The organism is Massilia sp. (assembly GCF_032106685.1).
Taxonomy (GTDB): domain Bacteria; phylum Pseudomonadota; class Gammaproteobacteria; order Burkholderiales; family Burkholderiaceae_D; genus Telluria.
This window is the reverse complement of record NZ_DAMCPG010000004.1, coordinates 1-57671: the sequence shown is the minus strand read 5'-3', so window position 1 is coordinate 57671 and position 57671 is coordinate 1. Positions and strand designations below refer to the sequence as shown.

Here is a 57671-nt window from a genome sequence, read left to right as displayed (position 1 = left end):
GCGCCCGCGCCGGCGCAGGGTGCGCTGATGTGTCATGGGTACGTGTGCGATGGAGCCCGCGGCGCGGGCCAGCCGTTACGATACGGCGCGAATGGCTGAGCGGGGTTGAGGCGGGACAAGCAGATCGGCGTCCCGGCGGGGGCGCTGCTACGCGCAGGGTGAGACCGCGTGGGCACAGGTGCCCACCCTACGAAAGACAGCAGTTGTAGGGTGGGCACCTGTGCCCACGCGGATTGACCGGTTGAACAGATGCAGAGGTGCAGGAATCGTTAGCGCAGAACCATGGATGTCGGGTGCGGCCCATCCCCATGCGGCGGGGAGCCGGAAATTACATCTGCTTGAACAGGTGCAGGAAACTGCGGCTCACTTCCAGCTTTTCCGGCCGGCCCTTGATCAGGACGAGGTGGCGGCCGCGGATGTCGCGCGTGACGCCTTCGATCGCGTTCACGTTGACCAGGGTGGCGCGGTGGATCTGCCAGAACAGCGAGGGATCGAGTTCCTCGGCCAGGTCGCGCACCGGCTTCCTGATCAATGCCTCGAACTTCTCGGTCTGCACGCAGGTATATTTTTCGTCCGAGCGGAAGAACAGGATTTCCTCGACCGGGATCATGCGCAGGTCCTGGCCGATGCTGGCCTGGATCCATTGCAGGTGCTTCGGTTTCGGCGCCGCGATCTTCTCGGCCAGCTGCGACAGCATGGCGGTGACGCTGTCGTTCACGACCGCGCCCGGCGCCGCCCTGGTCGCCTCCAGGCGGGTTTTCAGGCGCTCGACCGTCACCTTCAGGCGCTCCGGCTCGGAAGGCTTGAGCACGTAGTCGACCGCGCCGCGCTCGAAGGCCTCGACCGCGTACTGGTCGTAGGCGGTGACGAACACGATCTGGCTGCGCTCGCCGATCTCGCGCGCCGCTTCCATGCCGGTCTTGCCCGGCATGCGGATGTCGAGGAAGGTCAGGTCGGGCTTGTGCTGGCCGACCAGCTCGACGGCTTCGTCGCCGTTCTTCGCCTCGCCCACGATTTCCAGTTCCGGCCACACCTGTTCCAGGCGCATGCGCAGCTGGTCGCGCATCAGTCTTTCGTCGTCGGCAATAATCGCGGTAGGCATGTTGTTATCCGGTCGGGAGAGGAGAGTGACAATTATTCAAGAAAACGGCGTGCAGGGCAAGCCACCGGCTTGCCGGCCGGCCAGCCGGCACGAAATGCGAGTACGCTGAGTACGTTCAGCGCGACACCTGGTAGGGCACTTCGACCATGGCGATCACGCCGCTCGGGCTGTTGGCGGCGATGTGCAACTGGCCGGCGTCGCCGTGCAGCAGGCGCAGCCGTTCGCGGATGGTCGGCAGGCCGAGGCCGGTGCCGTTGCTCGGCACCACGCCGAAGCCGACACCGTCGTCGGTGACGGTGACGCGCAGCTTGCCGTCGGCGACGTCGGCGACGACCTTCAGGGTACCGCCCTCGGGCTTGCATTCGAGGCCATGCTTGATCGCGTTCTCGACCATCGATTGCAGCATCATCGGCGGGAAGGCGGCGTTGCGCAGGCCGTCGGGGATGCGCATGTCGACCGTCAGCCGCTCTTCCATGCGCATCTTGAGCAGGTCCAGGTAGGCGGTCACCATGTCGACCTCGCGCCCGAGGTTGGTCACCAGGGTGTTGTCGCGCATCTGCGGCAGCACCGCGCGCAGGTACAGGATCAGGCTGCGCTGCATGGCCGAGGCGCGCGGCGGGTTGGTCTCGATCAGGTGCTCGACCGAGGCGAGCGTATTGAACAGGAAGTGCGGCTCGACCTGGGCCTGCATCATCTGCATCTTCGCTTCCGACAGCTGGCGCTGCATCGATTCGCGCTCGGCGGCGGCGTTCGCCGTGCGCGTCTGCAGCTCGGCGCGCTTCTTGCCGCCGACCAGGGCCTTGGTGCCGAACAGGGCCAGCACCAGCAGCCAGACGAAGCTGGTGAACCAGGTCGAGGCCTGCTTGTGGTAACGCGACACTTTCGCTTCGGCCGCATCGTCGACCGCGCCTTCGATCGCCACCGACAGTTCCTCGGCGATCTGCGGCGGCAGTTCGATGTGGACCGAATCGCCGTTCGGATGCACGCCCTTGGGCAAGCCGGACCCGGGCACGGAAGGCGTTGCGGGGGCGTCGGGTGCATCCGGAGCGCCGGGAGCGCCGGGCACGCCTGGCGCCTCGGGCGCGGGCGGCGGTTTCGGCTTGTTGCGCGGGCTGAAGCGGATCCCGCTGTCGTCGATCAGGATGCTGGTCTGTTCCTTGCGGCCGCTGCGTTCGGCGCGCGGCAGGTCTTCGTCTGCGCTGGAGAACAATTCTTCCTGCAGGATGGCGCCGGCGATCAGGGTCAGTGCCGCGAACAGGAAAAACTTCCACCACGACAGTTGGGTGACCCAGGTCGCCACCGCATCGAAGGCGCGGTAGAGCCACGACAGGATGCCGGAAAAATAAACCTGGACTGAGCTGCGGGCTTGCATGGTCGGGTGTTTATGAAATGTCATTGCGGGTGCGAGTGTACCGCGTTGCCGTCAACCGGTGACGAAATATTGATACAGGGAATGCATCACGGGCGGCCATGGCTTGTTGGGATGCCGCAACTTTACGTCACGATAGGGCCACGAAGCACGGTCTTTGCGACAGAGCGCAAGAACGGGCGACCGGGCTGCAGGCACAGGGCGAAAGAGGGCGCCGGCGCAGCGTTGTAAGTTGCCCAAGGCACATTTAAAAACTGTCATTAGGAAATTTTGCGCGGTATGATGGGACAACGTCCTGGCCGCGCCAGCCCATCTTCGTTCAATGAAAGGGTATGCCGATGTCTGCCGTTCCAAAAACCTACCGCCTCGTCACCCGCAGCGATTTCGACGGACTGGTCTGCGCCGTCCTGCTCAAGCACCTGAACCTGATCGACGACATCCTGTTCGTCCATCCGAAGGACATGCAGGATGGGAAGATCGCGATCACGGACCGCGACATCACCACCAACCTGCCGTACGTGGCGGGCGCCCACCTGGTGTTCGACCACCACCTGTCCGAAACGCTGCGCAACGGCGGCGCGCGTCCCAACCACGTAATCCAGCCGGATGCGCCGTCGGCGGCGCGCGTGGTCTGGGAGCACTACGGCGGGACGCGGGTCTTCCCGCCGGCCTGGAACGCGATGATGGCCGCCGTCGACAAGGCCGACGCCGCCCGTTTCTCGCGCGAGGAGGTGCTCGAGCCAGCCGGCTGGAACCTGCTGAACTTCCTGATGGACGCGCGCACCGGCCTGGGCCGCTTCCACGATTTCCGCATCTCAAACTACCAGCTGATGATGGCCCTGATCGAGGCTTGCCGCACCATGTCGATCGACCAGATCATGGCCTTGCCGGACGTGAAGGAGCGCACTGCGCTCTACTTCGAGCACAGCGCGCGCTGCAAGGAGCAGATCCAACGCTGTGCCCGGGTCCACCGCAACCTGGTGGTGCTCGACCTGCGCGAGGAAACGACCATCTTCGCCGGCAACCGTTTCATCATCTATGCGCTGTTTCCGGAAACGAACATCTCGATCCACGTCCTGTGGGGCCTGAAGAACCAGAACACCGTGTTCGCCACCGGCAAGTCGATCCTGAACCGTACGTCGAACACCAACATCGGCGCCCTGATGCTCGAATACGGCGGCGGCGGGCACGAGAACGCCGGCACCTGCCAGGTCTCGAACGAGATCGCGGAAGACGTGCTGGGGGCGCTGGTGCAGCGCATTACCAGCGAGGGTTAACCGTATCGGCGGGCACGGAGTGCCCACCGCGCAGGTGGTATGCATAGGTAACGCGTGGGTACAAGTACCCACCCTACGCCGGCAGCGGATTGCGCACCAGCTCGCGCGCCGCGTCCGGCGGCATCGGCTCGCTGAACCAGGCGCCTTGCATGCCCTCGCAGCCGTGTTCCTTCAGGAACTCCATCTGCGAGCGCGTCTCGATGGCGTCGCCGATGACCGGCATGCGCAGGTTGTGGCCGATGTCGATCAGAGTGCGCGCCATGATGCTGCTGTCGCGCGGCTCGTCGTCGGCGATCGCATGCACGGCCTCCTTCGACAGCTTGAGCTGGCCGACCGCCAGCTCGCGCAGGAAGCCGAGGTCGGTCATGCCCTGGCCGAACTCGTCCACCGACAGCGTCAGGCCCAGCTGGCGCAGCTGTCCCGCCAGGTCGCGCACCTGGCCGGGGTTGCGCATCAGGGTTTCCTCGCGCAGTTCGATCTGCAGGCTGTCCGGGGCCAGGCCGTGCAGGGCCAGGCGGGTAGCGATGCCGGCGACGAAGTCCTGCTGCATGTATTCGCGCGCGGAGACGTTGACCGAGACCGGCACCCCGGTCACGCCGAGCTCCTTCAGCTCGCGCAGGAACAGGCAGGCCTGGTCCAGCACCCAGGCGCCGAACTGGACGATGCGTCCGCTTTCCTCGGCCTCGGACAGGAAGGCGCCGGGCAGCAGCACGCCGTGCTCGGGATGACGCCAGCGCAGCAGGGCCTCGAAGCTCTTCACGGTGCCGCTGCGCGCGTCGATGCAGGGCTGGTACAGCATGAACAGTTCGCCGCGCTCGATGGCGTGGGCCATGCCGGCGTCGAGTTTTTGCCGGGCGTCGGTGGTCGACTTCATGTCGCTCGAGAAGAAGTGGATCTCGTTGCGCCCGGTCGCCTTGGCGTGGTACATCGCCACGTCCGCGGCCCGCACCAGGTCGGCGGCGCTGTGGCCGTCGTGCGGATACACGGTCACCCCGAGGCTGGCGCCGACCGCGATTTCCTTGTGCATGAACGAGACCGGCTGGGTCAGGCTCTGGCGCAGGCGCTCGATCATGCGCAGCGTGAAGCGCAGCGAAGGCTGGTTCACCAGCACCATCACGAACTCGTCGCCGGACATGCGCGCCACCGTGTCGCTGTCGCGCACCGAGGCCAGCAGGCGCTTGGCGACCACCTTCAGCACCACGTCGCCGGCCTCGTGGCCGTGGGTGTCGTTGATGGCCTTGAAGTTGTTCAGGTCGACCAGCACCACGGCCACCAGCGATTTCTGGCGCTGCGCCAGGTGCAGCGCGTGCTCGAGCCGGTCCCACAGCAGGTTGCGGTTGGCCAGGCCGGTCAGGGCGTCGTGGTTGACCTCGTGCTCGAGGTGGGCGGTGCGCTGCTTGATGGCGGTGACGTCCATGATGACGCCGATGAAGTGGCTGGCCCGGCCGTGCTCGTCGAGCACCGGCGTGATCGTCAGGTCGTTCCAGAAGATGTCGCCGTTCTTGCGCATGTTGCGCAATACGACGTTCACTTCCCGCCGCGCGGCCACCGCCTCGCGCAGGCGGGCGCGCTCGTTGCTGTCCATCCCGGGCGCGCCCATGAAGCGCGAATCGCGCCCGAGCACTTCGTCGGCGCGGTAGCCGGTGATGCGTTCGAAGGCGGGGTTGACGTATTCGATCGGGCAGTCGTGGCCGTCGATGCGGGTGATGACGATGCCGTTGCTGGCCGCGTGCAGGGCGCGCTCGCGCAGGCGCAGTTCGCATTCCTGGGTGCGCAGGCGCGTGATGTCCAGACCCATGCCGAACAGGTAGTCGTCGCCGTCGCAGGTCACGCGTGCACCGCACAGCAGCATCGGCGTTTCGCGCCCGTCGCGCGCCTGGACGTCGGCCTCGAGCTCGACTTCGGCGCCTTCCTCGAACACGCGGCGGATGTGCTCGGCGACCAGGGGGCGGGTGCGCAGGTCGAACAGCTCGACCGCGCGGGTGGCGGCGGTCTCGTCGCGCGTCAGGCCGGTGATGCGCTCGTGGTTGCGGTTCCACAGCACGAAGCGGCCCGCGCGGTTGATCGCGTAAAAAGTGCCAGGCAGCACGTCGACGATGGTCGAGAGCGGCGTGCGGCCGACGATGGCCGCTTCCGGGGTGGTTTCGTCCTGCACGTTGTCGATCGCGACGATCCAGGACTGTACCTTGCCTTCGAGATCGTGTTGCGGCGACAGCGTCAGGTTGGCCTGGATGGGCCCGGCGCGCGCGCGGCGCAGCATGACCGTGTTGGTCTGGCCGTGATTGGCGGCCAGGCCGCGCCAGTGGGTGCGGTGGGCGGCAAGGGCGGTATCGGACGAAGAAGCGGGATCGGGCGTATCGATCGCCTGTCCGGCCTCCAGCAGGTCGATCATGGGCTTGCCGATGGCAGCGTCGGCAGGCAATTGCAACAGGTGTTCGCAGCCCGCGTTCCAGCTCGCGATCCGGCCGGTGTCGTCAACCAGGAAGGCCGCGTTCTCGGTCACAATGGACGTGTACATGCTGAGCGTCTTTCGGCGGGGACATCCCGCCTCCTTTGGACCAGACTAGGCTACACCTGTTCCCGGCGCTTGTCACAGGAACAGGAAAGCAAAAAGCCACGGCCGGGGCCGTGGCTTTTTTCGTTTACCTCGGGGTGGCGTGCGCTGCCAACCCGCTGCGGAGCCGCTCAGGCCGCCGCGATTTCCTGCTTCGGCGGCAGGGCGACCTCGTCGTTCACGCTGAACTGGTAGTCCTTGAACACGTGCTCGGCCGACAGGATCTGGTAGCTGCCGTCGGCCAGCTTGTGCGTGGTGTCCTTCAGGCGATAAGTGAAATGGCCGCAGGTCCAGCAGTTGTAGTTGCGCATGTGCGTGCACAGGCAGGTCTTGTCCATCACCGACACCGTCTTCAGGTCCGGATTGGCCTGCACCTCGCGGTTGTACGAGTTGATGTAGGCGCAGTTGCCGGTGGCGTCGAGCAGGTAGCCGTAGGACTCGCAGCCCGGACGGATGCCCGAGCCGATCGCCGGCGTGCTTTTCAGCATGCGCATCGGGTAGCCGGTCGGCGAGATGCCGTTGACGATGATGTCTTCCTCGCTGGCGCGGAAGTATTCCTGCTTGACGCTGTCGGGCATGCCGCACTCGTGGGTGACGGTGAAGCGGGTCGCCACCTGCACGCCGCCGACGCCTTTTTCCAGGAAGCGCACCGCGTCCGAGCCGGTGAATACGCCGCCGGCCGCGACCAGCGGGATGTCGATGTTTTCCGCGCGCATGTAGGCCAGGATCTCGTCGATGATCGTGTGCAGGTCGTATTCCTTCCAGTCGAAGCCGAAGCCCAGGTGGCCGCCGGCCAGGGGACCTTCGACGATGACGAAGTCGGGCAGGCGGTTCAGCTTCGAGACCTTGCGCAGGAACAGTTGCAGCGCGCGCACCGACGACACGATGATGCCGAGCTTGGCTTCGCGGAAGCGCGGGTGGTCCTTGATCAGTTCGAACGAGCCCAGGTGCAGGCCGGCCGACATGGTGATGCCGTCGATGCCCGCGTCCAGCGCCGCCGACAGGCGGGTGCGCAGGGTTTCCTTCGGCGCGTTCATGGTCAGCTTTTCCATGCAGTTCACGAAGATCAGGCCATCGCCCCGCTTCGCCGCCATGGTCGCGCCCACGTGCAGGCGGGTCGCCTCGGCCAGGCGCTCGAGGTCGAACTGCACCACGGACTTGTCCATGTTGTTGATGTTGAACTTGTAGAGCTTGGTCTTGTCCTTGACGAAGGTGGTATCGAACTTGCGATCCGAGACGTCCGGCACCATCGCGTCCGAGATATGGCCGATACCGCCCAGGCGCGCCGCTTCCAGCGCGAGCTCGGAGGTCGAAATGTCCACGCCCATCCCGCCGATCATGATGGGAACATATTCCTTGTTGCCCAGACGCAGGCGGAAATCATCAACACGTTTCATTGCTATCCTTAAACTACCGTTTGCTCCCGTCCAGCGCGGCGAGGCCGGCATCGAAACGGGTGTAAGCGACTCCCATTCTACTCCAAGCCCATGGCGGGGCGGCGTACGTGCGGGTCGCGGCGCGGTCGCGCTGAGGCAGGCTCAGTCGCGGAAGTTGTTGAATGCCAGGGGCAGGTCCTGGACGTCCTTGCGCAGCAGCGCCATCGCGGCCTGCAAATCGTCGCGCTTGGCGCCGGTGACGCGCACCGATTCGCCCTGGATGCTGGCCTGCACCTTCATCTTGCTTTCCTTGATGGCCTTGGTGATCTTCTTGGCGTCCTCGGTCTCGATGCCGTTGCGCACCTTGATGACCTGCTTGACCTTGTCGCCGCCGATCTTCTCGACCTTGCCTTCGTCGAGGAAGCGGACGTCGACCTTACGCTTGGTCATCTTGCCCACGAGCACGTCACGCACCTGGCCCAGCTGGAAGTCGGAATCGGCGAACAGGGTCAGTTCGCGTTCCTTCTGCTCGACCTTGGCGGAGCTGCCCTTGAAGTCGAAGCGGGTGGTGATTTCCTTGTTCGATTGCTCGACGGCATTCTTCACTTCGACCATGTCTGCTTCGCAGACCACGTCAAACGATGGCATGGTGTTGTTCCTTACTAAATGGATGCTGAATTCATGAGTGGCGGTATTTTAACGGACAAGCTTGCCGGACGACCGTGCTTTTTGCCGAGGCGCAGCTTCTTGCCTCTATAATCGACCGGTTTCCAGTACCCCGGACCCGCCTTCCATGCACTTCGACCTGCCCATCGAACACGATGTTTCGCTCCAGCGCTTCAACACCTTCGGCCTGCCGGCGCGCGCCCGCCATTACCTGCGCGTGGTCGACGCCGCCCAGCTCGAGCGCCTGCACGCGCACGCGCCGCTGGCCGGCGTGCCGCGCTTCGTGCTCGGCGGCGGCAGCAACGTCCTGCTTGCGCATGACGTCGAAGCCGTCGTGCTGCACATGGCGATTCCCGGCCGCGCCGTCGTCGGCGAGACCGATGCGGCGGTGCTGGTACGCGCCGGCGCCGGCGAGAACTGGCACGACTTCGTCGAATTCACCCTGGCGCAGGGGCTGGGCGGGCTGGAGAACCTGTCCCTGATCCCCGGCACCGTGGGCGCGGCCCCGATCCAGAACATCGGGGCCTATGGCCTGGAAATCAAGGACGTGTTCCACTCCCTCACCGTGCACGACCTGGCCAGCGGCGAGCGGCGCACGCTCACGGGACCGGAGTGCCGCTTCGGCTACCGCGACAGCCTGTTCAAGCATCCGGAAGGCGCGCAACTGGTGGTGCTCGACGTCACCTTCGCGCTGCCGCGCGCCTGGCAGCCGAACCTGCGCTATGCCGAGCTGGCCAATGCCCTGCGGGAACCCGGCATATCGGAACCCACGCCGCGCCAGGTGAGCGAGGCGGTGATCGCGATCCGCCGCCGCAAGTTGCCCGACCCGGCCGAGATCGGCAACGCCGGCAGCTTCTTCAAGAATCCGGTGGTAACGCAGGAACATTGCGCGCAACTGCTGGCGCAGTTCCCGGCGCTGGTGCACCACGTCCAACCCGACGGCAGCGCGAAACTGGCGGCCGGCTGGCTGATCGACCAATGCGGCTGGAAAGGCCGCAGCATGGGCGCGGCGGGGGTCTACCCGAAGCAGGCGCTGGTGCTGGTGAATAATGGCGGCGCCAGCGGGGAAGAGGTCATTGCCCTGGCGCAGGCGATCCAGGCGGACGTGCTGGCGCGCTTCGGCGTGCGGCTGGAGCCGGAGCCGGTATTTGTCTGAGGAGAGTTTTGCTTCCGAGTATGCCGCGGCTGCTTGAACGCGTGGGCGGCGCCACTGCCGCGGGTGCAGGAACGATCATGGTATGGCCGCCCACCCTACGGGTGTGACATTCGCGCCGACAAACGCAGGGACCTAGGGTCGACGGCTATACCACGCAAGCATGAAAACACGCGGCCAAGGCGCCGCCCACCCGTTCGACGCACGTCCGCGCGACCCCGGCACTCGCCGGAGCAATCAACCCCGTAGCGCCATCACCCGGTTCCGCCCGCGCGCCTTGGCCGCCTGCAGCGCCTCGCCGGCGCGCGCGACCAGGGTCTCGAGCGTGTCGTCCTCGCCCGCCGTGCTGGCGGCCACGCCGATCGACAGCGTCACCACGCGCCGCTCGGGCGAAGGGTGGGCCATGCCCAGGTGTTCGAGCGAGTGCCGGCAAGCCTCGGCCACGCGCACCGCGCCGTCCAGGCCGGTATCGGGCAGCACCACCGCGAAGCGCTTGCCGTCGTAGCGCGCGGCCAGGTCGGTCGGGCGCTTCAACTGGCCGGTCAGCACGCCGGCCAGCTTCTTCAGGCACAGGTCGCCGGCGGGGCGGCCGAGCTGCCGGTTGTAGTCGTCGAGCTGGTCGAGGTCGCACAGCAGCACCGACAGCGGCTGGCCGCTGCGGCGCGCGCGCTGCCATTCGGTCTGGGCCACGTGCTCGAAGCGGCGGCGGCCGGGAATGCCGGTCAGGCCGTCCAGGCCGGCCAGCTGGTCGATCTCGGCGTGGGCGCGGGCCAGCGCTTCCTCGCGTTCGCGCAGCAGGCGCAGCGCGACTTCGCATTGCTGGCGCGCGAGGCCGGCGGCGGCATGGTAGCGCAGGCGCGCCAGCAGTTCGATGCGGCCCGGCTGGTAGGCCAGGTAATCGGTGGCGCCGGCGGCGAAGGCGGCCTCGCGCCCGGCAGGGTCGCCCAGCGGCGCGATCACCAGCAGCGGCAGCTCCTTCAATGCCTCTTGCGCGCGGCAGGCGCGCAGGAAGCCGCAGCCGTCTTCGAGCGCCCCCAGCGCCTGGATGACGACCGTGGGCTCGAACGCGGCGACGCGCTCCGGGGCATCGGCCTGGTGCAGCTCGATGTCGTCGAAGCCGGCGAGCGTCTCGCGCAATGCGGCGAGGACCGGCGCGGCCGTGCCGACCAGCAGCACGCGGCAGGGAATCTGGGAAGGGAACGCGCTGTCGGAGGTCATCGAAGGCAGTGGTTGATCAGGAAGGCGCATTTTACCGCGCGGCACTTACAAATTGTTGCATCCCGGCCTCAGCGTGGGATTGGCCCAACAGTGGGCAGCGACTACTTGCGTCGTCCCGATCGGCTATCCTTGCAGGATCGATAAAAGGAGACCACATGAAAGCCATCGTCACCGGACACACCAAGGGCCTGGGCGCCGCAATCGCCGAGGAACTCCTCGCGCGCGGCATTCCCGTGCTGGGACTGGCGCGCGGGCGGGCGCCGGGCGGCGCGGCGCGCCATCCGGGCCTGCTGAATGAAATCGAAATCGACCTGTCGGACGGCGCGGCGCTGTCGGCCTGGCTCGGCCGGGGAGAACTGGCGGCCTGGCTGGCCGGCAGCGGCACGGCGCTGCTGGTCAACAATGCGGGCGTGGTCTGGCCGGTCGGGCCGCTGGCCGAGCAGGACCCGTTGCAGGCGATCCGCGCCGCGACCCTCAACGTGGCCGCGCCGCTGGCGCTGGCCGGCGCCCTGGTGCGCGCCAGCGTGGGTGCCGAGCGGCGTATCCTGCACGTGTCGAGCGGGGCGGGGCGCTCGGCCTATCCCGGCTGGAGCGTGTACTGCGCCACCAAGGCCGCGCTCGACCGCCATGCCGAAGCGGTGGCCCTCGACGGCGACGCCACCGTGCGCGTGTGCAGCCTGGCGCCGGGCGTGATCGATACCGGCATGCAGGCCGAGATCCGCGCCACCACCGAAGACCGTTTCCCCATGCGCGAGCGCTTCGTGCAGCTCAAGGAGCAGGGCGGATTGACCTCGCCCGAGGATTGCGCGCGCAGGCTGGTGGACTACCTGCTGGCCGACGGCTTCGGCGGCAAGCCGGTGGACGATTTGCGCAGCGCGTAAGCGCGCCCGGGCCGATGCCGTTGTAGGGTGGGTTCTCGAACCCACCGGAATTGCCGCGACCCTGCCGGTGGGTTCTCGAACCCACCAGTGCTGAAGCGGTCCTGCCAGGTGGGTACAAGTACCCACCCTACGAAAACAAAAAAGCCGCCCGCAGGCGGCTTTCTTTACGCGACAGCGACCGGCTTACTGACCGCGCTTGGCGCGCGCCTTGGCGGCGATGCGCATGCGCAGGGCGTTCAGCTTGATGAAGCCGCCGGCGTCGGCCTGGTTGTAGGCGCCGCCGTCCTCGTCGAAGGTCGCGATGTTCATGTCGAACAGCGAGTCGGTCTTCGAGTCGCGCGACACGACGATCACGTTGCCCTTGTAGAGCTTGACGCGCACCCAGCCGTTCACGGTCTGCTGGGTGTGGTCGATCAGGGTCTGCAGCGCGACGCGCTCCGGCGCCCACCAGTAGCCGTTATAGATCAGCGACGCGTAGCGCGGCATCAGGTCGTCCTTCAGGTGCGCCACTTCGCGGTCCAGGGTGATCGATTCGATCGCGCGGTGGGCGCGCAGCATGATGGTGCCGCCCGGGGTTTCGTAGCAGCCGCGCGACTTCATGCCGACGTAGCGGTTTTCCACCAGGTCCAGGCGGCCGATGCCGTGCTTGCCGCCCAGGCGGTTCAGCTCGGTCAGCACCGCGGCCGGGGTCATGCGCTTGCCGTTCAGGCCGACGATGTCGCCCTTCTCGTATTCGATGTCGAGGTACTCGGCTTCGTTCGGCGCTGCTTCAGGCGACACGGTCCAGCGCCACATCGATTCCTCGGCTTCCGCGCTCGGGTTTTCCAGGTGGCGGCCTTCGAAGGAGATATGCAGCAGGTTGGCGTCCATCGAGTAGGGCGCGCCGCCGTTCTTGTGCTTCATGTCGATCTCGATGCCGGCGTCTTCCGCGTACTTCAGCAGCTTCTCGCGCGACAGCAGGTCCCATTCACGCCACGGAGCGATGATCTTGACGTCCGGCTTGAGCGCATAGGCGCCCAGCTCGAAACGCACCTGGTCGTTGCCCTTGCCGGTCGCGCCGTGCGAGATGGCGTCGGCGCCGGTCTCGTTGGCGATCTCGATCAGGCGCTTGGCGATCAGCGGACGCGCAATCGAGGTGCCCAGCAGGTATTCGCCTTCGTACACGGTGTTCGCGCGGAACATCGGGTAGACGAAGTCGCGCACGAACTCTTCGCGCACGTCGTCGATGTAGATGTTTTCCGGCTTGATGCCGAACTTGATTGCCTTGGCGCGTGCAGGCTCCAGCTCTTCGCCCTGGCCGAGGTCGGCGGTGAAGGTGACGATTTCGCAGCCATAGTGGTCTTGCAGCCACTTCAGGATGACGGAGGTGTCGAGGCCGCCGGAGTAGGCGAGTACTACTTTTTTAATGTCGCTCATGGATGTTCCAGTGATGGTGTGACGTGGAGGAGGGGACTAAATGGTCAGCCGGCCCAGGGGAGCGCCGTCCTGTGCAAGCGGGGCGGAGGGCCAACGATCAAGCATAAAGTTGTGGGTGGGTTGATAAAAAAAGAACTTCAAACGGGTTCGTGGCAAACCGCTTCGATGTTGTGCCCATCGGGGTCCAGTACGAAGGCGCCGTAGTAATTCGGGTGGTAATGCATGCGCAGGCCCGGTGCGCCATTGTCGCGGCCGCCGGCGGCCAGGGCCGCATGATAGAACGCGTCGACCTCGGCGCGGGCCTTCACGCGGAAGGCGACGTGCAAGGGCGGGTGGTTCACCGGCCTGGCCGCGGTCGCCCCGGAGATCCAGAAATCCGGCTTGGGCGGTTCGCCGAAACCGGCAACGTCGGTGCCTTGCGTGACCGCGGCCGGGATCTCGGCCAGCAAGCGGTAGCCGATCGGCGCCAGCGCGGCCTCGAAGAAGGCGCGGCTGCGCTCGATATCGGCGACGATGATGCCGGTGTGGTCGATCATTACTTGTCCTCGATGCGGCCCAGCAGCAGGTACTCGATCAGGGCCTTCTGCACGTGCAGGCGGTTTTCCGCTTCGTCCCAGACCACCGACTGCGGACCGTCGATGACCTCGGCCGCGACTTCCTCGCCGCGGTGGGCCGGCAGGCAGTGCATGAACAGGGCGTCCGGCGTGGCGCGCGCCATCTTGGCGCCATCGACGATGAAGCCGTCGAAGGCTTTCAGCCTTTCCGCGTTTTCCTTCTCGTAGCCCATGCTGGTCCATACGTCCGTGCTGACCAGGTGCGCGCCTTCGCAAGCGTCCGACGGGTTGTCGAACAGGGTATAGCGCTGGGTCGAGACCAGGCTCGGGTCCAGCTCGTAGCCCTTCGGGGTCGAAATGTTCAGGTGGAAGCCGAACACCTCGGCCGCCTGCAGCCAGGAGTAGAGCATGTTGTTGGCGTCGCCGATCCAGGCCACCGTCTTGCCGACGATCGGGCCGCGGTGCTCGTAGAAGGTGAAGACGTCGGCCAGCACCTGGCAGGGGTGATGTTCGTTGGTCAGGCCATTGATCACCGGGACGCGCGAATTGGCGGCGAAACGCTCGATGATGTCCTGGCCAAAGGTGCGCACCATGATGATGTCGCACATGCGCGACATGACCTGGCCCGCGTCCTCGACCGGCTCGCCGCGGCCGAGCTGGCTGTCGCGCGTGTTCAGGTAGATCGCGGCGCCGCCCAGCTGGTGCATGCCGGCTTCGAAGGATAAGCGCGTGCGGGTCGAGCTCTTTTCGAAGACCATCACCAGGGTGCGGTCGACCAGCGGGTGGTAGACCTCGTAGGCCTTGAACTTGCGCTTGATGACCTTCGCGCGCTCGATCACGTATTCGAACTCGTCGAGCGAGAAGTCGGAGAACTGCAGGAAGTGCTTGATAGGTTGTGAAACTGGCATATCGTATCCGCTTGTCTGTTATCCCTTCGATTATAAGGGCTTTTGCGTAGGGTGGGCGGCAAGCCCGCCCACCCTACTAATACAGTGTCTGCGACGACTCGTGCAGCAGCTGCGCATACAGCTCGTGCCGCATCTTCGCGATCTTCCCGTCCTTTACCGCGTCGAGCACCGCGCACTGCGGCTCGGCCAGGTGGCGGCAGTTGTAGTACTTGCAGCCGCCCAGATAAGGCTTGAACTCGACGAAAGCCCGCTCCAGCATGCCTTCCGTCAGGTGGTAGAGGCCGAACTCCTGGAAGCCCGGCGAATCGATGATCGCCGCGCCGCCGGGCAGCCAGTACAGCCGCGTGAAGGTCGTCGTGTGCTTGCCGGTGTCGAGCGCCGAGGAGATCTCGCGCACGGCGATGTCGGCGTCCGGCACCAGGAGGTTGATGAGCGAGGACTTGCCCATGCCCGACTGGCCGATGAAGATCGAATGCTGGCCGGCCAGCAGCGGGCGCAGCACCGACAGGGCGTGCTCCGGATCGGCCTTGGCCGAGACCTCGTGCACCGGGTAGCCGAGCGAACCGTAGACGGCGGCGCGTTCGCGCGCGCGCGGCAGCGGCTCCTTCACGTCGGTCTTGTTCAGGATGAGGTGGGCCTCGATCCCGGCCGCCTCGGCGGCCACCAGGGCGCGCGAGACCAGGTCGTCGGCGAAGCTCGGTTCGGTGGCGACCACGATGAACAGGCGCGAGATGTTCGCCGCCAGCAGCTTCGACTTGTATTGGTCGGAGCGGTAGATCAGGGTGGTGCGGTCGGCGATGTCCTCGATCACGGCCTGGTCGTTCGAGGTCTGCTTCAGGTGCACCACGTCGCCCACCGCCACATTGGTCTTCTTGCCGCGCGTGACGCACTGGTATTTCGTGCCGTCGACGTCGGCCAGGTAATGGCGGCCGTGCGCCGCGATGATGGTGCCGCTCATGCTCATGCGCTGCGTTCCTCGTAGATTGCGTCGGCTTTCGCAGCGCAGATAAAGTCGTTGATCGACACGGCATTGCCGGCCGAGTGGGTGGTCCAGGCGACCAGGCAGTGGCGGTAGCGCACGCGCAGTTCGGGGTGGTGGTCTTCGCCGTGGATCATGGACGCCAGGGCGTTCACGAAGGCGATGGTCTCGCGGTAATCCTTGAAGGCGTACTCGCGCTCGATGTGGTTCCCTTTCAGTTGCCAATCGGGCAGGGCGGCTAGCCGGGCCGCCAGTTCGTTGTCGTTGAGCGCCGGCGCACCATGGACGCAATGCTGGTCCGCGAGCCTCATGCAGCCGCCGCGTTCAAGTGCGCAATCCGTACCGAGGCCGGCGGATGCGAATCGTAGAAGGCCGAGTGCAGCGGATCCGGCGTCAGGGTCGAGGCATTGTCCTCGTACATCTTGACCAGGGCCGAGACCAGGTCGTCCGCGCTGCTGTGCTTCGCGGCGAAGGCGTCGGCCTCGAACTCGTGCTTGCGCGAGGTGATCGCGTTCAGGGGGCCGAGGACGAAGGTGAAGATCGGCAGCACCAGCGCGAACAGCAGCAGGGCCATGGCGTCGTTCGGACCATCGAGCAGCGGCGTCACGCCCAGGCCGGTGTAGAACCAGCTTTGCTCCTTGAGGTAGCCGAGCAGCGCGAGGAAGGCCAGCGACAGCGCGAACATGACGACCATGCGCTTGACGATGTGGCGCAGCTTGAAGTGGCCCAGCTCGTGCGCCAGCACGGCCTCGATCTCCTGCGGCGCGAGGCGCTCGATCAGGGTGTCGAAGAAGACGATGCGCTTGGCCGCGCCGAAGCCGGAGAAATACGCGTTGCCGTGGGCGCTGCGGCGGCTGCCGTCCATCACGAACAGGCCTTTCGAGGCAAAGCCGACGCGCGCCATCAGGCCCTCGATGCGCGCTTTCAGGCTGTCGTCGGCGAGCGGCGTGAACTTGTTGAACAGCGGCGCGATCACGGTCGGGTACAGGACCATCATCAGGACCTGGAAGCCGCTCCAGACGCACCAGGCCCACAGCCACCAGAGCGCACCGGTGGTTTCCATGAGTTTGAGGATCACCCACAGCAGCGGCAGGCCGATCGCGGCGCCGAGCAGCGCGCCCTTGGCCATGTCGGCCAGCCACAGGCCGCGCGACATCTTGTTGAAGCCGAAGCGCTCCTCGAGCACGAACTGGCGGTAGTAATCGAAAGGCAGGTCGAGCACGCCGGAGACGACGGCGAACGCGACCACCAGCAGGATCTGATGTAGCATGCCCGGACCGGCGAGCGGCAGCAGGGCGTTCGAGATCGCCTGCAGCCCGCCCAGCAGCGTGAAGCCGATCAGGACCAGGCCGCCCCAGAGCAGGGCGGCGATGCCGAAGCGGGTGCGGGCGACGGTGTAGTCGGCCGCCTTCTGGTGCGTCTCGAGCGCGATCTTGTGCGCGAATTCGGCGGGCACCGCGCCGCGCTTGCGCAGCACGTGGCGGATCTGGCGGTTGGCCAGCCAGAAGCGCAGACCGAGCGTCAGCACGAAGAAAACGACGAACAAGACCGAAAACGCAAGTGAAGACATGCTGTGCCTGTGAGAAAATGCAGGATTGTTTAGGCAAAGAGAGAATTATGTCACAAGCCACCGAATCCGCCGTATCTGCAAACCCGGCAACCGCAGCAAACCCCACGCCGCGTCCCAACGAGTTCAACCTGGTCTGGGTCGACATGGAAATGACCGGACTCGATCCGGACAACGACCGCATCATCGAGGTCGCCGTCGTAGTCACCGATGCCGACCTGAACGTGATCGCCGAAGGTCCCGTGTTCGCCATCCACCAGTCCGACGAGACCCTCGACAAGATGGACAACTGGAACAAGGGCACCCACGGCCGCTCGGGCCTGATCGACCGCGTCAAGGCGTCGACCGTCACCGAAGCCGACGCCGAAGCCCAGCTGATCGCCTTCCTGAAGCAGTACGTCCCGTCCAACAAGTCGCCGATGTGCGGCAACTCGATCTGCCAGGACCGCCGTTTCATGGCGCGCGGCATGCCGAAGCTGGAAGCCTTCTTCCACTATCGTAACCTCGACGTCTCGACGCTCAAGGAACTGTGCCGCCGCTGGAAGCCCGAGCTGGCCTCCGGTTTCAAGAAGCACCAGAAGCACACCGCGCTGGCCGACATCGTCGAGTCGATCGAAGAGCTGAAGTACTACCGCGAACACTTCATCAAGCTGTAAGTTCGGCTGCAAGGCGCAGGCCGTGGAGCGCCGCTGGCGCCCCTCGCGCATTCGTGCTCCATCTATCTTGCCCTTGTGCGAAAATGGCAAGATGCACGCAATACTGCGCGGCGGCCCTGACGCTGCCCCCGCCGGCCTGCGCGCCCTGATCGGCGCGCACGACTGGCGCGACTCTCCCCTTGGACACCCGGACGACTGGCCGCCGCAACTGGCGACCGCGGTCGCGATGGCCCTCGACTCGGCGCTGCCGATGTTCGTCTGCTGGGGGCCGGACCTGCGCATGCTCTACAACGACGCCTATGTGCCCATCCTCGGCGAGCGCCACCCGCGGGCGCTGGGCGAACCCCTGCGCCGCGTCTGGACCGATGCCTGGGCCCAGGTGGTGCCCTTCATCGACCGCGCGTTGTCGGGCAAGCCGGTGCACTTCGAGGACTTGCCGATCGGCGTGGTGCGCGGCGGCAGGCTCGAGCAGGCCTACTTCACCTTTTCGTACGCGCCCCTGCACGACGGCGCCGGCCGCGTGGCCGGCATGTACTGCACCGCGCTCGAAACCACCGAACGCCGGCGCGCCGAGCGCCGCGCCGCGCTCGAACTGAAGCTGTCCGACGCGCTGCGCCCGCTCGATTCGCCCGACGCGGTGCTCGACACCGCCAGCGCCCTGCTGGGCGAGGAGCTGCGCCTGGCGCGGGTGCTGTATTGCGAGGTCGACGCCGACGCCGAAGGCTTCGCAGTCGTGCGCCAGTGGCTGCGTCCGGGCACGGCCGCGCTGTCGTGCGCGCGCTACCGCTTCGACGACTTCGGCCCGGACATCGGCGCCGCCCTGCGCGCCGGCGTCACCGTCGCGATCGACGACATCGCCGGCGATCCGCGCAGCGCATCCTGGCCGGCGCGCTTTCGCGACGAGGCCATCGGCGCGCTGGTGACGGTGCCGCTGGTGCGCGCCGGCCGCCTCCAGGCTTTCCTGAGCATCAACCACGCCGAACCCTGCCGCTGGAATCCGGACGACGTGCGCTTCACGCGCGACACCGCCGAGCGCACCTGGGCCGCGCTCGACGGCGCGCGCGTCCAGGCCGAGCTGCGCGCCGAGCGCGACCGCAGCCGCTACATCTTCGACACCATCGGCGAGGGCTTCGCGCTGCTCGACGCCCAGTGGCGCATCCTGGAGATGAATGCCGAGGGCCTGCGCATCTGCCGGCTGGCGGCGGCACAGGTGGTCGGGCGCGACCACTGGGAACTGTTCCCGGAAGTAGAGGGCAGCGAAGCGGGCGCCATGCTGCGCCGCGTGATGCGCGAGCGCAGCGCCGGCCAGGCCGAGTACCGCCTGCCGCCGGTGGGCGGGCGCTGCGTCTGGAACGAGATCCGCGCCTTCCCGATGCAGGACGGCGGCATCGCCATCTTCTTCCGCGAGATCACCGACCGCAAGGTGGCCGAGGAAAAGCTGGTGGACGCCGACCGCCGCAAGGACGAATTCCTGGCCATGCTGGCGCACGAGCTGCGCAACCCGCTGGCGCCGATCAAGGCTGCCGCGACCCTGCTCGACATGGGAGTGCTCAACGAGACCCGGGTACGCCAGAGCAGCGCCATCATCGGACGCCAGGTGCGCCACATGACGCGCCTGGTGGACGACCTGCTGGACGTGTCGCGCGTGACGCGCGGCCTGATCGTGCTCGACAAGGCGCTGCTCGACGCGCGCGCCATCGTCGACGAGGCGGTCGAGCAGGTGCGCCCGCAACTGCTGGCGCGCCGCCAGCGCCTCGGCCTGCACCTGCCGGGCGCTCCGGCCGCCGTCGAGGGCGACCGCGCGCGCCTGGTGCAGGTGCTGTCCAACCTGCTCGGCAACGCGGTCAAGTACACGCCGGAAGAAGGCGCCATCGACGTCCACGTGCGCCACGAGGGCGGCATGCTGGTGCTGTCCGTGACCGACGACGGCATCGGCATGGAGCCGGAACTGACCGAGAGCGCCTTCGACCTGTTCGCCCAGGGCAAGCGCGCGAGCGACCGCTCCCAGGGCGGGCTCGGCCTGGGCCTGGCGCTGGTGCGCAACCTGGTCGAGCTGCACGGCGGCGCGGTCGGCTGCGCCAGCCCCGGACCCGGGCGCGGCAGCACTTTCACCGTGCGCCTGCCGGCGGCGGCGCCGCAGCCGCAGCCGGAGGAGCGCGGCGATGCGCCGGCGCGCGGCGAATGCCTGAAGCTGATGGTGGTGGACGACAACGTCGACGCCGCCGATACCCTGGCCATGCTGCTGGAAGCGGCCGGGCACGCGGTGGCGGTGGAACACGATTCGCACCGCGCCCTCGAACGCGGGCGCCTGGCGCCGCCGGACGTTTTTTTGCTCGACATCGGCCTGCCCGAGATGGACGGCCGGGAACTGGCGCGCCGCCTGCGCGCCCAGCCAGAAACCGCGGACTGCGTCCTGATCGCGGTGTCCGGCTACGGCCAGGAACAGGATCGGCGCGCGGCCATGGAGGCGGGGTTCAGCCACCACCTGGTCAAGCCGGTCGATTTCGATACGCTGGCCGGGCTCCTGGCCGAAGTGCGCGGAGCGGCCGCGGCGTAGGGTGGGCGGCTCCACCGGGTCATGGGCCAACACCCGCCCGGAGCGCCGCCCACGCGTTCGACGCACGGCTGAAATCACGTAGGGTGGGCACTTGTGCCCACGCGGTACGGCGCATGCACATCGAACACTGATTCTTACCGAGCGCCATGTATGTCGTCGTGCGTCCGGGTATGCACCCACACGAAAGACCGCGTGGGCACAAGTGCCCACCCTACAACATCGCGCGCGCGTCGACGAATGTCTTACCGCATCTGCGTGTAATTCACCGGCACGAAACGATACCCCTTGCCTTCGCTGCGCAGGTGCCCCAGGCCCGGGAACTGCAGGTGGGCGCCGCCGATCAGCGCGCCTTCCTTGGCGGCGAGGTCGAACAGCTTCTTGCGTGCGGCGGCCGCGGCTTTCTGGTCGCCGTCGAAGCCGATGGTCACCGCCGGGTTCTCGAACTGGACCGCCGCGACGTGGATCAGGTCGCCGATCACCATCATCTTGCGCCCGCCGCTCTCGACCACGAAGGTGGTGTGGCCCGGCGTGTGGCCGTGGCCGCCCAGGGCGCGGATGCCGGGCGAGAGGTCGACGTCGCCATCGAAGGTCTTGAAGCGGCCGGCCTTCACGTACGGATCGAGCGCGGCCATCGCGTTCCTGAACGAGCCCTTGGCGTCTTCCGGCGCCTTGTCCATGTTGGCCTGGCTCAGCCAGTGGTCGGCCTCGCGCCTGGCCGCGCGCACGACCGCGTTCGGGAACGCCGGCTGGGCCTGGGCCAGCAGGCCGCCCAGGTGGTCGCTGTGCATGTGGGTCAGGTAGACCTCGTCGACCTGCTCGGGCGCGTAGCCGGCCGCCTTCACGCTGGCCAGCAGCTTGCCCAGGGTCGGCCCGAACAGCACGCCGGCGCCGGTGTCGATCAGGATCAGCTTGTTGCCGGTGTTGATCAGGAAGGCATTGTCCGAGGTTTCGAGCGGGCTTGTCAGGAAGGACTTGGCCAGCGCCGCATTGGTCTTCCCGGCCTTGTCGTTCAGCAGTTTGTCGACAGGCAGGTCGACGGTGCCGTCGGACAGCGGGGTGATCTCGAACTCGCCCAGCATCACGCGATACCAGCCGGGGGCGGGGGTCTTGGTCATCGGGGCGGCGGCGAACGAGGGGGCGGCGATGCAGGTCGCGAGGCAGGCGGCGGCGAGCGCGCGCAGGACGGTCTTGTCGAATGGGCCGGTCATCATGGATTCTCCAGTGGTTGGCCGCGTCATTACATTTATAAAAACATTGCGCATCGTACATCAAGCGGACGCGGGACGTGCTTGCGGGGTGGCGCGCTGCAGCCACGGCCGGCTTATGGTGTAATAGCGGTCTTTGCTTTACACCGCTTTTCCATGCAAGGACAATTCATCCAGTGGCTGCACGGCTTCCTGCCGCAGCCGCTCGCCGGCGGCCGCCTCGAACGCGTGCGCGCCGCGCTCGGGGCCTGCGTCGGCCTGTTCGTCACCGCTCTCCTGACCCATTCGCTGGCGCCCGGCCAGGCCGCCTGGCTGATCGCGCCGATGGGCGCGTCCGCCGTGCTGCTGTTCTGCGTGCCGGCCAGCCCGCTGGCCCAGCCCTGGTCCGTCATCGGCGGCAATACCCTGTCGGCCCTGGTCGGCGTCGCCTGCGCGCGCCTGGTGCACGACCCGCTGCTGGCCGCGCCGCTGGCCGGCTGCCTGGCGATCGCCGTCATGTTCGCGCTGCGCTGCCTGCATCCGCCCGGCGGCGCCGTCGCCCTGACCACGGTGCTGGGCGGCGCGGCGGTGCACGAAGCCGGCTTCCTGTTCGCACTGGAGCCGGTGGCGCTGAACTCGGCGCTGATCGTGGGCGCGGCCATCCTCTACAACAACCTGACCCGGCGCCGCTATCCGCACGCCGCGCACGCGGCCGACCGCAACGTGCACGCGACCGGCGACCCGGCGGCCGCGGCGCGCCTGGGGATCACCGAGCAGGACCTGGAAGCGGCGCTGGCGCGCTACGGCGAAGTGCTCGACGTCAGCCACGATGACCTGCTGGCCATCGTCGACGACGCCCGCCAGCTGGCCCTGCACCGCCACTTCCGCGAGCGCACCTGCGCCGAGCTGATGTCGAGCCACGTGGTGTCGGTCGGCCCGCGCGACACCCTGGAGCATGCGCGCGAACTGCTGCTGCGCCACCGCCTGCAGTCGGTGCCGGTGCTCGACGAGCGCCGCTACCTGCTCGGCATCCTGGGCGTGGAAGACCTGCTGCGCCACGGCGGCTGGACCGCCCACCTGCGCCGGCTGGTGCCGGGAGCGGCGCCGCGCGTGGCCGACGCCATGCGCCAGCGCGTGGTGGCGCTGCCCGCCGACGCGCCGCTGGCGCAGCTGGTGCCGCTGCTGGCCGACGGCGGCTACCACCAGGTCGCGATCACTGGCAGGGACGGCGCGGTGGTCGGCCTGGTCAGCCGCTCCGACCTGATGGCGGCGCTGTGCGAGCAGCAGCTGGCGGCGGCCTGAGACGCCCGCCCGCAACGTCCAGGGCCGGTGCGGCGCGCCGTCATTAATCAAATTGCATTAAGATGAATGCCCCCGTGCTGCGATACTCAAAGGTGATGCGTGACGTTGGCTAGTGACCAGAAAGAAGGTGAGGACGGCCTGTCCGAGACGTCGAGGCGCATGCTGGCGCTGCGCGACAAGGTCTTCGCGGAGTGGGAGCGCAGCGTGCGCGGCGCCGTCGAGCAGGCGGCCGAGCTGCGTCATCCGGTGTTGATCGACACCTTGCCCGTTTTTTACGACAACATCGCCGAAAGCCTCAGCCAGGGCCAGGTGCGGACCCACGGCGCCGACCACACCACCGTCGCCGCCGAGCACGGCGGCGAGCGCGCCCGCGTCACCAGCTACGACCACGTGGCCCTGATCGACGAATACCAGCTGCTGCGCCGCGCCATCCTCGAAGTCCTGCCGCGCGAAGGCGTGGCGCTCGGCGCCGCCGACGTGGTGATCATCGACGCCTCGATCGACGCCGCCATCAAGCAGGCGGTGCACGCCTTCACCCTGGTGCACAACGGCCTGCGCGAACGCCTGGCCGCGGCCCTGACGCACGACCTGCGCGGCCCGCTGCAGGCCGCCGCCACGGCGCTCGACCTGATCGTGCGCATGGAGGACGTGTCGCGCATCCACGACGTGGCCGCGCGCGCCTCGAAGAGCGTGCACCGGATGGGCGGCATGATCGGCGAACTGCTCGATTCGATGGCCTTCCACGGCGGCCAGCGCGTGCCGCTGGACCTGGCCCGTTTCGACGTCCGCGAACTGGCGGCCGAGGTGCAGCGCGACGTCGCCGCCCACGGGCCGGACGTGGAGCTGGCCGGGACCAGCGTGCTGGGCTGGTGGGACCGCAAGGCGCTGCGCCGGGCGCTCGAGAACATGCTGTCGAACGCGCGCAAGTACGGCGCGCCCGGCACGCCGATCCGGATCAAGGTCGACGAGGTCCACCAGCGCCTGCTGCTGACCGTGCACAACGAAGGCGAGCCGATCCCGCCCGGCGAGCAGGAAGACATCTTCCAGATGTACCGCCGCGCCGAAGCCGCCGCCAGGGGCGAGAAGCAGGGCTGGGGCATCGGCCTGCCCTACGTGCGCACGGTGGCGGAAAGCCACGGCGGCAGCGTCGGCGTCGACAGTTCGCGCGAGCGCGGCACCACCTTCGTGATCGACATCCCGGTCGACTGCCGGCCTTTCCGCAGCGCGCCGACGCTGGCATGAAAAAACCGGGGACGCGCCCCGGTTCGATCGACGCCGATGCCGCTTACGCCTGCTCGGCCCCGCAGCACTTCTTGAACTTCTTGCCGCTGCCGCAAGGGCAGTCGTCGTTGCGGCCGACCTTCGGCGCCTCGTTGCGCACGGTCTCGACGGCGGGCTTGCGCAGCGGCAGCCAGTAGCGGTGGATGGCCGGCAGGTTGGCCTCGACCTCGAGCGCCAGCTGGTGCGCCTTGACCGGGTCTTCGACCAGCGGCAGTTCTTCTTCCTCGATCTCGTCGGCGCCCAGCAGGTAGAGCGGGCGCATCAGGTCGGCGGCCTCGGAGTCCCAGATCGGGTCCCAGGAGCCCGGGCGCAGTTCCATGCCTTCCCAGAAGCCCCAGCACCAGGCCTCGGCGTCGATCAGGGTCTGGCCCTGGTGCTCGTGCTCGCAGTACAGCGGCTCGAATTCCTTGGGCGCGACCTCGAAGGTGATCAGCACTTCGTTCATGAAGCGCATGATCAGGTTGACGATGCGTTCCTCTTCCTTGCCGTTCTTCCATTTCGGCGCCTGCTTGCCGTCCTCGCCCCAGACGCGCGGCAGCCACTCGGCCGGCATGATGGTTTCCGGACCGATGGCGATCGCCGTCAGGTAGCCGTGGAGGGTGTCCATCGTCATCGCGTCTTCCGGGCTGCGCTCGGAGAGGAGGAACTGGTCGAGTTCGTTGAATTCTTTTTCGGTGAGGGGCTGGTCGAGTTGCATGGGATGCTCTTGTTGCGGTGAAGTCGCCAGTGTAACGCCTGCGGCGGGGAGCGCACGAAAAAAAGCGCGCCGCCTTACAATGGCGTCATGGATCATCTGTCATCTTCGGCGCCGCCTCCGGGCGCGCACCCATTCTCCGGCCTCGATCCGGACCGCGTCCTCGACGCCCTGCAAAGCGTCGGTATTGTCGGCGACGGCCGCCTGCTGGCCCTGAACAGCTATGAGAACCGCGTCTACCAGGTCGGCTGCGAGGACGGTCCGCCGGTGGTGGCCAAGTTCTACCGCCCAGGGCGCTGGAGCAATGAGGCCATCCTCGAGGAACACGCTTTCGTGGCCGAGCTGGCCGAGCGCGAGGTGCCGGTGGTGCCGGCCATGACGATCGAGGGCCGGACCCTGCACGAATTCGGCGGCTTCCGTTTCGCCGTTTTCCCGCGCCGGGGAGGGCGCGCGCCCGAGCTGGGCGACGCCGCCACGCTGGAGTGGATCGGGCGCTTCATCGGCCGCATCCACGCCGTCGGGGCGGTCTCGCCCTACCGCGTGCGTCCGGCGCTGGACCAGCAGACCTTCGGGCGCGAGCCCGCGGACTACCTGCTGCGGCACGACTTCCTGCCGCGCGAGCTGCGCGCGACGTACGCCAGCGTGGCCGAGCAGGCCCTGGCCGGCGTGGCGCGCTGCTACGAGCGCGCCGGCGACCTGCCGCCGCTTCGCCTGCACGGCGATTGTCACGGCGGCAACGTCCTCTGGACCGACGGCGGCCCGCACTTCGTCGACTTCGACGACAGCCGCATGGGCCCGGCGGTGCAGGACCTGTGGATGCTGCTCTCGGGCGAGCGCCATGAACAGGTGCGCCAGATGAGCGACGTGCTGGCCGGCTACGAGGATTTCTGCGAATTCGACCCGCGCCAGCTGTACCTGGTCGAAGCCCTGCGCACGCTGCGCCTGATCCACTATTCGGCCTGGCTGGCGATGCGCTGGGACGACCCGGCCTTCCCGGCCGCCTTCCCCTGGTTCAATACCCAGCGTTACTGGCAGGACCGGATCCTCGAGCTGCGCGAACAGGTGGCGCTGATGGATGAGCCGCCGCTGTGGCCGGTGTAGCCGGGGCTGCGACCGAACGCGAGGCCGCCGCTAACCCGCGCTTTCCGCATGCGGCTTTCCATCACCACGCCACTGGAAGACGCCAGGGCCCGCGAACCGCGGACCACGGGGTTTGGGACCTGTGGATGCCGCTCTCGTCCCGCCGTGGCCGGGTAGCGGGTTGTTAATGCAGCGACAAAATTCTGTGGCATCTTGTCGACGGTATCGGAGCCAGGATCAAATAAATACGCGTGTTTTGTTATAACAATATCGACAGCGGTGGTCGGTAGTGCAAGCATGTCTTGCCGCAAGGTAATAAAACCTGGCGCTTGTCTGCATTATTATTTTAAGACCGTTCAGATATCGCGAAACTCTCCAATATGAAAGTCGGCACCCGCCTCGCTGTCGGGTACGCCCTCATCCTCGGCTTCCTGTGCGTGATCGTGGCCGCATCCATCTACGGCATGGCCGGCATGCGCGAACGTACGCGGGTCATTACCGACATTAACAACGCCCAGATCGAACTGGCGAACAACCTGGCCGACTCGATCCAGAACCGGATGGTCCTGGTGCGCAACCTCGGCCTGCTCACCGACGAAAGCGCGATGGCCGTCGAATACAAGGCCATTCAGGAGGAAACGGCACGCTATGCCGAGACCTACCGGCGCATGGAGCCTTTGTTCAACCTGCCCGAAACCCAGCCCGAAGAAAAGCGCGTGTTCGCACAGTTGCGCGAGGCGGAGCAAGCGGCTTTGCCCATCATCGAGAAGGCGGCGCGCCTTGGGCTGGCCAACGACGCGGAACAGACGACGCGCGTCCTGCTGGACGAGCTGCGCCCGGTACAGGTGAAATGGATGGGCGCGATCCGGGATCTGATTACGCTCGAGAACAAGCTGAACCAGGAATCGTCGGACGACGCGCTCGCGACCTACGACGATACGCGCACCCTGAACCTCGGGTTGAGCGCTTTGGCACTGGCCGTTGGCGCGATCGCCGCCGTCGCCATCACCCGCAGCCTGCTGCGCCAGCTGGGCGGCGAGCCGGGATACGCCGCCGATGTGGCGACCCGGATCGCCAATGGCGACCTGGCCACGCCGGTCGAGGTCAAGTCCGGCGACACCACCAGCATGATGGCGTCTATGAAAGCCATGCGCGACAACCTGGCGCGCATCGTCAGCCAGGTGCGCTCCGGCACGGATACCATCGCATCGGCGTCGTCGCAGGTGGCCGGGAGCCAGGACTTGTCCTCGCGCACCGAAGAGCAGGCCAGTTCGCTGGAGGAAACCGCGTCCTCGATGGAGGAGCTCACCAGCACGGTCAGGCAAAATGCCGACAATGCGCGCCAGGCCAACCTGATGGCCGACGCGGCGTCGAGCGTCGCGAAGAAGGGTGGGGAGGCGATCGGCGAGGTGATGGGGACGATGTCCGACATCAGCGCGTCGGCCAGCAAGATCCGCGACATCATCGGCGTGATCGACGGCATCGCCTTCCAGACGAATATCCTGGCCCTGAATGCCGCGGTCGAAGCGGCACGGGCCGGCGAACAGGGCCGGGGCTTCGCGGTGGTCGCCACCGAGGTGCGCAACCTGGCGCAGCGCTCGGCCAGCGCCGCGCGTGAAATCAAGGAGCTGATCGAAGACTCGTCCGGTAAGGTCGAGAGCGGCAGCCGGCAAGTCACCGCGGCCAGCGCGACCATTCTCGAGATCGTCGACAGCGTCAAGCGCGTGACCGACATCATGGCCGAGATCAGCGCCGCCAGCCAGGAGCAGACGGCGGGCATCGAGCAGATCAACCAGGCGGTCGTCTCCATGGATCAGGTGACCCAGCAGAATGCCGCGCTGGTCGAGGAGGCCGCCGCGGCATCCGAGGCCATGCAGGTCCAGGCGGCCCGCCTGAGCGAAGCGGTCAGCGTGTTCCGCCTCGACGGCACGCACGCGGCCGGGCCGGCGGCGGGGGCCGTCGATGCACGGCGCGTGCGCCGTCCGCCGCCGTTCCGGCCTTGCCGCGCAAGCAGGCCAAGCCTGCCGGGCCAGGGCGCAGCGCAAGACCGCCGCGTCCGCCAACATGGATGGTTGGGAAACCTTCTGAGCCCGGCGCGGCGGCGCGGCAAGCCGCCGGTTTCCGGTTGATTTGCCGCGCTTGCCGCCAGTTCCGTAGCGACGAGGAATCGAAGGTGGGGCAGGGCTGCGGTGTCGCCGGTTTCCCTGGCCTGGCAATGCGCCGGGCGCCGGCCGCGCGCCGGTGGCGAACCGTGGAATTGCCCGCTATTTACCACGCAGCTCGGCGTGACACGTTTCGTCCGTATCGCGGATAATGGTCAAGCGCGGCAATCCGCCCGGAACCCGAGAACCAGCATGGAACGAGACCCAGCCTCCCACGACGATACCGACTTCACGATCGACCTGCCGCCGGCGACGGCCGAGCACGTGCCGCCCGCGGTCGCGCCGGATCGCGGCCAGCTGGAACAGGCCGCGATCAAGGAAGCGATCGCGCGCGTCGAGGCCGAGGCAAAAGCGAACGTGGCGGCCGAAAGCCGCGCCGCCGCCGAGGCCCATGCGCGTGCGCTGGCCGAGGAACGCGCCGCCATGGACGCCGCCGCCGCGGCCGCCGCGCTCGACCACGCCCAGGCCTCGGAGCAGGAGATCGAGGCCAACCGCAACCGCCTGGAAACCCTGCGCGCCGCGGCCCAGGCCACGGCCGAGCGGCTGGAAGCGATGCGCCAGGAAACGGCCGAGCTGCGCGCGCGCGTCCAGCATGACACCGAAAGCCGCCTCGCCACCGAAGCGCGCGCCCGCGCCGCCGACCAGGCGCGCCGGCGCGCCGCCGAACAGATCGAGGCCGAAGCGGCGATGGCGCTGGAAGCCGCGCGCGCCGCCGAGGAATTGCTGGCCCAGACCGAAGAGGCGCGCCGCCAGGCCGCCGAACGCGTCGCCGCCGTGCACGCGGCGCGCGAGGAAGTGCTGCACAGCGCCAGCGCCGACGCGCGCGTGGCCGTGCTGGCGCGCGAGCGCGAGCGCGCCGAGAAGGCCGCGCGCCAGACCGCCGAAAAGCTGGCCCAGGCCGAAGCCGAAGCGCTCGAACTGGCCCTGCAGCGCGAGCGCGCCGACCAGATCGCGCTGGCCTCGGCATTCTCGCGCGCCGCCGCCGAGGCGCGCGCGCTGGAGGAAGCACGCGCCCTGGCCCACGTCGAACACGAACGCGAAACCATCGCCCAGGCCCAGGCCGACTCGCAACGGGTCGCCGCCGACACCCTGCGCACGCGCCTGCAGCTGGAAAAGGAATTGCGCGACGCCGCCGTGCACCGCGAGCGCCTGGAACAGATGGCCGCCGCCACCGCCGAGGCGCGGCGCGAAGCCGAGGCGCGCATCGTCGCCGCCACCGAGGCGCGCATCGAGGCCGACCGCAAGCTGCGCGAAACCGCCATCGAGCGCGCCCGCGCCGAGGAAGAAGCCGGGCAGCAGGTCGAAGCGCGCCTGCAAGCCGAGGCGCAGGCCGCCCGCGATGCCCAGGAGCGCGCGCAGGCCGAGCGCGCGGCGTTCGAGGCCGCCGAGCGCCAGGCCGAGGAAGACCGGCGCGCCCGCGCGCTGGCCGAGGAGCGCGCCGCCCAGGCCCAGGCCCTGCTCGACGCGCGCGCGGCCGAGAATGCGTCGGAAGAGGCGGCGCTGGCCCTGGCCGCCGAGCAGGCGGCGCTGCAGCGCGAGGCCGCGAGCGTGGCCGCGCGCCGTCAGGAAGAGGCCGAGCGCCTGGCGGCGCTCGAGCGCGAACGGGTCCAGGCCGAGGAAACGGCGCTGGCGGCCCTGCAGGAAAAGCTGGACGCCGAGCGCGAACTAGCCGCGACCGCGCAGGCACGCGTCGACGCCGAACAGGCGCAGGCCGCGCTGCTGCGCGACCAGCTCGACTTCGAGAACCGCGCATTGGCGGCGCAGCGCGCCACCCTGGAAGCCCAGCGCGCCGCGGCGAACCTGGCCGTCGAGCAGGCCGCAAGTGAAGAAGCAGCCGCAGCCGCGGCACAGGCCGAGGCGGAGGCTGCCGCAGAATTGGCCCGCACCCAGGCCGAGCGCGCGGCTGCGGAACAGGCGAAGCTGGCGGCGCTCGATGCCGCGGCCCAGGCCGAGCGCGAAGCGGCCGAGGCGGCGCGCGAATCGCTGGCGCTGCTGGAGCAGAAGCTGGCGGCGCAGCGCCAGCAGGCCGAGGCCGAGACACGCGCCAACGCGGCGGCGGCGGCGCGCCTGGCCTCCGAGCAGGCTGCGGCGGACAGCGCGCGCCTGCGCGCCGAGGCCGAGGAAGAGGCGGCGCGGCTTGCCGCCGAACGCGAAGCGCTGGAAGCCGCGGCGGCCCAATCGGCGCTGGAGAAGCGCGAAGCCCAGCGCGCGCTGCTCGAACACGCCCAGGCCCACGCCGAGATGCAGCGCCGCACCGCCGCGACCACCCAGCAGATGGCCGACGCCCGGCGCGAACTGCTGGAACTGGAAACGAAGCGCCTGGAAGAGCAGGCCGCCGAGCTGTCGGCGACCGAGGACGCGATCAACGACCGCAAGGCCGAAGCCCGCCAGCGCGCCGCGTCCGAGAACATCACCCGCGAAGTGCTGGGGCGGCTGAAGAAGCAGCCGTCGGCGCAGCAGGCCGCCGCGCGGCTGGCGGAGGTGATCATGGCGCAGCGGCGCAGCAACGGGGAATAAACGAAGGGTTCGCTTTCGTAGGATGGGTACTTGTACCCACGCGGTTCTACCGGATGCACGTCGAAACGCGTGCAAACGAAAAAGGCCGATGATCATCGCATCGCTGCGAGATCATCGGCCTCGTTATTTCAACCGTTGCCCCGGTGGGTACAAGTACCCACCCTACGGCCGGCTTCATTGCGCCGATATGCGCCGCGTCTCAATCCGAATTCGGTGATATGTAGAACGTATTACTGCGCCGTGGCCGGCGCATCGCTCGGCGCGACCGGATTTGCCGGACCCGTGTTCACCGAGGTCACGAAATACTCGGTCTCGCCGAAGCAGGAGGTCGGCACGCCGCGGTGCTGTTCGTAGCTGATCTCGACGCGCTGGCCCATGGTCGACTGCAGCTTCTGCACCAGGTTCTCTTCGCGCACGGTGAAGGCGAAGCGCTCGGGAATCGCGCCGGGCATGCTCGAGAGCAGGATCTCGCCTTCCCAGGTCTTGCACAGCCAACCCTTCTTCGAGAACTTCTGCAGGTAGCCGGCGCGGGTACCCTCGGAATACGACCAGCTGAGCGTGAACCAGGTGTATAAACCGACCACCACGACCAGGGCGGCGATCACGGTCAGCAGGATGGGAAGGACGCGGCGGGGCAGGGCAGTCGGCATGGTGTGCTTGATAGTCGATGTTGAAGGGACAAAGGCGCGCGGTAGCCGCGCGGCGCCCATTCTGCCATGGCCGCGCGGATTATCAAAACAACAGATCAGAGCGCCCGTGCTCAGCTCACGCCGACGCTGGCGCGCTCCTCTTCCAGCTGCATGCGCTTGCGGTAGCGCACCGAGGACCACAGCGACACCAGGATGAAGGCCAGCCCCGACAGGCCGGTGAACCACTCCGGAATGTGGAAGTGCACGCTGGCGAACATGATCAATGCCAGGATGCCGATCGCGTAGTGCGCGCCATGCTCGAGGAAGACGAATTCCTGCAGCGTGCCCTTGTAGACCAAGAACACCGTCATCGAGCGCACGAACATCGCGCCGATCGCCAGGCCCAGCATGATGATGACCACGTCGTTGGTAATCGCAAACGCGCCGATCACGCCGTCGAAACTGAAGGAGGCGTCCAGCACTTCCAGGTAGAGGAAGCCGCCGATGCTGCCCTGGGAAATCATCTTGCCGACCGTCGGGTCCGCTTCTTCTTCCTCGAGCAGGCCGCTGATCCAGTTCACGCCGATGTAGACCAGCACCCCGACCACGCCGGAAATCAGGACGGCCAGCTTGCGCGCCGGCGGCATCAGGCTCATGGCGAAGAAGACGGCGAGCAGGGTGAGCAGCACCGCCAGGCCCTCGGTCCCGTACTTGCCGATCTTTTCCTCGATCCAGCCGAGCCAGTGCAATTCCTTTTCCTCGTCGAACAGGAAGTTCAGGAAGACCAGCATCAGGAAGGCGCCGCCGAAGGCCGAGACCTCGGCGTGGTGCTCGGTCAGGTGGCGCGAGTATTCCTTTGGCGTCTCAATCGCCATGTTCCACACGTCGACCAGCCCCAGGCCGGTGGCGACCGAGACGATCACCAGCGGGAACAGCAGGCGCATGCCGAACACCGCGACCAGGATGCCGACGGTCAGGAACAGCTTGCGCCAGAATTCGTTCCAGTGCCGCAGCACCGAGGCATTCACGACCGCGTTGTCGAAGGACAGCGACACCTCGAGCACGCCCAGCACCGCGGTGATCCACAGCGCCGACAACATGCCCGGGACCCCGCCATGCTCGTAACCCCACCAGCCCGCCAGGGCCATGAGCACGACAGTGACCGCGAACGACAGCCGGAAGTGACGCATGGTGACTCCTATTCTTTGTGGAAGCTGGACAAGCGCCGCGGTGCCTGTCCAGCTTCCTGGTGATGAGTGATTGATTATTGGTTGAAATGCCACAGTTTAGCGGCATCTTACCTGTTTCCAAGCGGGAGACGGCGCAGCGCAGGTCGCCCGTGGCCCTGGCTTCTGCCATAATTCCGCCCGGCATTTATTTTTTGGAAAATCATGGACTTCACTTACCTCATCACGCCATTCTTGACCTGGCTCGTCGTCGGTCCGATCAAATTCCTGATCAACAGCGCGCGCCAGGGGCGCTGGGCCTTCAACCTGGTCGGCAACGGCGGCTTCCCGAGCAACCACAGCTCGGTCGTGACCAGCATGGCGACCCTGATCGCGCTGCGCGAGGGGATGGGGCACCCGGCCTTCGGCGTGGCCGTCACCCTGGCCTTCATCGTGATGATCGACGCCAACAGCCTGCGCCAGCACGTCGGCCGCCAGGCCGCCGCCATCAACCGCCTGGCGGTGGACGTCAAGGGCCACGCTATCTTGCGCGAACGCATGGGTCACACCCTGGTCGAGATCTGCGGCGGCATCGTCACCGGTATCGGCATGGGCTTCCTGGTCTATCACCTGTTCGTGGTTTAAGGGTAAATTCCCTCACGTTAGAAAGGTAGCGCATGGCGGCGACCTGTCCGCCATCTGTCCGCCTGTCCGCGCGATGCGCCGCGTTTCGTCCGCCTGAGATGCAGTTCATCGCGCCAGATCGCAGTTCATCCATCGAAAACCACAGTGCGCAGGATCGTCAATTGACTGGTGGGTCCGCCTCCCGGATACTGCCCGCTGGCGAAATCCCGCTTTAGAAAAATACATACATATCAGCGTCCATTGGAGAGACTCAACATGCTGCGCAACACTCTACTCGTCCTTGCCATCGCGTCGGCCCTGGCCGCCTGCAGCAAGGAGGCCAAGGATCCGGCCAAGCCGGGTTCGAACGCCACCGCCCAGGCCAGGCAGAACGACGGCAAGCCCAGCCAGTTGCTGGTGGCGCCCGAGGACTTGCTGACGGTGCGCAGCGATGCGCTGGCATCCGGCCCGGTGATCACCGGTTCGATCCAGCCGGAACGCCGCGCCGACCTGCGCGCGGAAGTCTCGGCCGTGGTGCTGCAGGTGTTGAAGGAAAACGGCGAGCCGGTCAAGCGCGGCGATTTGCTGGTCAAGCTCGACGAGACCGCGATCCGAGATTCGCTGCTGTCGGCCGACGAAGCGGTGCGCGCGGCCAGCCAGGCGCTCGACCAGGCCAACCGCCAGCTCGAGCGCCTGAAGACCCTGCGCGCCTCGGGCATGACCTCGGCCGCGGCCTTCGACGAGGCCGAAGTGCGCCGCAACAGCGCCCAGAGCGAAGTGTCGGCCGCGAAGAGCCGCGCCGCCCTGGCGCGCCAGCAGCTGGCGCGCACGGCCGTGCGCGCGCCTTTCGACGGCATCGTCAGCGACCGCAAGGTGTCCGCCGGCGACACCGCGACGGTCGGCAAGGAGCTGGTGAAGGTCATCGATCCGAACAGCATGCGCTTCGAGGGCCGCGTCTCGACCGACAAGATCAGCCTGGTCAAGGTCGGCCAGCCGGTCAAGTTCCACATCAACGGCTACGGCAACCAGCAGTTCGCCGGCACCGTCAAGCGCATCGATCCTTCCGCCAACGGCATCACGCGCCAGGTCGAGGTGCTGGTGGGGTTGACCGGCGAACAACCCCGCGTCGCGGGTCTGTACGCGGAAGGCCGCATCGATGCCGAGACCTCGGACGCGCTGATGCTGCCGGAAAGCGCGATCGTGCGTAACGGCGACGAGACCTACACCTGGCGCGTCAAGGACGCCACCCTGTCGAAGGTCAGCCTGCAGGTCGGCATGCGCGACCAGCGCACCGGCAATTTCGAGGTGAAGACCGGCCTGGCCGCCGGCGACACCGTGCTGCGCAGCCCGAGCTCGAACCTGAAGGATGGGCAAAAGGTCGAGATGGCGACCGCGCGCGTGGCCAGCGCGACCAATCCGCAGCAGGCCAAAGGGAAATAAGCCATGTTCCTGTCCAATTTCAGTGTCAAGAAGCCGATCGCGACGATCGTGCTGATCCTGACGATGATGTGCCTCGGCCTGCTGGCCCTGTCGAAACTGCGCGTCAACCAGATGCCCGACGTCGAGATCCCGATGATCGTGGTGAACGTCCCGTATCCGGGGGCGTCTCCCGAGACGGTCGAGCGCGAGATCATCGACCGCCTGGAAAAGCAGATGCAGAGCGTGCAGGGCGTGACCGAGGTGACCTCGTTCGCCAACGAAGGCAGCGCCACGCTGCGGCTCGAGTTCGACTTCAAGCGCAACCTGATCGAAGCCTCGGACGACGTGCGCAACGCCATTTCGGCGGTGCGCTACAAGCTGCCGCTCGAGATGCGCGAGCCCATCCTGCGCCGGATCGACCCGTCGGCCCAGCCGGTGATGCAGCTGGCCCTGTCGTCGAGCAGCCAGAGCCACGCGACGATCTCGCGCCTGGCCGAGGACGTGCTGGCCGACCGCTTCCGCGCCATCGAAGGCGTGTCCATCGTCAACGTCAACGGTTCGCTGCGGCGCGAGCTGTCGGTGCTGCTGCGCGCCGAGAAGCTGCGCGAGTACAACGTCTCGGTCACGGAAGTGACGAACGCGCTGCGCAACCAGAACACGAATGCGCCGGTCGGCAAGGTGCGCGGCGTGCTCGACGAGAAGGGCATCCGCCTGATCGGCCGCATCGAGCGCCCGGAAGACTTCTCGCAGATCGTGGTCAAGCGCAACGGCGACACCATCGTGCGCCTGAACCAGGTGGCCGAGATCGCCGACGGCTTCGCCGACGTCGACAGCGCCTCGATCCACAGCGGCAGCCCGAACGTCGGCATCTCGATCGTGCGCACCCGCGACGCTTCGACCGTGTCGATCGCCAAGGGCGTGCGCAAGCTGGTCGAGGACATCAATAAGGAACTGCCGAAAGGCACGAGTCTGTCCATTACCCGCGACGGCGGCGAGGAAGCCCAGAGCAGCCTGAACAACGTGATCGAGTCGCTGGTCTTCGGCGCCGTGCTGACCGTGTTCGTGGTCTATGCCTTCCTCAATTCCTGGCGCTCGACCCTGATCACCGCGCTGTCGCTGCCGACCTCGGTGCTGGCCGCCTTCATCGCGGTCTGGCTGTGCGGCTTCACCCTGAACTTCATGACCCTGCTCGGGCTGTCGCTGGCGATCGGCGTGCTGATCGACGACGCCATCGTGGTCCGCGAAAACATCGTGCGCCACATGGAAGCGGGCAAGGACCGCCGCACCGCGGCCCTGGTCGGCACCGCCGAGATCGGCATGGCGGTGGCCGCCACCACCTTCTCGATCATGGCCGTGTTCATCCCGGTGGCCTTCATGCCCGGCACGGCCGGCGAATGGTTCCGCCCATTCGCGCTGACCGTGACCTGCTCGGTGCTGGTCTCGCTGTTCATTTCCTTCACGCTCGACCCGATGCTGTCGGCCTACTGGGGCGACCCGCCGGGCCACCACCTGGAGCCGAAGAAGGGACTGTCGAAAGTGCTGGGCCGCTTCAATGCCTGGTTCGACCGCCTGGCTGGCCGCTACGGCAACGTGATTGCCTGGGCCCTGCATCACCGCCGCTGGATGGGCGTGATCGCGGTGCTGAGTTTCGTGGCGGCGGTCGCGATGCAGTGGTTCCTGGGCGGCACCAGCTTCCTGCCCAAAGGCGACGGCAACAAGATCATGGTCGAGGTGCGCACCCCGGCCTCCTCGAGCCTGCAGTTCGCGCGCGTCAAGATGGAACAGGCGGCGCAACTGGCCCATACGTTGCCGGAGACCCAGGCGACCGACATCATCGCGCGTCCGAGCGGCGGTTCGATCTACGTCGAGATCGGCAAGCGCAACACGCGCAGCCGCAGCGCCGCCGAGATCGGCGCCGATTTGCGCCAGAAGGTCGGCCGCCTGGTCGGCGCCGAGTACACGGTGATCGACGACCTCTCGGGCGGCGGCAAGCCGGTGCAGATCGAGTTCACCGGCGCCGATTCGCGCAAGCTGATGGAGCTGACCACGGCCTACATGGAAAAGCTGCGCCAGGTGCCGGGCGCGGTCGACGTGACGCTGTCGCAGCAGGACCCGAAGGACGAGCTGCAGATCGAGCTCGACCGCGGCCTGGCCAATTCGATGGGCGTCTCGGTCAGCGATGCCGCCACCGCCCTGCGCGTGGCCTTCGCCGGCATCGAGGTCGGCGACTGGGTCGACCCGACCGGCGAGACGCGCGACGTCGCGGTGCGCCTGCACCCCGAGGACCGCGTCAACATCGAGAACATCGAGCGCCTGCCGATCGCGATCGCCGGCACCAACACCATGGTGCCGCTGGAACAGATCGCCCGCATCAGCATGGGCAAGGGACCGTCGGAAATCATGCACAAGAACGGCAAGCGCGTGATCACGGTCTCGGCCAACGCCCAGGGCCGCTCGAACGGCGAGGTGACGGCCGACGCCATGAAACTGGCGAAAAGCTTCGACTTCCCGCCGGGCTATGGCCTGGCGCTGGGCGGCGCCGGCAAGGACCAGGCCGAGCTGTTCCGCGAGATGACCATCGCCCTGTTCGGCGGCATTGGCCTGATGTACCTGATCCTGGTGATGCAGTTCGGCTCCTTCACCGCGCCGATCGGCGTCATGATGTCGCTGCCGCTGTCCCTGTTCGGCGTGGTGGTGGCGCTGCTGGTCACCGGCGGCACCCTGAACCTGATGAGCTTTATCGGCATCATCATGCTGATGGGCCTGGTGGCGAAGAATGCGATCCTGCTGCTGGAAGCGGCGCGCACCCTCGAGCATGAAGGCTATGACCGCGAGGAAGCGCTGATGAAGGCCGGCCGCGTGCGCCTGCGCCCGATCCTGATGACCACCTTCGCGCTGATCGCCGGCATGCTGCCGGTGGCGCTGGCCCTCGGCCCCGACGGCAAGTTCTACCAGCCGCTGGCGGTGGCGATCATCGGCGGCACGATCACCTCGACGCTGCTGACCCTGCTCGTGGTGCCGACCTTCTACGACAGCATCGAGATCTCGCGCGAGCGCATGGCGGCCAAGTTCCACCGCCGCGCCGAGCGCTGGACGGTGCTGCCGGCCTTCCTGGTCACCTTCGTGGAAGCGATCCTGACCCTAGTGCTGGTGCGTTTCGTGTTCCGCATCATCATGCGCATCGTCTTCTACTTCACGGGCCGCGGCCGCGGTCCGGGTGCGGGCGCCGGCAAGACCGTGCCGCTGACGAAGGTGCCGCCAGCCAAGGTCACCGAAGGCGTTTGAAGCGTGACCCGGCCCGTCGAGGCCGAAAAACAAGGAGCCCGCGCGATGCGGGCTCTTTTTTTGCAAGTGCGTTGTCGTAGGGTGGGTTCGAGAACCCACCCTACGCCTCCGACATATGCAAACGCGTAGGGGACTATGCGCCGGTCAGCGCGTCCGCTCGGCGTCGCCTTCGCCCTTGCGCGTCGAGGCCGGGCCGGTGCCCGTGGTGTCGCCGGTGGTGCCGCTGCCCTTGGTGCCTTCCTGCGGCGCCGGCGCCATCGGCGCGCCGCCCGGGTTGGCGCCACCGGTGGTGGCGCCGTTCGGGCCGACCGCCTCGCCGCCGCTGAAACCGCTGGCGCCGCCGATGGCGCCCTGCACGTTCTCGCGGTCGCCGCGCTCGTGCTCGCCGACGGTGCGCGGCGTGATGTTGTTGTTGTACTCGACGGCGCCGGTGCCGGCGTTGCCCTGGTTGCCGGTGCCGCCGACCGTGCCCTCGGCGCTGCCCTGGCCGGCGCCTTCGGTGCGGCTGGTGATCTCGGCGCCGTCACCGGCGCCGCCCTGGCCGGAGTCTTCCTTGCGGCAGCCGCCGAGCACGGCGGCGAGCAGGACGGTACTCAATACGATGGTGGGGAAAGTGCGTGTCGTTTTCATGATGTTTCCTTGTCGTTGACTGGCGGGGGAAGCCGGCCGGGCCAGGCCCGGCCCTTTCTATTTTTTAGTGGCCGGTGGTCGTGGTGCCGGCGCCGGTGTCGCGCGTGTTGGCGCCGGTCCCGGTGCCGGTGCCGCTCTCGGTTCCGGTCGCCGCACCGGTGCCGGTGTTGCCGGTCGCGGTGGTGCCGGTGCTGCCCGCCATGCCGGCGCTGCCGCCCGTGCCCGTGGTGTCGCCGGTACCGGTGGTGCCGCTCACGCCGGTGGCGCCTTGCATGCCGGCGTTCGTGGTGTCGCCCGTGGTCGTGTTCATGCCGCCGTCCTGGGTGGCGCCGACAGTGCCGGTGGCCGTGGTGCCGGCGCCGCCGCTCATGCCGGCGCTGCTGCTGGTGCTGGCGCCCTCGACCGTCGGCGTGGTGCCGGCGGCTTCGGTGGCGGCATCGTCCTTGCGGCAGCCGCCCAGCAGGGCAGCGACGACGGCGGTGGCCAGGACGATCTTCGGTAGCGTCGATGTGCGGTTCATGGTGTTACTCCTTGTTCAATATGGGGGGTGGGGAGTCGCAGCAGTGCCGCGCTTGTTGCCATTCTGGATTGGTATCGACGCATTGGTCCGTGCGCGGCCCCACGTTCGGTGACAACTGTTTGCGGGAAGTCGACGGCAGGCATTGTGGAGTGCCGACCTGGCGATCCACGGAGCGGCGGGCGTTGCGAAAACACGGACGGACGCGCGGACGTAAGCGCGGTGAAGAGCGTGGGCGCAGGCGGCGAAGAAAGCGAAGTAAGAAGCGACGGAAACGCGACGGGAAACGCGACGGGAAGCGCGACAGGAAGCGCGACGGGAAGCGCGACGAGAAACGCGCAGAGGAACGCAAAGGAATACGCGCAGAGGAACGCGAAAGAATACGCGAAGAGGAACGCGAAGGAATACGCGCGGCGGGGGTGTGTGGAAGAAACGGCGCCGCGGAAGCACAGCGCACGCTGTGACACAGCGCGCCAGCAAGAATGCCGGCGGCATGGTGTCAGGAAACGGCAGAGCCCGCGAAAACGGGCCCTGCGGATCGGTGGAGCGAGGCCGGGTTAGCGGCCGGTGGTGCTGCCCGAGGTGCCGGTGCCGGTGCCCGACGAATCGGTGCTGCCGGTCGTGCCGCTGGCGCCGGTGGTGCCAGTGGTGCCCGAGGTGCCGCTGGTGCCGGTGGTGCCGGTAGCGCCAGTGCCGGTGGTGTCGCCGGTGGTGCCGGTAGCGCCCGTGCCGGTGGCGCCCGTGCCGGTGGTATCGCCGGTGGTGCCGGTGGCGCCCGTGCCGGTGCCGGTGGCGCCGGTGCCCGTGGTGTCGCCGGTGGTGCCGGTGCCGGTCGCGCCGGTGCCGGTGTCACCCATGGTGCCGGTGGTGCCGCTGGTGCCCGACGTCGAGCTCGGCGAGGTCGCCGAGGTGTCGCCCGTGGTGCTGGCGGGTTCGTTCTTCTTGCATGCGCCCAGCATGGTGGCCAGGAGGGCTGCGGTCAGCAGGATTTTTGGTGCTTTGGTCATTGCGCTCATTGTTTATACTCCTCGTTCACGTCTATCTTGTGCCGTCGTCTCCAGGTGAGGCGCTGGAGGGGTAACGGCGCCAGTTCAGTCCCGCCATGGAACCTCGCTGGGCCCATTGGCGAAACAGTCAGGGAACCGACGCAACACGCGGCCCCGTTCGGTGCACGAATTCGACTGTAGAAAATTAGACTGGCATTGCTACCGCCAGTTCGTCGCATTGTGCACATCTTGCTTTATTCCGCGATACCGCTAGCGGAGTTTAATGCCGGTCAAACGGATTCCCGTCCTACCGTTTTCCCCCGGCGTAAGCCGGATGGTCCTTACCCGCCGGCCTGCGTGCCGGCGACAGATTCAAGCAGGGCGGGGATTTCGTTCGGGATCTCCCGCGCCAGGTAACCCAGGACGCCCATGCGTCCGGCCAGGCGTTCGCCGGCGCGCGCGTGCAGCGCGACGCCCCAGCAGGCCGCCTGTTCCAGCGTGGCGCCGCGCGCCGCCAGGCCGGTGATGATGCCGGCCAGCGTGTCGCCCGAGCCCGAGACGCCGAGGCCGGCGTTGCCGCCCTCGTGCTGCCACAGTTCGCCCTTGGGCGAGGCGATGACGGTACGCGCGCCCTTGAGCGCCACGACCGCGTTCCATTCGGCGGCCGAGGCCAGCGCCCGCGCGTCCGGCCCCGACACGATCTCGGGCTTGGCGATGCCGGTCAGGTGCGCCATCTCGCCGCAGTGCGGCGTGACGATGACGGGCTGCTCGAAGCGGTAGCACTTGTCCGGATCCCAGCCCGGCGGCGCGTGCAGCAGCGTGCCCATGGCGCAGGCGTCGAGCACGACGGCCGTGTCGCTGCCCTGCAGGCGCTCGAGCAGGCCGTGCACCAGCTCGGCGGCGGCGGCCTCGTCCTGCATGCCCGGGCCGATCAGCACCGCGCTGACGCGGTCGGCCAGCGGATCGAGACGGTCGATCGCCTCGCGCTGGAAGCCGCCGGCCTCGGTTTCGGCCAGGCCGATCACACGCGCCTCGGGCATCGCCAGCGCCACCAGCTGGGCCACGCTGGCCCCGGTGGCGACGGTCAGCTTGCCGGCGCCGGCGCGCAGCGCGGCGGTGGCGGCCAGGATGACGGCGCCCGGCATCTCGCGCGAGCCGCCCAGCACCAGCACGTGGCCGCGCGCTTCCTTGTCGCTGTCTTCGCCCGGCATCGGCAGCGGCCAGGCGCGCAGCAGGTCGGTGGTCACGTCGTGCATGGCGGGTGCATTGTGGATGGCGTTCATGGTCGGGGGCGGTAGCGGCTTCAGGCCTTGGGCGCCGACGGCACGTCCTTGCCCACCGTGACCGGCGTGCCGCTCGCTTCGAGCGGCGCGACGAAGTTGACGAGGCGCACCACCAGCTTGCCGCGCTTGCCGGCGTCCGGGTCGAAGGCGTAGGAGGTGACCGAGCAGTTCGGCACGTCGCCGGCGCGGTCGAAAGCCAGGATGCTGGCCTCGTCGAGGCGCTCGATCAGGTAGCGGAAGCAGTTGACGATCACCTGGTGGGCGACGATGAGCACCCGTTCGCCGCAGTATTCGCGGGTAATGGTGTCGAGCACGCTGCGCAGGCGCAGGATGACGTCGCACCAGCTTTCGCCGCCGGGCGGGCGGAAATAGAACTTGCCGACGTGCTGGCGCTGGGAGTAGAGCTCGGGATACTTGTGGGCGATGCCGTGCGTGGTGAGGCGGTCGAGGATGCCGAACTCCTTTTCGCGCAGGCGCTCGTCGGCGTGCACGGCCAGCAGCGACTCGCGTTCGAGGCGGCGCATCAGGATGTTCGCGGTCTCGGCGGCGCGTACGTAGGGCGAGTGCAGCACCACGCTCGGACGCTGGCCGGGCGCCAGGGCGGCGAACCAGGAGGCCAGGGCCTGGGACTGGCGGATGCCGAGCTCGGACAGGGGCACGTCGACGTCGCGCTCGGCGATGTCGATCAGGTGCCCGGCCGCGGCCTCGGCCGCGTCACGCGCGACGTTGCCTGCGCTTTGCCCGTGCCTGACCAGCCAGATTTCCTGTGGCCACTTCTGTTCCATTCGTTGTCCGCCATGATTATTGACATGGCGTCATCTTAGACGGATTCGTCAGCGGGTCAGCGCACGATACTTTTTGCTAACAAACGCGCTTGCAAACGGCGCGCAAACGCGCCTGGAAACCCGCTCAGGCGGCCTGCTCCTCGCCGTCCAGGTTGGTCTCCGCGTCGCTATTGAAGACCGCCATGTTGCTGGCCCCGAGGATGCGCGAGGTGAGGGTGCCGGCCGTGATGGAGCCGCTCACGTTGAGCGCGGTGCGGCCCATGTCGATCAGCGGTTCGATCGAGATCAGCAGGCCCGCCAGCGCCACCGGCAGGTCGAGCGCGGACAGCACGATCAGGGCCGCGAAGGTGGCCCCGCCGCCGACCCCGGCCACGCCGATCGAGCCGAACACGACGATGGCAAGCAGCGGCAGCAGGAAGGCCATGCTCCACGGATCGATGCCGACCGTGGGCGCGATCATCACCGCCAGCATCGCCGGGTAGATGCCGGCGCAGCCGTTCTGGCCGATGGTGGCGCCGAACGAGGCGGAGAAGTTGGCGATGCCCTCGGGCGTGCCGAGGCGGCGCGTCTGGGTCGCCACGTTCATCGGGATCGAACCGGCGCTGGTCCTGGAGGTAAAGGCAAACACCAGCACCGGCATGATCTTCTTCACGAAGCGCAGCGGGTTGTAGCCGGCCAGGGCGACCAGCAGCAGGTGCACGCCGAACATCAGGAACAGGGCGCTGTAGGAGGCCAGCACGAAGTTCAGCAGGTTCAGGATATCCTGCAGGCTGGAGCCGGCCACGACTTTCGTCATCAGGGCGAACACGCCGAACGGCGTCAGGCGCAGCACCAGGGTCACCATGCGCATCACGATGGTGTGGGCGACGTGCACGAAATGGCTGAACGAGGCGAACTCGGCCGGCTTCTTGGCGGCGATGCCGGTCGCGGCGATGCCGATGAACACCGAGAACAGCACCACCGCGATGGTCGAGGTACTGCGCGCGCCCGTCATGTCGAGGAAGGGATTGGCCGGAATGAAGGACAGGATCATCGAGGGCAGGGAAATTTCCTTTGCCGTCGAGAGCGAACCCTGCAGGTATTCGCCGCGCGCCACTTCCGCCGCCGAGGCGGTCAGGCCGACCGCCGTCAAGCCGAACAGCTTGGCCATCGCGATGCCGATCACGGCCGCCACCGCGGTGGTGGCGATCAGGATGCCGATGGTGAGCGCGCTGATCTTGCCGAGCGAGGCGGCGTCGCGCAACTTGAGGATGGCGCCGACGATCGAGACCATGATCAGGGGAATCACGATCATTTGCAGCAGCTTCACGTAACCGCTGCCGACCACATCCAGCCAGGCATTGGTGCCGCTCACCTCGGGCGAAGCGGCGCCGTAGACCGCCTGCAGGGCGGCGCCGAGCAGCACGCCCAGGCCGAGGCCGGTGAACACGCGGCGCGTGAAGGACTGGTGGCTGGCCTGCATGCGGTAGAGCAGGGCGCAGACCGCCAGGGCGACGGCCAGGTTCAGGAGGATGGGAAGGGTCATGCTTGCCTCTTGTTGTCGAGCAGCCGGATGAGCGGCTGTAAAAGCAGAAATGTGTGGAAATTGCGTCGCAGCATTCTATAGCCAAACCGGTCTCGTCGCAGGGCAGCGGACGGGGCTGGGTCGTGACGAAGTGGCAAGGTCTGTTGTGCTGGGGCGACGAGAAACCCATGAAAGCAGTAGGGTATTGGTCATAAAGTTTCCGTACGGATTCACTTCTTTCTATAATCGCGGGAGCCTGGCAGGTTCCTACCCGCCGCCGACCAACCTGTTTCGCCCCGTACGGGCCCCACCATGTTCAAGAACCTCACCATCAAGACGCGCCTGATTGCCGTGCTCGCCTTTCTCGTCTTCGAGCTGATCGTCGGTTTCGCCATCGGCATCCTCAACCTGAACAAGGCCAATGGCGCGCTCGAACAGATGTATAACGACCGCCTGATGGCGCTGGCCGATCTCGACGAAATCGGCCGCCTGGTCACGCTGAACCAGCTCAACCTGGCCAGGGCCATTCTGCCGGACGCCACGAACGCGGGCGCGGCGATGGACCGCGTGGAAGCGAACACCAAGCGCATCGGGGAGCGCTGGGCGCATTACGAGGCCACCGAGATGGGCGCCGAGGAAAAGGCGCTGGCCGAGCGTCTTTCCGGCGAGCGCAAGGCGTTCCTGGAGCAGGGCCTGCAACCCGCGGTCGCCGCGATCCGCGCGCAGGACGCCGCCGGTGCCGCCGCGATCGTCAACGGCCTCATGCCGCGCCTGTTCGAGCCGATGAACAAGACCATCAGCGAACTGGTGGACATGCAGCAACAGACCGCGAAGGCCGACTACGACGAGTCCCAGCGCATCTACCGGCTGGTGCTGGCGGTCTGCGTCGCCGGTCTGGTGTTCGGCGTCGTCGTGGCGACCGTGCTCGGTTGGCTGCTGGTGCGCGCCATCGTCCTGCCGCTGCAGGCGGCCGTGAAGATCGCCGGCGGCGTGGCCCAGGGCGACCTGACCCAGACCATCGAGGTGCGTTCGAACGACGAGACCGGCCGCCTGATGGCCGCGCTGAAGGACATGAACGATTCGCTGGTCGAGATCGTGACCCGGGTCCGCGCCGGCACCGACAACATCGCCACCGCCTCGAACGAGATCGCCGACGGCAACCTCGACCTGTCCTCGCGCACCGAGCAGCAGGCCGGCGCGCTCGAGGAGACCGCGTCCTCGATGGAAGAACTGACCTCGACCGTCAAGCAGAACGCCGACAACGCGCGCCAGGCCAACGTGCTGGCCGGCTCGGCCTCGGAAGTGGCGGGCAAGGGCGGCGTGGTGGTGTCCCAGGTGGTCGAGACCATGGGCGCGATCAACGCCTCGGCCAGCAAGATCGTCGAGATCATCTCGGTGATCGATGGCATCGCCTTCCAGACCAACATCCTGGCCCTGAACGCGGCCGTCGAAGCGGCGCGCGCCGGCGAGCAGGGCCGCGGCTTCGCGGTCGTGGCCGGCGAAGTGCGCAGCCTGGCCCAGCGCAGCGCCGCCGCGGCCAAGGAAATCAAGATCCTGATCGACGACTCGGTCGACAAGGTGCACCACGGCACGGCCCTGGTCGACCAGGCCGGCGCGACCATGACCGAGATCGTGCAGAGCGTGAGCCGCGTGACCGACATCATGGCCGAGATCACCGCCGCCAGCCAGGAACAGACCGCCGGCATCGAGCAGGTCAACTCGGCCATCGTCCAGATGGACCAGACCACCCAGCAGAACGCGGCCCTGGTCGAAGAAGCCTCGGCGGCGGCGCAGTCGCTGCAGCAGGAGGCGGCGACGCTGGCGCGCACCGTCGGCGCCTTCCGCATCGCCGAGGCCGCGCCGCGCGCGAGCGTGCCCGCGCCGAAGGTGACGACGGTGGCGCAGCTGGCCAAGCCGGCGGCGCGCCCGGCGCCGGCGAAGGCGCCTGCCAAGCCCGCCGCGGCCCCGGCCAAGGCGGTGGCGACTGCCGGCGACGGCTGGGAAGAGTTCTGACGCCGGGCGTCCGGCATGACGGGAAGGGCGGCGCGAGCCGCCCTTTTTTATTGCCGCGCATATGTCGCGCGTGCGTCATGCCACGTAGGGTGGGCGGGTCCCCCGCCCACGCGGCGATCGTTGGCCGCAAGATCATCCGGCGCGATCACGGGGCCGGTAACGATCGCCGCGTGGGCGGAAATCCGCCCACCCTACGCTCACCCGGAATGCGTTGACACTTTCGCACCGTTTTGCAACACTCGGCTGGCTGCCGACTTCAGCCAGGCGCGCATCCCGCGCGCCGCGTCAGGTCGGCGCTTCTTACGCTGCCGGAGAATCGATGCGCCCCTTGTCCCGAGTGTTGTTTACCATCGCCCTGAGCCTGTCCATGGGCGCGGCCGCCGCGCAGACGGGCGTGGTTTCCTTCTCGCCCGACGGGGAAGCGAAGCAGGTACGCCAGGCGACGGCGCGCTTTTCGCACCCGATGGTGGCCTTCGGCGACCCGCGCGGGCGCGACCCGTTCGCGGTCGACTGCGCCGGCGTGGACAAGATCGGGGGCAAGGGCCGCTGGATCGACGCCAGCACCTGGAGCTACGACTTCGAGGCCGACCTGCCGGGCGCCGTGGCCTGCCGCTTCACGCTGCGCGAGGACAGCCGCGACCTGGCCGGCCAGCCGCTCGCGGGCCAGCGCGCATTCCGGTTCACCACCGGCGGGCCGGCGGTGCTGCGCGCGCAGCCGCGCGACGGCGCCGACGGCATCGACGAGGCCCAGGTCTTCGTGCTGGCGCTGGATGCCCCGGCGCGGCGCGACAGCATCGAGCGCGCCGCCTGGTGCCGCGCCGACGGCGTCATTGAGAAGATCCCGGTGCGGGTGCTGGAGGGCGAGGAGCGCGCGCGCATCGTCGCCACGCGCCGCGATTTCGTCGACCGCCACCTGGGCGCCTGGGCCAGGGCGCAGGGCCGCGCCTGGCGCGCCGGCGCGGCCCTGGAAACGCTCGGCGGCGCCGACCAACTGCCGCTGGCGGTGCTGCAGTGCCGCCGCACCCTGCCGGCCAGGCAGAAGGTGGCCCTGGTCTGGGGCAAGGGCATCGCGGCGCCGAACGGCGTGGCGACCGGCGCCGACCAGCAGCTCGACTTTCGCACCCGCCCCGACTTCACCGTGTCCACCCGCTGCGACCGCGTCAATGCCCGCGCCGGCTGCGTGCCCTTCCTGCCGGTGCGCGTGAACTTCAGCGCGCCGGTGGCGCTCAAGGATGCACAGGCGCTCGCGCTCGAGGCGCCCGGCGGCAAGCGCTTCGCGCCCACGATCGCCAAGGAAGATGCCAAGGGCGGCTTCGTGCAGGACCTGAGCTTCGCCGGTCCCTTCCCCGAACGCGCCGAGCTGCGCCTGCTGCTGCCGCCCGGCCTGAAGGACGACGCCGGCCGCGCGCTGGTGCTGCCGGCGCAAGCCAGGCTGGTCCTGCGCACCGACCGCCAGCCGCCGCTGGTGAAGTTCGCCGCACCCTTCGGCATCATCGAGGCCAAGGGTGACCGCATGCTGCCGGTCACGGTGCGCAACGTCGAGCCGGCGCTGGCCACGGCGGTCCGCGCCAAAGGGACCTCGCTGCGCGTGGGCCGCGAGGAAGACGTGATCGCCTGGATGCGCCGCCTGAACGGCGGGCGCAACGCGGACTGGGAGCCGCACGCGCAGTGGGGCGAGAGCCTCGCCAAGCCGGTGCTGGGCAAGGGCGCGCCCGGCGAGATCGTGCGCTTCGACCTGCCCAGGCCGAACGGACGGCGCGCCTTCGAGGTGATCGGCATCCCGCTGCGCAAACCGGGCTTCTACGTGGTCGAAGTCGCCAGTGCGCAACTCGGGACGGCGATCGACCGCAAGGGCAGGACCGCTTACGTCCACGCCGGCGCGCTGGTGACCAACCTGGCGGCCCATTTCAAGCACGGCGCCCAATCCTCGCTGGTGTGGGTGACCTCGCTCGACAAGGGGCGTCCGGTGGCGCGCGCCGAGGTCGCGGTGCGCAACTGCGCCGGCAAGCTGCTCTGGAGCGGCAGGACCGACGCCGACGGGGTCGCCCGCATCGGCAGCGAACTGCTTGCCACCCACTGCCGCGGCGGCGGCGGCTTTTTTGTCAGCGCGCGCAGCGGCGAGGATTTCACGTTCACGCTGTCGGACTGGCAGCGCGGGATCGAGTCCTGGCGCTTCAACCTGCCCACCTCCGGCGTCGACGAGGACAGCCGCCTGGTGGCGACCGTGTTCGACCGCACCCTGCTGCGCGCCGGCGAGACCGTCCACATGAAGCACTTCCTGCGCCGCCGCACCACGCAGGGCATCGCGCTGGTGCGCGCCGGCGACAAGCCGCCGCGCAACGTGCCTGGCTGGCCGGTCGAGGAGGCGGCCGAGGACAAGGCGCCGCTGCCGGCGAAGGGCTGGCTGGTGCACACCGGCAGCGGCGAGAAGACGGTGTTCCCGCTGCAGTGGGACGCCGGCGGCGCCGCCCTCGGCGAGTGGAAGATCCCGGCGCAGGCGAAGCTGGGGCAGTACGAGGTCGTGATCGGCGGCCAGGTCGCCGGGGCCTTCCGCGTCGAGCAGTTCCGCGTGCCGACCATGAAGGCGGTGCTGCAGGGCCCGGCCGAGCCGGCGGTGGCGCCGCGCAGCGTGCGCATCGACGCCCAGGTGAACTACCTGTCGGGCGGTCCCGCCGGCCTGGCGCCGGTCAAGCTGCGCACCGTGCTGGACGACGCGGCCCCGCGCTTCGAGGGTTTCAAGGACTTCGTGTTCGGCGCCGGCGACGTGAAGGAAGGCGTCGAGCATGAAGGCACGCAGGCCGAGGACTACTGGGACGAGGAGGGCGAAGGCGCGCAGCAGGAGGGCGAGGACGCAGGCCTGGGCGCCGGGGCCGCGCGCACCCGCAGCCTGACGCTCGATCGCCAGGGCGGCGCGCGCATCGAGGTGGCCGATCTGCCGCGGCTGGACCGTCCGCGCAGCCTGCTGGCCGAACTGAGCTACCCGGACGCGAACGGCGAGATCCTCACCGCCTCGACCCGGGTGGCCTTGTGGCCGGCGTCGCGCGCGGTCGGCATCAAGACCGGCAACTGGATCGCCGGCCAGGATATCCGCTTCCAGGTCGCGGTGCTCGACCTGCACGGCAAGCCGGCGGCAGGCAGCCAGGTCGAGGTCGACGTCTTCGAGCGCGTCGGCTATTCGCACCGGCGCCGCCTGGTCGGCGGTTTCTATGCCTACGAGAACAGCAGCGAGATCAGGCGCATCGGCCAGGCCTGCGGCGGCCGCACCGACCCCAAGGGGCAGCTGGCCTGCGCCCTGGCCGCGCCGGCCCGCGGCAACCTGGTCCTGCGCGCGCGCACCGTCGATGCCGAGGGCCGCGCCGCCGTCACCCATGCCGACATCTGGGTCGGCGGCCAGGACGACGGCTGGTTCGAGGGCTCGGACAACGACCGCATCGACCTGCTGCCGGCCAGGCCGCGCTTCGAGCCGGGCGAGGACGCGACCTTCCAGGTGCGCGCCCCGTTCCGCTCCGGGACGGTGCTGGTGACGGTCGAACGCGAGGGTATCCTCGACACCTACGTGCGGCCGTTCTCCGCCAGCGACCCGACCATCGCGATCCCGATGAAGGCGCATTACGCGCCCAACGTCTACGTCTCGGCGATGGTGGTGCGCGGGCGCGTCGCCGGCGTGCAGCCCACCGCCCTGGTCGACCTCGGCAAGCCGGCCTACAAGCTGGGCATCGCCCAGGTGCCGGTCGGCTGGGCGGCGCACGAACTGAAGGTGGAGGTATCGAGCGCGAAGCAGGTGTACAAGGTGCGCGAGCAGGCCCGGGTGCGGGTGAAGGTGGCGCGGGCGGACGGCAAGGCGCTGCCGGCTGGGGCGGAGGTCGCGCTGGCGGCGGTCGACGCGGGCTTGCTGGAACTGATGCCGAACGAGAGCTGGAAGCTGCTGGACGCGATGATGCGCCAGCGCAGCCTGCAGGTGGAAACCTCCACCGCCCAGATGCAGGTGGTCGGCAAGCGCCACTTCGGCCGCAAGGCGGTGGCGCATGGCGGCGGCGGCGGCCGCGGCGCCAGCCGCGAACTGTTCGAGACCCTGCTGCTGTGGCAGGGCAGAATCAAGCTCGACGCCAACGGCGAAGCCGTGCTGCCGGTGCCGCTGAACGATTCGCTGTCCAGTTTCCGGATCGTGGCGGTGGCCAGCGCCGGCGCCGGGTTGTTCGGCACCGGCTCGGTCGATGTGCGCACCACCCAGGACCTGATGCTGGTGTCCGGCCTGCCGCCGCTGGTGCGCGAGGGCGACCGCCTGCGCGCCGGCTTCACCGTGCGCAACGCGTCGGAGCGCAGCCTGCGGGTCGAACTGGCCGCCAGCGTGGCCGCCGACGGCGGCGCGGCGCAAACCCTGCCGGCGCAGGCCGTGACGCTGGCGCCGGGCGCGGCGCGCGAAGTCGGCTGGGACTATGCGGTGCCGCAGGCGCAGGGCCTGCGCTGGCAGGTCGATGCCCGCGCCGAAGGTGCGAACGACAGCCTGCGCGTGACCCAGAAGGTCGGCGCCGCTGTGCCGGTGCGCACCCTGCAGGCGACGCTGGTGCAGCTCGACGCGCCGAAGACCATCTCGGTCGCGCGTCCGGCGGACGCGCTGCCTGGGCGCGGCGGCGTGCGCACCACCTTCAGCCCGCGCCTGGCCGGGAGCATGGCCGCGGTGCGCGACTACATGCGCGCCTATCCGTATTCCTGCTTCGAGCAGAACACCTCGCGCGCGGTCGCGCTGCGCGACGAGAAGATGTGGCAGGGCCTGGCGGCGACGCTGCCGGCCCACCTCGACGGCGACGGCCTGGTCAAGTATTTCGCCACGATGGAGGAGGGCAGCGACAGCCTGACGGCCTATGTGCTGTCGGTCACGCGGGAGGCCGGCTACGCGATCGAGCCCGAACTGCGCGCGCGCATGGAGGACGGCCTGGTCGCCTTTGTCGAAGGCCGCCTGGCAGGCCGCATGACGCGCGGGACTTCGCTGCGCAGCGGCGAACTGGCGGTGCGCAAGCTGGCGGCGCTCGAGGCGCTCTCGCGTACCCGGGACGTGCGCGAAGCCTGGCTGCAATCGATCCGCATCGAGCCCGACCTGTGGCCGACCTCGGCCCTCATCGACTGGTACCTGGTGCTGCGCCGCACGCCGGGACTGGGCGGGCAGGCGGCGCGGCTGGCCCAGGCCGAGCGCATCCTGCGCGCGCGCCTGAACCTGCAGGGCACGACGATGGGCTTCTCGACCGAGCGCAGCGACGACTGGTGGTGGCTGATGGCCACGCCCGACGCCAATGCCAACCGCCTGCTGCTGGCGATGCTCGACAACCCGGCCTGGCAGGCCGACATGGGCCGCCTGGCGCGCGGCGCGCTCGGCCGCCAGCAGCGTGGACGCTGGGATACGACCCTGGCCAATGCCTGGGGCGTGCTGGCGATGGAAAAGTTCTCGGATAAATTCGAAGCGACGCCGGTGAGCGGCAAGAGCGTCGCCATCCTGTCCGGCGCCAGCTGGAGCGGCACTATTCCGGCCTCGACCCTGCAGGCCTGGCCGCAGGGCGGCAGCGGCCAGCTGACCTTGCGCCACGACGGCACGGGCAAGCCCTGGGCCACGGTGCAGAGCCTGGCCGCGGTGCCGCTCAAGGCGCCGCTCAGCGCGGGTTTCCGTATCGTGCGCAGCGTGACGCCGGTCGAGCAGGCGAAGAAGGGAACATGGACGCGCGGCGACGTCTACCGCGTGAAGCTGACCATCGACGCCCAGGCCGACATGAGCTGGGTGGCGCTGGACGACCCGATCCCGGCCGGCACCAGCATCCTCGGCACCGGCCTCGGGGGCGATTCGCGCATCGCGGCAAGCGGCGAGCGCCAGCGCGGCTGGGCCTGGCCGGCGTTCGAGGAACGCACCCAGGGCGCCTTCCGCGCCTATTACGACTTCGTGCCGAAAGGGCAGTGGAGCATCGAGTACACGGTGCGCCTGAATAACGCCGGCCACTTCAGCCTGCCGCCGACGCGGGTCGAGGCGATGTACAAGCCCGAGATGTTCGGCGAGCTGCCCAACGCGGCGGTGGTGGTGGGGCAGTGATGCGCCGGCTGGCATCCGCCCTGGTATGGCTGCTGGCCTGCGTTGCGGCCGCCGCGCAGGCCGCCGTGCCGACCGCGACCGAGGTGCGCGCGGCCTACCAGCCGTCCAGCGCCCGGCTGCTCGACCGGCATGGCGAGCCGATCGAATCGGTGCGCGTCGACATGCGCGTGCGGCGCCTGGCATGGACGCCGCTGGCCGAGATCTCGCCGGCGCTGGGCGTGGCGGTGCTGCAGGCCGAGGACCAGCGCTTCATGGCGCACGGCGGCATCGACCTGCGCGCGGTCGGCCAGGCGGCCTGGGACAACCTGTTTCGCGATCGGGCGCGCGGCGCCTCGACCATCACGATGCAGCTGGCCGGCCTGCTCGACGCCGAGCTGCGCGCCGGCAGCGCCGGACGCAGCTGGCGCCAGAAGTTCGACCAGGCGCTGGCCGCGCGCGAGCTCGAGGCCGGCTGGAGCAAGGCGCAGATCCTGGAAGCCTACCTGAACCTGGCGAGCTTCCGCGGCGAGCTGCAGGGCGTGGCGGCCGCTTCGCGCGCGCTGTTCGGCAAGGCGCCGTCGGGATTGGACAGCACCGAAGCGGCGATCCTGGCGGCGCTGCTGCGCGCGCCGGCCGCGGCGCCGAAGGCGGTCGCGCGCCGTGCCTGCGCGCTGGGCCGGGAGTTGAAGCTGCGCGAAGATTGCCCGGCTATCGAGTGGCGCGCCGAGGTCGCGCTCGGGCGGCCGGCCGCGGCGGCGTTGAAGGAAGGCGTGCCCCAGGTCGCGCGCAAGCTGCTCGGCCCCGCCGCCGCGGGTGGCCTGGACTTGCGCAGCACGCTCGACGCGCGCCTGCAGCGTTTCGCGCTCGACGCGCTGCGCCGCCACCTGCGCGAGCTGAACGGGCGCAACGTGGCCGACGGCGCCGTGGTCGTGATCGACAACGCCAGTGGCGAGCTGCTGGCCTATGTCGGCAATACCGGACGCAGCGAGGTGGACGGCGTGGCGGCGCTGCGCCAGGCCGGCTCCACGCTGAAGCCTTTTCTCTACCAGCTGGCGCTGGAGCGGCGCCTGCTGACGGCCGCCTCGCTGCAGGACGACAGCCCGATCGACGTCGCCGGCGAGGCCGGGCTCTACGTGCCGCAGAACTACGACCGCAGCTACAAGGGCTATGCCAGCGTGCGCACCAGCCTGGCCAGCTCGCTCAACATCCCGGCGGTGCGCACCCTGCTGCTGCTCGGCCCCGAGCGCTTCCATGCGCGCCTGCAGGAACTCGGCATCAGTTCGCTGCGCGAGGACGCGGCCTTCTACGGTCCTTCGCTGGCGCTGGGCTCGGCCGACGTCTCGCTGCTGGAACTGGCCAACGCCTACCGCACGCTGGCCAACGGCGGCCTGGCCGGCGGCGTCAGCCTGCGCCCGCGCGCGCTTGACGCGAAGCGGCGCGTGCTCGATGCCGGCAGCAGCTGGATCGTGGGCGACATCCTGTCCGACCGCGGCGCGCGCAGCCCCACCTTCGGCCTGCGCAGCGATCTCGCCACCGCCTACTGGAGCGCGGTCAAGACCGGCACCAGCAAGGACATGCGCGACAACTGGTGCCTCGGGTTTTCGGACCGCTACACGGTCGGGGTCTGGGTCGGCAATTTCGACGGCCAGCCGATGTGGGACGTGTCGGGCGTGTCGGGCGCGGCCCCGGTCTGGCGCGACGTGATGGACGAGCTGCACCGCGCGCGTCCGGCGCGCCAGCAGCCGGCGCCGAAGGACCTACTGCGGCGCGAGGTGCGCTATGCGCCGGCCATCGAGGCCGCGCGCCAGGAGTGGTTCCTGCGCGGCACCGAGACGGCGCTGGTCGAGGCGGTGGCCTTCGACGCGCGCGTGCCGAAGATCGTCTACCCGGTCGACGGCAGCATCCTCGCCGTCGACCCGGACATCCCGGCCCGGCGCGAACGCGTGATCTTCCGGGCCCAGGCCGGGGAGGGCCTGCGCTGGCGCCTCGACGACGAGGCGCTGGGCCCGGCCGACGCGCCCACCGCCTGGCGCCCGCGCGTCGGCGTCCACCGCCTCGAGCTGCTCGACGACGCCGGCCAGGTGCGCGCGAGCAGCCGCTTCGAAGTGCGCGGCAACCGGGCGGCCGGACAGTAGAAGCCGGGCTTATGGATGAGCGCGATATATCGGCAAAGCCGATGGAAGAGCGCGCTCATTTCCCCAGCCAGCTGCGCTCGCCCAGCCGCTCGCCCGAGGGCAGGCGTTCGTGCCGGATCAGGATGCGCTCGACCGGCCCGTCCGGAAAAAACTCCACCGTCAGGTTCCCGTCGCGCGAGACGAGCAGGTTCTCCTCGACCGGGAACATCTGTTTGCGGTAGTGCCGGTTCAGGTCGAGATACAGCTTGTCGTCGATCAGCTGCAGGCGCACGTCCAGTCCGGTATCGAGTTGGTATTGGCCGACCACGTCGCGTTTCAGGTCCTCGGCCGCGCCCAGGTCGATCGGCGCGGCGGCGAAGGCGGTGGATGATACGAAGGCGAGGCAAAGCGGGGCGCGCATGACTGTCTCCTTTCGTGAACGAAACGCGAACGTCGGACGACGGGCGATGCTGACGATGGTTGGACAGGGCGGGGCTTTATATTGCTTCGCGTATGTATCAAATTCTCTTGCCGCATGCCCGGCCGGCCGAAAGCCGGGATGAGGCCCTCGGTAGTGGCGAAAACGCCGCATGACAGCTTCTTTTACCCCGGCATGATCAGAATTGGTATCTAAACTGGTATACTAGTTGCCATACGGAAACTGCATTCCTCTCCCATTCAATCTCCCGCCTCCCTTCGCATGCACGAAGCGGTCCGCGTTCCTTTTTGAAGAGTAGTTCATGAAATTCGACAATCTTAAGATCGGGGTCCGCCTCGGACTCGGCTTTTCCATTCTCTTGCTGATGCTGGTGGCGGTCGCCGGCATCGGCATCACGCGCCTGGAGGTGGTGGGCACGACCAACCGGGCGATGGTGGAGGAAGACCTGGCTACCGCCCGCATCGTGCGCGAATGGGTGGGACTGGCCGACGTGACCGGCGTGCGCAGCGTCGCGGCGCTCGAAGCCGGCAGCGAGGAGGGTACCCGCTTCTTCCTCGATACCATCGCCACGACCACCAAGCGCGGCGTCGAGCTGCAGCGTCAACTGCAGGAGCGCGTGGCGGACGATCCCCAGGCCAAGGCCTTGTTCGGCGAGACCCAGGCGATCAGGCCGCCGTACCGGGCCGCGCTCGATGCGGCCTTCAAGGCCAAGGCGGCCGGCGACACGGCCGAGGCGCAGCGCCTGATGGACGCCGAGGTCAAGCCGCGGCTGGAGGCGCTCGGCGCCGCCCAGCGCAAGCTGGCGCAGCACCTGCAGGGCCGTCTCGATGCGCGCGCCGCGAAGGTGGAGGACGCCTTCCGCAGCGGACGCGTCCAGCTGCTGTCGCTCGGCGCCGCGGCCTTCGCGGCCGGCATCGCGATCACGGTGCTGATCGCGCGCTCGATCACGCGTCCGCTGGCGCGCGCGGTCGGCATCGCCGAAGCGGTTGCCGGCGGCGACCTGAGCGTCCAGGCCGACGCCAGCGGCCGCGACGAGATCGCCCAGCTGCTGCGCGCCCTGCACGACATGACCGGCAAGCTCGCGCGCATCGTGGCCGACGTCCGCAACGGCACCGACAGCATCGCGACCGCTTCCGAGCAGATCGCCGCCGGCAATCTCGATTTGTCGGCCCGCACCGAACAGCAGGCCGGCGCGCTCGAGGAGACCGCGTCCTCGATGGAAGAGTTGACCAGCACCGTGCGCCAGAATGCCGATAACGCGCGCCAGGCGAACCAGATGGCGTTGACGGCGTCGGAAGTCGCGACCCGCGGCGGCGAGGTGGTGGCGCAGGTGGTCGACACCATGGACGCCATCAACGAATCGGCCCGCAAGATGTCGGAGATCATCGGCGTCATCGACGGCATCGCGTTCCAGACCAATATCCTTGCGCTGAACGCGGCGGTGGAAGCGGCGCGCGCCGGCGAGCAGGGCCGCGGCTTCGCCGTCGTGGCGTCCGAAGTGCGCAACCTGGCGCAGCGCAGCGCCGCCGCCGCCAAGGAAATCAAGGGCCTGATCGAGAGCTCGTCCGGCAAGGTCGGAGCCGGCACCGAGCTGGTCGGCCGTGCCGGCGCGACCATGAGCGAAGTGGTCGCCAGCGTGCGCCGCGTCAGCGACGTCATTGCCGAGATCACCTCGGCGAGCCAGGAGCAGAGCGCCGGCATCGAGCAGGTGAATGGGGCGATCGCCCAGATGGACCAGGTGACCCAGCAGAACGCGGCCCTGGTCGAGGAAGCGGCGGCCGCGGCCGGCGCGATGCAGGAACAGGCCGGCGAGCTGGCGCGCTCGGTCAGCGTGTTCCGCCTGCCCGATGGCGCCGGTACCGGTGCCAACGCCGGCGCCGCGCTCGGACGCCGCGCCGAGCCGGTCCTGCTGGGCCACCATGCCTGATATTTTTTGCAAGGAGTTTGGAATGAAGTTGAACAAAGTACTCGTGGCGGCCCTCGGCGGCGCCATCTTCGCTGCCTGCGCGCCCGCGCTGGCCGGCAACGGCAGCGGCGAACTGACGCTGATCCACATGGGCGACCTGCACGGCCACCTGGTGCCGCATCCGAGCGTGCGCAGCGATTCCGCCGGCAAGACCGAAGGCGGCGTGGCGCGCATCTACACGCTGGTCGAACAGATCCGCCGCGCCCATCCGGGCAAGACGCTGCTGGTGAACACCGGCGACACGCTGCACGGCGGCGCCGAAGCGATGTTCACCCGCGGCGAGGCGATGATCGAGGTGCTCAATGCCTTCCGCTTCGACGCTTACACGCCGGGCAACTGGGACTACGTGTACGGCGCCGACAAGTTCCTCTCCTACTTCACCGGCGCCAAGCCGCTGGCGCGCTGGAACCCGGTGGTGGCCAACCTGTACTACGACAACTACCCGGGCCTGGAAGCGAAGAGCGGCCAGACCGTGGCGCCGCCCTATATCGTGAGGGAGGTCGGCGGCCTGCGCGTCGGCATCATCGGCTTCACCTCGGACCGCGGCCCGCAGGCCGGCGACCCGAAGATCACCGCCGGGCTGCGCTTCACCGACGGCCGCGCCGAATTCGAAAAGTACGTGAAGGAAGTGCGCGCCAAGGACGTCGACCTGGTGGTCGTGATCTCGGAGCTGGGCCTGCACGGCAACATGACGCTCGCCGATGCGATTCCCGGCGTGGACGTGATCCTGTCGTCGGACAAGCACGAGCTCACGCCGGAGCCGGTGTTCTCGCGCAATGGCACCCTGATCGTGGAGCAGGGCATGGACGGCCAGATGGTGGGCGAACTGCGGGTGCGCGTCGAGAAGGGCGTGGTGGCCGACAAGCGCTACGTGTCGCACCGCATCACCGAGCGGCTGGCGGAAGACAAGGGCATCGCCGCCCTGGTCGCGCGGGTGCGCGCGCCGCTGGTCAGCGGAGCGTCGTTCAAGCCGGGCGCCGTGGTCAATCCGTTCAGCGGCGCCGTGCTGCGCCGACCGATCGACACCGTGGTCGGTCATACCGAAGTGCCGCTGTACCGCAGCAACTTCGGCGACGAGCCGATGCCGGCGGTGATCGAGGGCTCCTCGCACGACTTCCTGACCGACGCCTTCCGCAGCCAGGGCGACGCCCAGCTGGGCATCATCACGGGCTTCCGCTACGGCACCGTGGTCGCGCCGGGCCCGATCACGCTGGAAGACCTGTACCACTTCATGCCGGTGGGCGCCCAGATCGCGCGTGGCGAGCTGAGCGGCAAGCAGATCAAAAACGCGATCGAGGGCAAGCCGCAGAACACCCAGGCCCGCACCGGCGAATGGGTGAACGGCTGGACCGCCGGCATCAGCGGCCTGACGGCCGGCTTCGATCCGCTCGCGGCCCAGGGCGCGCGCGTGACGAACCTGCGCATCGGCGAGAAGCCGCTGGACATGGAAGCGCGCTACAGCGTGGCCGGGTTCTGGTATCCGCAGATCCCGAACCTGATCAACCGCCTGCCGGCCACCGGGGTCACGGTCGTCAAGGACCAGGACGGCACGATCCTCGACGCCACCGACGTCGTGGCGCGCTATCTCGAGTCCCTGCCGGGCAAGACCGTGACGCGCGCGGGCCTGCAGCTGGACCGCATCCGCCTGGTCAACCCGCTGCCCGCGGCGGCCCATGGCGTGCGCGAGGTGCAGCCGCTGGGGGAGGTCGCGCGCTAAGGCGTCTCCCTCCATCCCGATGACGAGATGAAAAGGCGCTGTCACCGTTATGTGTTGAACATGCCCAGCGCCGCTCGCAGGAAGCGCTC

General features: G+C 68.3%; 42 protein-coding genes (1 of these 42 running past the window's edge). 18 read left to right on the top strand and 24 right to left on the bottom strand.

Annotated features, from left to right (window positions below; all coding sequences use genetic code 11):
- From RT688_RS04095 to RT688_RS04085, 3 genes are all read right to left on the bottom strand, one after another.
- Window positions 1-36, bottom strand: the 5' end (the start) of a protein-coding gene (locus tag RT688_RS04095) for a PAS domain-containing sensor histidine kinase (protein WP_313703574.1). 1122 nt of this gene lie to the left of the window's left edge; 36 of the gene's 1158 nt are visible here — the first part of the coding sequence; it begins with the start codon at window positions 34-36; its stop codon lies off the left edge, out of view.
- A 292-nt stretch (window positions 37-328) separates the two neighbouring features.
- Window positions 329-1102 carry a LytTR family DNA-binding domain-containing protein gene (locus RT688_RS04090; protein WP_313703573.1) on the bottom strand — a complete coding sequence of 258 codons (774 nt, stop codon included), beginning with the start codon at window positions 1100-1102 and terminating at the stop codon, window positions 329-331.
- Between the two features lie 115 nt (window positions 1103-1217).
- Window positions 1218-2474 (bottom strand): sensor histidine kinase, encoded by a 1257-nt coding sequence (locus tag RT688_RS04085; RefSeq protein WP_313703677.1) that lies wholly within the window; start codon window positions 2472-2474, stop codon window positions 1218-1220.
- Window positions 2475-2809: 335 nt separating this feature from the next.
- Between RT688_RS04085 and RT688_RS04080 the strand changes: the two genes are divergently transcribed.
- Complete coding sequence (locus RT688_RS04080) at window positions 2810-3748, top strand: exopolyphosphatase (protein ID WP_313703572.1); 939 nt, start codon at window positions 2810-2812, stop codon at window positions 3746-3748.
- A 73-nt stretch (window positions 3749-3821) separates the two neighbouring features.
- On the opposite strand, the gene RT688_RS04075 is transcribed toward RT688_RS04080, so the two are convergent.
- The 3 genes from RT688_RS04075 to RT688_RS04065 form a co-directional block, all read right to left on the bottom strand.
- Window positions 3822-6266 carry an EAL domain-containing protein gene (locus RT688_RS04075; RefSeq protein ID WP_313703571.1) on the bottom strand — a complete coding sequence of 815 codons (2445 nt, stop codon included), beginning with the start codon at window positions 6264-6266 and terminating at the stop codon, window positions 3822-3824.
- A 167-nt stretch (window positions 6267-6433) separates the two neighbouring features.
- Window positions 6434-7699, bottom strand: coding sequence for a nitronate monooxygenase (locus RT688_RS04070; protein WP_313703570.1), 1266 nt, complete (start codon window positions 7697-7699; stop codon window positions 6434-6436).
- 141 nt (window positions 7700-7840) lie between these two features.
- A complete protein-coding gene (locus tag RT688_RS04065; RefSeq protein ID WP_312550179.1) occupies window positions 7841-8326 on the bottom strand; it encodes a YajQ family cyclic di-GMP-binding protein in 486 nt (161 codons plus the stop codon).
- Between the two features lie 145 nt (window positions 8327-8471).
- Here RT688_RS04065 and murB point away from each other — a divergent pair, with 145 nt between their 5' ends.
- Window positions 8472-9500, top strand: a complete 1029-nt coding sequence (gene murB, locus RT688_RS04060; protein WP_313703569.1) for a UDP-N-acetylmuramate dehydrogenase — start codon at window positions 8472-8474, stop codon at window positions 9498-9500.
- Between the two features lie 234 nt (window positions 9501-9734).
- Here murB and RT688_RS04055 read toward each other — a convergent pair whose 3' ends face one another.
- The gene (locus RT688_RS04055; protein ID WP_313703568.1) at window positions 9735-10715 is read right to left on the bottom strand and encodes a diguanylate cyclase domain-containing protein; all 981 of its coding nucleotides are present in this window, start codon (window positions 10713-10715) and stop codon (window positions 9735-9737) included.
- Window positions 10716-10870: 155 nt separating this feature from the next.
- On the opposite strand from RT688_RS04055, the gene RT688_RS04050 reads away from it, so the two are divergent.
- A complete protein-coding gene (locus RT688_RS04050; RefSeq protein WP_313703567.1) occupies window positions 10871-11596 on the top strand; it encodes an SDR family oxidoreductase in 726 nt (241 codons plus the stop codon).
- 183 nt (window positions 11597-11779) lie between these two features.
- On the opposite strand, the gene RT688_RS04045 is transcribed toward RT688_RS04050, so the two are convergent.
- The 6 genes from RT688_RS04045 to RT688_RS04020 all read right to left on the bottom strand — a co-directional run bounded on the left by RT688_RS04045 (window position 11780) and on the right by RT688_RS04020 (window position 17023).
- Window positions 11780-13012, bottom strand: coding sequence for an argininosuccinate synthase (locus tag RT688_RS04045; protein ID WP_313703566.1), 1233 nt, complete (start codon window positions 13010-13012; stop codon window positions 11780-11782).
- A gap of 137 nt (window positions 13013-13149) precedes the next feature.
- Complete coding sequence (locus RT688_RS04040; protein WP_313703565.1) at window positions 13150-13548, bottom strand: VOC family protein; 399 nt, start codon at window positions 13546-13548, stop codon at window positions 13150-13152.
- The gene (argF, locus tag RT688_RS04035; RefSeq protein ID WP_313703564.1) at window positions 13548-14474 is read right to left on the bottom strand and encodes an ornithine carbamoyltransferase; all 927 of its coding nucleotides are present in this window, start codon (window positions 14472-14474) and stop codon (window positions 13548-13550) included. Before argF ends, RT688_RS04040 begins: the two co-directional genes overlap by 1 nt.
- 76 nt (window positions 14475-14550) lie before the next feature.
- Window positions 14551-15438, bottom strand: a complete 888-nt coding sequence (rsgA, locus tag RT688_RS04030; RefSeq protein ID WP_313703563.1) for a ribosome small subunit-dependent GTPase A — start codon at window positions 15436-15438, stop codon at window positions 14551-14553.
- Window positions 15435-15764 (bottom strand): 4a-hydroxytetrahydrobiopterin dehydratase, encoded by a 330-nt coding sequence (locus RT688_RS04025; protein WP_313703562.1) that lies wholly within the window; start codon window positions 15762-15764, stop codon window positions 15435-15437. Before RT688_RS04025 ends, rsgA begins: the two co-directional genes overlap by 4 nt.
- A complete protein-coding gene (locus RT688_RS04020) occupies window positions 15761-17023 on the bottom strand; it encodes a M48 family metallopeptidase (RefSeq protein WP_313703561.1) in 1263 nt (420 codons plus the stop codon). The genes RT688_RS04025 and RT688_RS04020 overlap by 4 nt, the downstream gene beginning before the upstream one ends.
- Before the next feature lie 47 nt (window positions 17024-17070).
- Here RT688_RS04020 and orn point away from each other — a divergent pair, with 47 nt between their 5' ends.
- Window positions 17071-17676: an oligoribonuclease gene (gene orn / locus RT688_RS04015; RefSeq protein ID WP_313703560.1), complete on the top strand. Its 606-nt coding sequence runs from the start codon at window positions 17071-17073 to the stop codon at window positions 17674-17676.
- A 91-nt stretch (window positions 17677-17767) separates the two neighbouring features.
- Window positions 17768-20233: an ATP-binding protein gene (locus RT688_RS04010; RefSeq protein ID WP_313703559.1), complete on the top strand. Its 2466-nt coding sequence runs from the start codon at window positions 17768-17770 to the stop codon at window positions 20231-20233.
- Between the two features lie 242 nt (window positions 20234-20475).
- Here the strand turns inward: RT688_RS04010 and RT688_RS04005 are convergent, their stop codons facing one another.
- Window positions 20476-21444, bottom strand: a complete 969-nt coding sequence (locus RT688_RS04005) for an MBL fold metallo-hydrolase (protein WP_313703558.1) — start codon at window positions 21442-21444, stop codon at window positions 20476-20478.
- A gap of 150 nt (window positions 21445-21594) precedes the next feature.
- Between RT688_RS04005 and RT688_RS04000 the strand changes: the two genes are divergently transcribed.
- Both RT688_RS04000 and RT688_RS03995 read left to right on the top strand, forming a co-directional pair.
- Window positions 21595-22719 (top strand): HPP family protein, encoded by a 1125-nt coding sequence (locus RT688_RS04000; protein ID WP_313703557.1) that lies wholly within the window; start codon window positions 21595-21597, stop codon window positions 22717-22719.
- 99 nt (window positions 22720-22818) lie between these two features.
- Entirely contained in the window at window positions 22819-23961 is a 1143-nt protein-coding gene (locus RT688_RS03995; RefSeq protein WP_313703556.1) for a HAMP domain-containing sensor histidine kinase, read from the top strand.
- Window positions 23962-24004: 43 nt separating this feature from the next.
- On the opposite strand, the gene RT688_RS03990 is transcribed toward RT688_RS03995, so the two are convergent.
- Window positions 24005-24697 carry a UPF0149 family protein gene (locus RT688_RS03990; protein WP_313703555.1) on the bottom strand — a complete coding sequence of 231 codons (693 nt, stop codon included), beginning with the start codon at window positions 24695-24697 and terminating at the stop codon, window positions 24005-24007.
- Window positions 24698-24784: 87 nt separating this feature from the next.
- On the opposite strand from RT688_RS03990, the gene RT688_RS03985 reads away from it, so the two are divergent.
- From RT688_RS03985 to RT688_RS03975, 3 genes are all read left to right on the top strand, one after another.
- On the top strand, window positions 24785-25795 hold the full coding sequence (locus RT688_RS03985; RefSeq protein ID WP_313703554.1) for a serine/threonine protein kinase: 1011 nt from the start codon (window positions 24785-24787) through the stop codon (window positions 25793-25795).
- A gap of 359 nt (window positions 25796-26154) precedes the next feature.
- Complete coding sequence (locus RT688_RS03980) at window positions 26155-27903, top strand: methyl-accepting chemotaxis protein (RefSeq protein WP_313703553.1); 1749 nt, start codon at window positions 26155-26157, stop codon at window positions 27901-27903.
- 225 nt (window positions 27904-28128) lie between these two features.
- The gene (locus tag RT688_RS03975) at window positions 28129-30453 is read left to right on the top strand and encodes a hypothetical protein (protein ID WP_313703552.1); all 2325 of its coding nucleotides are present in this window, start codon (window positions 28129-28131) and stop codon (window positions 30451-30453) included.
- Between the two features lie 230 nt (window positions 30454-30683).
- Here RT688_RS03975 and RT688_RS03970 read toward each other — a convergent pair whose 3' ends face one another.
- Window positions 30684-31103: a hypothetical protein gene (locus RT688_RS03970; RefSeq protein ID WP_313703551.1), complete on the bottom strand. Its 420-nt coding sequence runs from the start codon at window positions 31101-31103 to the stop codon at window positions 30684-30686.
- 110 nt (window positions 31104-31213) lie between these two features.
- Complete coding sequence (locus tag RT688_RS03965) at window positions 31214-32272, bottom strand: DUF475 domain-containing protein (RefSeq protein ID WP_313703550.1); 1059 nt, start codon at window positions 32270-32272, stop codon at window positions 31214-31216.
- 201 nt (window positions 32273-32473) lie between these two features.
- On the opposite strand from RT688_RS03965, the gene RT688_RS03960 reads away from it, so the two are divergent.
- From RT688_RS03960 to RT688_RS03950, 3 genes are all read left to right on the top strand, one after another.
- Window positions 32474-32893, top strand: a complete 420-nt coding sequence (locus tag RT688_RS03960; protein WP_313703549.1) for a divergent PAP2 family protein — start codon at window positions 32474-32476, stop codon at window positions 32891-32893.
- A 255-nt stretch (window positions 32894-33148) separates the two neighbouring features.
- A complete protein-coding gene (locus RT688_RS03955; protein ID WP_313703548.1) occupies window positions 33149-34312 on the top strand; it encodes an efflux RND transporter periplasmic adaptor subunit in 1164 nt (387 codons plus the stop codon).
- A gap of 3 nt (window positions 34313-34315) precedes the next feature.
- Window positions 34316-37576, top strand: a complete 3261-nt coding sequence (locus tag RT688_RS03950) for an efflux RND transporter permease subunit (RefSeq protein WP_313703547.1) — start codon at window positions 34316-34318, stop codon at window positions 37574-37576.
- Between the two features lie 144 nt (window positions 37577-37720).
- Here RT688_RS03950 and RT688_RS03945 read toward each other — a convergent pair whose 3' ends face one another.
- The 6 genes from RT688_RS03945 to RT688_RS03920 all read right to left on the bottom strand — a co-directional run bounded on the left by RT688_RS03945 (window position 37721) and on the right by RT688_RS03920 (window position 43302).
- On the bottom strand, window positions 37721-38206 hold the full coding sequence (locus RT688_RS03945; RefSeq protein ID WP_313703546.1) for a hypothetical protein: 486 nt from the start codon (window positions 38204-38206) through the stop codon (window positions 37721-37723).
- A 64-nt stretch (window positions 38207-38270) separates the two neighbouring features.
- Window positions 38271-38726, bottom strand: coding sequence for a hypothetical protein (locus RT688_RS03940; protein WP_313703545.1), 456 nt, complete (start codon window positions 38724-38726; stop codon window positions 38271-38273).
- Between the two features lie 554 nt (window positions 38727-39280).
- The gene (locus RT688_RS03935) at window positions 39281-39739 is read right to left on the bottom strand and encodes a hypothetical protein (protein WP_313703544.1); all 459 of its coding nucleotides are present in this window, start codon (window positions 39737-39739) and stop codon (window positions 39281-39283) included.
- A gap of 311 nt (window positions 39740-40050) precedes the next feature.
- Window positions 40051-40992 (bottom strand): NAD(P)H-hydrate dehydratase, encoded by a 942-nt coding sequence (locus tag RT688_RS03930; RefSeq protein ID WP_313703543.1) that lies wholly within the window; start codon window positions 40990-40992, stop codon window positions 40051-40053.
- A 20-nt stretch (window positions 40993-41012) separates the two neighbouring features.
- Complete coding sequence (locus RT688_RS03925) at window positions 41013-41777, bottom strand: histidine phosphatase family protein (protein WP_313703542.1); 765 nt, start codon at window positions 41775-41777, stop codon at window positions 41013-41015.
- Window positions 41778-41901: 124 nt separating this feature from the next.
- Entirely contained in the window at window positions 41902-43302 is a 1401-nt protein-coding gene (locus tag RT688_RS03920; protein ID WP_313703541.1) for a cation:dicarboxylate symporter family transporter, read from the bottom strand.
- A gap of 291 nt (window positions 43303-43593) precedes the next feature.
- Between RT688_RS03920 and RT688_RS03915 the strand changes: the two genes are divergently transcribed.
- The 3 genes from RT688_RS03915 to pbpC all read left to right on the top strand — a co-directional run bounded on the left by RT688_RS03915 (window position 43594) and on the right by pbpC (window position 53481).
- Window positions 43594-45294 carry a methyl-accepting chemotaxis protein gene (locus tag RT688_RS03915; protein WP_313703540.1) on the top strand — a complete coding sequence of 567 codons (1701 nt, stop codon included), beginning with the start codon at window positions 43594-43596 and terminating at the stop codon, window positions 45292-45294.
- A 319-nt stretch (window positions 45295-45613) separates the two neighbouring features.
- Window positions 45614-51367, top strand: a complete 5754-nt coding sequence (locus tag RT688_RS03910) for an MG2 domain-containing protein (protein WP_313703539.1) — start codon at window positions 45614-45616, stop codon at window positions 51365-51367.
- Window positions 51367-53481 carry a penicillin-binding protein 1C gene (pbpC, locus tag RT688_RS03905; RefSeq protein ID WP_313703538.1) on the top strand — a complete coding sequence of 705 codons (2115 nt, stop codon included), beginning with the start codon at window positions 51367-51369 and terminating at the stop codon, window positions 53479-53481. Before RT688_RS03910 ends, pbpC begins: the two co-directional genes overlap by 1 nt.
- 55 nt (window positions 53482-53536) lie before the next feature.
- On the opposite strand, the gene RT688_RS03900 is transcribed toward pbpC, so the two are convergent.
- Window positions 53537-53881: a hypothetical protein gene (locus tag RT688_RS03900; RefSeq protein ID WP_313703537.1), complete on the bottom strand. Its 345-nt coding sequence runs from the start codon at window positions 53879-53881 to the stop codon at window positions 53537-53539.
- 319 nt (window positions 53882-54200) lie between these two features.
- Here RT688_RS03900 and RT688_RS03895 point away from each other — a divergent pair, with 319 nt between their 5' ends.
- Together RT688_RS03895 and RT688_RS03890 are read left to right on the top strand one after the other, a co-directional pair.
- A complete protein-coding gene (locus RT688_RS03895; RefSeq protein WP_313703536.1) occupies window positions 54201-55826 on the top strand; it encodes a methyl-accepting chemotaxis protein in 1626 nt (541 codons plus the stop codon).
- 22 nt (window positions 55827-55848) lie between these two features.
- Window positions 55849-57582, top strand: coding sequence for a bifunctional UDP-sugar hydrolase/5'-nucleotidase (locus RT688_RS03890; RefSeq protein WP_313703535.1), 1734 nt, complete (start codon window positions 55849-55851; stop codon window positions 57580-57582).
- Window positions 57583-57671 lie beyond the last annotated feature (89 nt).

Bases quoted from the DNA above. Each gene is read 5' to 3' on its own strand.
- RT688_RS04090 (WP_313703573.1), bottom strand. From the start codon at position 1,102: ATGCCTACCGCGATTATTGCCGACGACGAAAGACTGATGCGCGACCAG.
- RT688_RS04085 (WP_313703677.1), bottom strand. From the start codon at position 2,474: ATGCAAGCCCGCAGCTCAGTCCAGGTTTATTTTTCCGGCATCCTGTCG.
- RT688_RS04080 (WP_313703572.1), top strand. From the start codon at position 2,810: ATGTCTGCCGTTCCAAAAACCTACCGCCTCGTCACCCGCAGCGATTTC.
- RT688_RS04075 (WP_313703571.1), bottom strand. From the start codon at position 6,266: ATGTACACGTCCATTGTGACCGAGAACGCGGCCTTCCTGGTTGACGAC.
- RT688_RS04070 (WP_313703570.1), bottom strand. From the start codon at position 7,699: ATGAAACGTGTTGATGATTTCCGCCTGCGTCTGGGCAACAAGGAATAT.
- RT688_RS04065 (WP_312550179.1), bottom strand. From the start codon at position 8,326: ATGCCATCGTTTGACGTGGTCTGCGAAGCAGACATGGTCGAAGTGAAG.
- murB (WP_313703569.1), top strand. From the start codon at position 8,472: ATGCACTTCGACCTGCCCATCGAACACGATGTTTCGCTCCAGCGCTTC.
- RT688_RS04055 (WP_313703568.1), bottom strand. From the start codon at position 10,715: ATGACCTCCGACAGCGCGTTCCCTTCCCAGATTCCCTGCCGCGTGCTG.
- RT688_RS04050 (WP_313703567.1), top strand. From the start codon at position 10,871: ATGAAAGCCATCGTCACCGGACACACCAAGGGCCTGGGCGCCGCAATC.
- RT688_RS04045 (WP_313703566.1), bottom strand. From the start codon at position 13,012: ATGAGCGACATTAAAAAAGTAGTACTCGCCTACTCCGGCGGCCTCGAC.
- RT688_RS04040 (WP_313703565.1), bottom strand. From the start codon at position 13,548: ATGATCGACCACACCGGCATCATCGTCGCCGATATCGAGCGCAGCCGC.
- argF (WP_313703564.1), bottom strand. From the start codon at position 14,474: ATGCCAGTTTCACAACCTATCAAGCACTTCCTGCAGTTCTCCGACTTC.
- rsgA (WP_313703563.1), bottom strand. From the start codon at position 15,438: ATGAGCATGAGCGGCACCATCATCGCGGCGCACGGCCGCCATTACCTG.
- RT688_RS04025 (WP_313703562.1), bottom strand. From the start codon at position 15,764: ATGAGGCTCGCGGACCAGCATTGCGTCCATGGTGCGCCGGCGCTCAAC.
- RT688_RS04020 (WP_313703561.1), bottom strand. From the start codon at position 17,023: ATGTCTTCACTTGCGTTTTCGGTCTTGTTCGTCGTTTTCTTCGTGCTG.
- orn (WP_313703560.1), top strand. From the start codon at position 17,071: ATGTCACAAGCCACCGAATCCGCCGTATCTGCAAACCCGGCAACCGCA.
- RT688_RS04010 (WP_313703559.1), top strand. From the start codon at position 17,768: ATGCACGCAATACTGCGCGGCGGCCCTGACGCTGCCCCCGCCGGCCTG.
- RT688_RS04005 (WP_313703558.1), bottom strand. From the start codon at position 21,444: ATGATGACCGGCCCATTCGACAAGACCGTCCTGCGCGCGCTCGCCGCC.
- RT688_RS04000 (WP_313703557.1), top strand. From the start codon at position 21,595: ATGCAAGGACAATTCATCCAGTGGCTGCACGGCTTCCTGCCGCAGCCG.
- RT688_RS03990 (WP_313703555.1), bottom strand. From the start codon at position 24,697: ATGCAACTCGACCAGCCCCTCACCGAAAAAGAATTCAACGAACTCGAC.
- RT688_RS03985 (WP_313703554.1), top strand. From the start codon at position 24,785: ATGGATCATCTGTCATCTTCGGCGCCGCCTCCGGGCGCGCACCCATTC.
- RT688_RS03980 (WP_313703553.1), top strand. From the start codon at position 26,155: ATGAAAGTCGGCACCCGCCTCGCTGTCGGGTACGCCCTCATCCTCGGC.
- RT688_RS03975 (WP_313703552.1), top strand. From the start codon at position 28,129: ATGGAACGAGACCCAGCCTCCCACGACGATACCGACTTCACGATCGAC.
- RT688_RS03970 (WP_313703551.1), bottom strand. From the start codon at position 31,103: ATGCCGACTGCCCTGCCCCGCCGCGTCCTTCCCATCCTGCTGACCGTG.
- RT688_RS03965 (WP_313703550.1), bottom strand. From the start codon at position 32,272: ATGCGTCACTTCCGGCTGTCGTTCGCGGTCACTGTCGTGCTCATGGCC.
- RT688_RS03960 (WP_313703549.1), top strand. From the start codon at position 32,474: ATGGACTTCACTTACCTCATCACGCCATTCTTGACCTGGCTCGTCGTC.
- RT688_RS03955 (WP_313703548.1), top strand. From the start codon at position 33,149: ATGCTGCGCAACACTCTACTCGTCCTTGCCATCGCGTCGGCCCTGGCC.
- RT688_RS03950 (WP_313703547.1), top strand. From the start codon at position 34,316: ATGTTCCTGTCCAATTTCAGTGTCAAGAAGCCGATCGCGACGATCGTG.
- RT688_RS03945 (WP_313703546.1), bottom strand. From the start codon at position 38,206: ATGAAAACGACACGCACTTTCCCCACCATCGTATTGAGTACCGTCCTG.
- RT688_RS03940 (WP_313703545.1), bottom strand. From the start codon at position 38,726: ATGAACCGCACATCGACGCTACCGAAGATCGTCCTGGCCACCGCCGTC.
- RT688_RS03935 (WP_313703544.1), bottom strand. From the start codon at position 39,739: ATGAGCGCAATGACCAAAGCACCAAAAATCCTGCTGACCGCAGCCCTC.
- RT688_RS03930 (WP_313703543.1), bottom strand. From the start codon at position 40,992: ATGAACGCCATCCACAATGCACCCGCCATGCACGACGTGACCACCGAC.
- RT688_RS03925 (WP_313703542.1), bottom strand. From the start codon at position 41,777: ATGGAACAGAAGTGGCCACAGGAAATCTGGCTGGTCAGGCACGGGCAA.
- RT688_RS03920 (WP_313703541.1), bottom strand. From the start codon at position 43,302: ATGACCCTTCCCATCCTCCTGAACCTGGCCGTCGCCCTGGCGGTCTGC.
- RT688_RS03915 (WP_313703540.1), top strand. From the start codon at position 43,594: ATGTTCAAGAACCTCACCATCAAGACGCGCCTGATTGCCGTGCTCGCC.
- RT688_RS03910 (WP_313703539.1), top strand. From the start codon at position 45,614: ATGCGCCCCTTGTCCCGAGTGTTGTTTACCATCGCCCTGAGCCTGTCC.
- pbpC (WP_313703538.1), top strand. From the start codon at position 51,367: ATGCGCCGGCTGGCATCCGCCCTGGTATGGCTGCTGGCCTGCGTTGCG.
- RT688_RS03900 (WP_313703537.1), bottom strand. From the start codon at position 53,881: ATGCGCGCCCCGCTTTGCCTCGCCTTCGTATCATCCACCGCCTTCGCC.
- RT688_RS03895 (WP_313703536.1), top strand. From the start codon at position 54,201: ATGAAATTCGACAATCTTAAGATCGGGGTCCGCCTCGGACTCGGCTTT.
- RT688_RS03890 (WP_313703535.1), top strand. From the start codon at position 55,849: ATGAAGTTGAACAAAGTACTCGTGGCGGCCCTCGGCGGCGCCATCTTC.